Consider the following 54,451-nt stretch of genomic DNA (forward strand, 5'->3'; position numbering starts at 1 on the left):
GCGGGCGGGCGCGGGGAGTTCGGGGCGCCAGTCGCTCCAGGTGTCGCGGGGCAGTTCGGCGAGGAGCCGGGACATGTGGCGGGGGTTTCCGCGCGTGCGCTCGCACAGGTGCCGGGCCGCGGGAAGTTCCAGGGCCACACCGTGCCCCTCGCGTGCGAGGGCGCGGGCGTCATGGGCGTCGAGCGGGCCGAGAGACAGGGCGGCTCCCTCGCAACCGTCGAGGAACTCGCGGGTGCGCAGCAGGGCGGCGGGCGGCGCCTGCGTCGGCCCGCCGAGTTCGTCGGGCCGGTCGCGCGCGACGAGCACGACGAGGAGGCGCTCGTCGGACATCCCGCGCAGCGCCGAACCGACCGCCCGCAGACTCTCCACGTCGGCCCAGTGCGCATCGTCGACGACCACGACGACGGGGTCGCGCTCCTGCCGGGCCGCCCACTGCCGCCGCAGCAGGCCCGCCACTTCCAGAACGGCCGCCGAGCCCCGCGGGTCCGACTGCACGGCCGCCGAGCCCCACGAGCCCGGCAGAGCAGCCCCAAGCCCCACCGCGAGCTGGCGGGCGAGGCCGAACGGCAGCTCGCACTCCCATGGGACGCCAGAGACGGACACCGTCCGGACGCGGGCATCCCCGTCGGCGCGGAAGGCGTCCAGGCCGTGCTGGACCAGGGCGGTCTTGCCGATGCCCGCGGGTCCCTCGACGAGCAGCAGGCCGGGACGCCCGGAGCACGCCGCGGTGAGCGCCCGGGTCAGTGCCGCGGACTCGCGGGTGCGCCCGACGAGGCCGCCGTGCGGTTCCGGGCGCCCGTTCATGGTCCAAAACGCTAGCAGGGGGCTCTGATCAGCCAAGATCTCCGCCTGCGACCGGCAGGACACTGCCAGTGATATACGAGGCCTCGTCGGAGGCCAGGAAGCAGATGGCGGCGGCCTGTTCGTCGAGGGTCCCGTACCGCTTGAGGAGGCTGGAGGCGACGGTCTGGTCGATGTGCGCCCGGAACCAGGCCCTTTCCCGCTCGGTGTCGTGCGCCGGTGTGCCGCGCGGGACACGGCGGGGCGGTGCGTCGGTGCCGCCCGGCGCGGTGGCCACGACACGGATCCCCGCCTCCGCGTACTCGAGGGCCAGCGACGCGGTGAGGGCGTTGATGCCGCCCTTGGCCGCGGAGTACGGGATGCGGTGGATCCCGCGGGTGGCCGCCGACGACACGTTGACGATCACGCCGTGGCCCTGCGCCGTCATGCCGGGAAGGGCGGCGCGACAGGACCACAGGGCCGTCATCAGGGAGCGGGTGATCTCCGCCTGGATCTCGATGGCGGTGAACTCGGTGAACGGTTTGAAGTTGATCGCGCCGCCGACGTTGTTGACCAACACATCGACGCCGAAGAGGAGTTGGGCGGCCTCCGTCAGGGCGCTGTGGGCGCCGCCGTAGGTCTCGAGGTCGGCGAGGACGGCGCGCGCCCCGAGTTCGTGCGCGGCCTCGCGGACGGTGTCGGCGCGGTCGACGAGGACGACGTCCGCCCCCTCGGCGACGAGCCGACGCGCCACGGCGAGCCCGATCCCCTGGCCCGCACCGGTGACCACGGCCCGCTTCCCGGCGAACCGGTCGACGTGCACACTCACGCGGCGACCTCCTCGGTGGCACGGGCGGCCGGGGTGAACTTCTCGTAGTGGAAGCTCGCCGGTGTCACCCCGAGCGCGGCGATGTGTCCGCGGACGGCCTCGACCATGGCGGGCGGGCCGCACAGATAGACGTCGGCAGCTCCGTCGTGGAGGGTCGCCGCGTCCATCAGGCCGGTCACGAAGCCCTTGTTGTGGGCGGTGGAGCCGGCGTCGGCGACGCAGTGGTCGAAGGTGAGGCCGGGGATGACCCCGGCGTAATCCTCCAGGGAGTCCAGGTGGACCAGGTCCTCGTCGGTGGTGACACCGTAGAGCAGGTGCACGGGCTGTTCCGCCGGTTGCTGGGCGATGCGCTCCAGCATCGACAGGAGAGGCGCGAGGCCGGTGCCGCCGGCGAGCAGCAGGGCGGGGCGGACCGTCTCGCGCAGGTAGAAGCTGCCCATGGGGCCGGTGAATTCGAGGCGGTCGCCGACCCGGGCGCGCCCGCCGAGGTATCCGGACATGGCGCCGCCGTCGACGACGCGTACCAGGAAGGAGAGTTGGCGCTGGTTGGGTCCTGAGCTGAAGGAGTACGAGCGGGTCTGGTCGGTGCCGGGCACCGTTATGTTGACGTACTGGCCGGGCAGGAAATCGAGGGCGTCGCGGTCGTCGACGTCGAGGGTGAACTCGACGGTCGTGGCGGAGTGGCGCTTGAGGTCGGCGAGGGTGGCGGTGTGGGTGGCAGGTCCGGTCTTGGCGGCTGCCGACGTGGCCGGGACGCTCAGCACGAGGTCGCTCCGCGGGGTCATCTGGCAGGGCAGGCAGTAGCCGGCCGCGGCCTCGTCGTCGGTGAGGGCCTCGTCTATGTAGTCGCCGCTGTCATAACCACCCGACTCACAGCGGGACTTGCATGTTCCGCAGGCGCCGTCGCGGCAGTCGAGCGGGATGTTGATGCGGGCCTTGTAGGAGGCCTCGGCAACGGTCTCGTCGGGGCGGCACTCGATGAATCGGGTGATGCCGTCCTCGAAGTTCAGGGCGACCTGGAAGGACATACGGCGGCTCATTTCAACGGCGGGCGGGGGCGGTTCAGACGTGGTAGATGTCGACGACGTGGTGCACGAAGTCGTTCTTCAGGACGACCTTCTTGCGGGCGATGAGCGGCTCGGGCCCGGAGAAGTCGAGGGTGTAGTACGACGTGCCGAAGTAGGTGTCCGTCGTCTGATAGCGGTAGTAGAGCGTGAACCAGTTGAACCGCACGTGCACCAGGTCGCCCTCGCGGCCGGTGACCTCGACGTTGCTGATGTTGTGGCCGGTACGGGGTTCGGGCAGGCTCGTCGCGCTGGAGCGGTCGGTGCGGATGCGGAAGACGCGGTCCTCGAGGCCGGCCCGGCTCGGGTAGTAGACCAGCGAGATCTCGGTCTGCGGGTCGCGGGTGAGCGCGTCGTCGTCCGCCCAGGCGGGCATCCAGAACTCGGCGTCGGCGCGGTAGCACGCGAGCCACTTCTCGAACTCGCGGTCGTCGAGGTACCGGGCCTCGCGGTACAGGAACTGCCGGATGTCCTCCAGCGTCAACGATGCGGCTGCGATGGTCACTTGGCCGCCTCTTCCACGTCGAGCGCCTGGTTCAGGGTGTCGAGCCAATAGCGGTGCTGGATGGGGAACAGGCCCTCGTCCTCGGTGCGCACACCACTGGCGATCGGGTTAATGCCGATCTTCTTGGCGTCCTCGTCGGGGCCCTCGATCTGGTGCACGGCGCCGCGGCTGAGGTCGTTCCACGGCATGGATCCGGCGAGGTACGTCTTCTGGCAGGAGCGGAACTCCTCCAGGTCGTCGGGGGTCGCCATGCCGGTGGCGTTGAAGAAGTCCTCGTACTGGCGGATGCGCTGCGCCCGCTGCTCGGCCGGCTCCCCCTTGGGGGCGACGCAGTAGATGGTGACTTCCGTCTTGTCGACGGAGATCGGCCTGAAGTGCCGGATCTGGGAGCTGAACTGGTCCATCAGGTACACGTTCGGATACAGGCACAGATTGCGGGAGACACCGATCATCCAGTCGGCCCGCTCGGCGCCCACCTGCGCGGCGAGTTCCTCGCGCCGCTCGTACAGCGGCCGGTTCGCCGGGTCGAGCCACTGCGTCCACAGCAGCAGATGACCGTGCTCGAAGGAGTAGAAGCCGCCACGCTGCTTGGCCCAGCCGCCCGCGTCCATCGTCCTGGTGTCGTTCTCCGACTCGCCGGAGGTGCGGCGGGCCTGGGTGGCGGCGTAGTTCCAGTGGGTGGCGGAGACGTGGTACCCGTCGGCGCCGTTCTCCGCCTGCAGCTTCCAGTTTCCGTCGTAGGCGTACGTGGAGGAGCCGCGCAGCACCTCAAGGCCCTCGGGTGACTGGTCGACGACCATGTCGATGACGACGGCGGCGTCCCCGAGGTGTTCGGCCAGCGGCTTGACGTCCGCGTCGAGGCTGCCGAAGAGGAACCCGCGGTAGTTCTCGAAGCGGGCGACCTTCTTCAGGTCGTGCGAGCCGTCCTTGTTGAACTGCTCCGGATACCCGGCCTCGCGCGGGTCCTTCACCTTGAGCAGCTTGCCGGTGTTGTTGTACGTCCAGCCGTGGAACGGGCAGGTGAAGGTGGTCCGGTTGTCGGTCTTGCGCCGGCACAGCATCGCGCCACGGTGGCTGCACGCGTTGATCAGGCAGTGCAACTCGCCTTGTTTGTCACGGGAGATGACGACGGGTTGGCGGCCGATGTACGTGGTGAAATAGTCGCCTATCTCCGGAATCTGGCTCTCATGGGCCAGATAGACCCAGTTCCCCTCGAAGATGTGCTTCATCTCAAGGTCGAACAGTTCCTCGTCGGTGAAGACGCTGCGCCTGATCCGGTGGACCCCGCGGGCGGGGTCCACCCCCAGGGCGTCCGCGAGGATGCCCCGTGCGCGACTGGTGCCCTCCGCCATGTTCCCGTCCCTTCGCCTCGGCCGGGCCTGCCTGGTGGCGGCCGGTGGCGGCCGTGTTGCGGCTGCTTTTCAGCACGATGGCAGTCGGGTGAAGAGTCGGCCCCGGACATTCCCCCAGGGTTGACCCAGGGGGGTATTGATATCGCGAACATCTCAATAGCCTGCAACAAGATATTTGTGGGGTATGGGGTCAGCTCCCTACGCTGAAGCGCAACGAGGGCCCCACCGAACAGCAACAAAGGGGCAGTCGGATGGAATTGAGGCACCTGCGCTACTTCGCGGCTGTCGCCGAGACACGTCACTTCGGCAAGGCCGCGCAGGCGCTGCACATGGCTCAGCCGCCGCTCTCCCAGGCGATCCGTCGCCTGGAGACGGAGCTGGGTGTGGAGCTGTTCACCCGCACCACCCGGCAGGTGTCCCTGACGGGCGCGGGCGAGGTGTTCCGCACCGATGTGGAGCGCATCCTCACGTCCGTCGACGAGGCGGTGGCCCGCGTGGGGCGGTTCGCCACCGGCGTCGAGGGCGTACTCCGGGTCGGCCTGACCGGATCCGCCTCGTACCGCCAACTGCCCACGCTGGCCCGGCTGGTGAAACACGAGATGCCGCACGTACGGATGGAGGTGCACACGGAGATGCTGACACCCGCCCAGGAGCTCGGCCTCATCGAGCGGCGCCTCGACGTCGGCGTACTGCGCCCGCCGATCCGGCAGGAGGGCATCGCGCACCGGCTGATCGCCGACGAGCCGCTCATCGCGGCCGTCCCTGAGGGCCATTGGCTCGCCGACGCCCAGGCCATCCGCGTCGAGCAGCTGCGCCACGAGGACTTCGTCATGTACGGCGCGACGCTCGGCTCCGTCGTCAACGACGCCGTCGTCCGCTCCTGTCTGGCCTCTGGCTTCTATCCGCACCGCGCGTACGAGGTCACCGAGACCTCGGCCGCGCTCGCCCTGGTCGCCGCGGGACTCGGTGTGGCGGTACTGCCCGCCTCGATCCGCTCAGCGCCCCGCGAGGGCGTGGTGTGCCGGGACATCGAGGACGCGCTGACCGTGCCACTGGCGCTGGCCTGGCGCCACGACGACGACTCGCCGCTGATCCGGCAGCTGCTGGACGTACTGGAGCGGCACGACCTGTTTGTGAGAGAGATCGAGGGAATGCCATGAAGATCGTCAAGGTGGAGGCCATTCCCTTTGCCATTCCCTACGTCAAGCCGCTGCGGTTCGCGAGCGGCGAGGTGCACACCGCGGACCACGTCCTGGTCCGCGTGCACACCGATGAGGGCCTGGTGGGAACGGCCGAGGCGCCGCCCCGCCCCTATACGTACGGCGAGACGCAGGAGTCCGTCGTCGCGGTGATCGAGAAGATTTTCGCGCCGCAGATTCTCGGACTCACCGTCCTGGAGCGGGAGGTCGTGCACGCCCGCCTCGACCGGACCGTGGGCAACCCGGCCGCCAAGGCCGCCGTCGACATGGCCCTGTGGGACCTGCTCGGCCAGTGCGCGGGACTGCCGGTGTCCGGGCTGCTCGGCGGCTACGGCGACCGGATGCGCGTCAGCCACATGGTCGGCTTCGCCCCGGCCGACGCGATGGTCGCCGAGGCGGAGCGGGTCCGGGACACGTACGGCATCACCACTTTCAAGGTGAAGGTGGGCCGCAACCCGTACGGCGAGGACGTCGCCGCCTGCCGGGCGCTGCGGACGGCCCTCGGCCCGGACGTGGAGCTCTATGTGGACGGCAACCGCGGCTGGTCGGCGTCCGACGCGGCCCGCGCCCTGCGCGAGATGGCCGACCTGGATCTGACGTTCGCGGAGGAACTCTGCCCCGCCGACGATGTGTTGGGGCGCAGGTGGCTCGTCGCGCAGAGCCGGATCCCCTTCATCGCCGACGAGAGCGCGACCCGGGCCGCCGAGGTCACCCGCGAGCTGCTCGGCGGCTCGGCGACGGCCATCAGCATCAAGACCGCCCGCACCGGCTTCACCGCCTCGCAGCGGGTGCTGCACCAGTGCGAGGGCCTCGGCGTCGAGGTGGTGATGGGCAATCAGATCGACGGGCAGATCGGCACGTTGTGCTCGGTCGCGTTCGGCGCCGCCCACCGCACCTCCTCGCTGCACGCGGGCGAGCTCTCCAACTTCCTCGACATGTCCGACGACTTGCTCACCGAGCCGCTCACGATCGCGGACGGCACGCTGCGCGTCCGCGAGGGCGCGGGTCTCGGGATCGCCATCGACCCCGAGAAGCTGGCCCGCTACCGCCTGGACGTCTGACACACCCGACGCACTTCCACCTCATCAAGGACGGGACACACCATGACGGACACCGCCACCGAGCAGGCCACGGCCTCCGCATCAGGGAACGCGGCCACCGAGCAGTTCCGCAGCAAGCAGCGCGCCGGGGCGCCGGTCGCCGACACCGGTCGCGTGAACACGCTCGTCTCCGAACTCCTGGGCGCCACCCACGACATCATCCGCCGCCACAAGGTGACCTACGCCGAGTACGACGCGCTGAAGTCGTGGCTGATCCAGGTCGGCGAGGACGGCGAGTGGCCACTGTTCCTCGACGTGTGGGTCGAGCACGTCGTCGAGGAGGTCGCGAACGAGGAGCGGGAGGGCACCAAGGGCACCATCGAGGGCCCCTACTACGTTCCCGACGCGCCGGAGCTGCCCGCCGAGGCCACCCTGCCGATGCGCGAGGACGAGGGCGGAACGCCCCTGCTGTTCCAGGGCCAGGTCCGCACCGTGGACGGCACGCCGCTGGCGGGCGCCACCGTCGAGATGTGGCACGCCGACGACGACGGCTTCTACTCCCAGTTCGCTCCCGGCCTGCCGGAGTGGAACCTGCGCGGCACGGTCGTCGCGGACGACCAGGGCAACTTCAAGATCCACACGGTGCAGCCGGCCCCGTACCAGATCCCGACGGACGGCTCCTGCGGCAAGCTCATCTCCGCCGCGGGCTGGCACGCCTGGCGGCCGGCCCACCTCCACCTCAAGGTGTCGGCCCCCGGCCACCACCTCATCACCACCCAGCTGTACTTCGACGGCGGCGAGCACGTGTCCGACGACATCGCCTCCGCCGTCAAGCCCGAGCTGATCCTCGATCCGACGCCGGTCGCCGCGGGCGACGGGCGCGAGGTGACGTACGACTTCGTTCTCGACAAGGCGTGATGCACTGTGTTGTTCGCTGTACGTATGGATGTCGACATCCCGCGCGACCTCGCGCCGGAGGAGCGCGCCGACCTGGTGGCCCGGGAGAAGGCCTACTGCCAGGAGCTGCAGAAGTCCGGTGAGTGGGTGCACATCTGGCGGTGTGTCGGCCAGTACTCCAACCTCAGTGTCTTCGACGTCGCCGACAACGAGGCGCTGCACGGCATCCTGTGGGGCCTGCCGCTGTTCCCCTTCATGTCCATCGAGGTGACACCGCTCGCCCAGCATCCGTCGGACCTCGCCGCCGGGACCCCGGGGCGATGACGACAAGCACCGCCGCGTTGCCGCACCACGAGGTGAGCGGCCCGGCCGACGGGCCGCCGCTCATCCTCGGCCCGTCCCTGGGTACGTCCACGGCGGTCTGGTCCGACCAAGTCCCGGTCCTGGCACGGGACTTCCGCACGATCTCCTACGACCTGCCGGGGCACGGCGGCTCCCCCACCGGCATCCTTCCGGAGGCGAGGGACGGCGTGGGGGCGCACGGCACAACGGTCGCCGACCTGGCCGCTCTCGTCCTCTCCCTTGCGGACCACTTCGGCCTGGACCGGTTCCACTACGCGGGCATCTCGCTGGGCGGAGCCGTCGGGGCCCACCTCGCCGCGCACCACCCGGACCGCGTCGCGTCCCTGGCCCTGGTCTGCTCCTCGGCACACTTCGGGCCGCCGGGGCCCTGGCACGAGCGGGCCCGCCTCGTCCGCGACCAGGGCACGGCTCCGCTCCTTGCGAGCTCTCCGGGCCGCTGGTTCGGCGACGAGGCCTTCGCCGCCACCGACACCGGCCGCCACCTGCTCGACACCCTCGCGGCGACGGACCCGGAGGGTTACGCGGCCTGCTGCGACGCCCTGGCCACCTACGACCTGCGGCACCGCCTCGCGGACATCACCGCGCCGACCCTGGTCGTGGGCGGGTCCCAGGACGTGGCGACACCACTCCCCCACGCCCGCGAGCTCGCGGCCGGGATCCCCCGGGCCCGACTTGAGGTGCTGGAGTGCGGCCATCTGGCCGCGGAGGCGGGCGCGCCGCTGCTGGAGGCGGTGAGGGGGCACCTGGTGAGCGCACTCGACCGCTGAAATATGATCACGCCATGCCCCGCCGCGATCGAGACGGAGGTCGAGGCATGAAGATCTCGCAGCGAGCGCAGAACGTCGCCCCGTTCTACGCGATGGAGTTCAGCAAGCAGGCGGCGGCGCTGGAGGCCGAGGGCCACCACGTCGTCAAACTCAGCATCGGAGAACCGGACTTCGGGGCGCCTCCCGCGGTGCGGGAGGCGATGCGCGAGGCCATGGACGGACGGCCGCTGTCCTACACGGCGGCGCTTGGCCTGCCCGCGCTCAGGGAGGCCATCGCCCGCTTCTACCGCGAACGCCACCACGTCGAGGTCGACCCGTCCCGCGTCGTCGTGACCGCCGGTGCCTCCGCCGCGCTGGTGCTGGCCACCGCGGCCCTCGTCGACACCGGCGACGAGGTGCTCATCGGGGACCCCTCGTACCCGTGCAACCGGCAGATCGTCGAGAGCTTCGGCGCGCACGTCACCCTCGTACCCACCACCGCGGACACCCGCTTCCAGCTGGACGCGGCATCGGTGCGGGAGCACTGGACGGACCGGACGTCGGGCGTCATGGTCGCCACGCCGTCGAACCCGACCGGGACCTCAGTGCCGATCGACGAGTTGGACGCGATCTGCCGATTCGCACGCGAGCGCGACGCGTGGCGGCTCGTCGACGAGATCTACCTCGACCTCAGCGACCACGACGAGCACGGTCGGCCGCCGCGCAGCGCGCTGTCGGTCGACCCCGACGCCATCGTCATCAACAGCTTCTCGAAGTACTTCGGCATGACCGGCTGGCGGCTCGGCTGGTGCATCGCGCCGAAAACGCTGGTCCCCGCGATGGAGCGGCTCGCCCAGAACTACTTCCTGTGCGCCTCGGCCCCCGCCCAGCAGGCCGCTCTGGAGTGCTTCACCCAGGCGTCCCTCGCGGTCTGCGAGGAGCGCCGCGCCGAGTTCGCCGAGCGGCGCGCGCTCGTCCTCGACGGCCTGCACCGGATCGGCCTGCCCGTCCCCGTCCCGCCCGACGGCGCCTTCTACGTCTACTTCGACGTCGGCGGCACCGGTCTCACCTCCTGGCAGTTCTGCGAACGGGCCCTGCGGGAGGCGCACGTGGCCCTCACCCCGGGCCGCGACTTCGGAACGCACACGGCGGACACGCACGTACGGCTGTCGTACGCGGCGTCGGCGGATGAGCTCCGCGAGGGCATCGAGCGGTTGGGCAAGTTCGTCGACACGCTGCGGTGATCGGGCATTGCCGCAGCGTCCGCGCCCGCGCCCGGTAAACAAATGTTCCCCCGCAATACCCTTATAGGGTTCGATCATGAGCGAAAGCACATCTCCGGAGGCCGCCGGGTACGACCGTGCGGCAGTGCGCGGTGAGCGCCTGAAGGAGCGCATCTACGCTTCTTTGACCCTGCTCGCCGTACTGGTGGGCCTCGCGCAGGGCGGGCACAGCACCCACACGGGGGCGACGGTGGCGGTGGCGGCCACCGCGCTCGGCCTGTGGCTGGCGACCCTGGTCGCGGACATGCAGGCCCACCCGGTCGTGCACGGCAGCCGCCCCACCCTGCACGAGATCCGGCACGAGCTGTTCACCAGCAGCCCCCTGCTGACCAGTGCCATCGGGCCGCTGCTGCTGATCGGCACATCCGCCCTGGGAGCCGTGGGCCTCACGACCGCGCTGTGGATCGCCGCCGGCAGTGAGGTCGCCACGCTGGCCCTGTGGGGGTTCGTCGGTGGGCGCCGGGCCGGAGCCGGGGCCCTGCACGCCACGGTGACCTCGGCGCTCAACGCCGCGATCGGCCTGGGCGTGGTCTCCGTCAAACTGCTCGCCGGTCACTGACCTTCGCGCCCAGGCGGCCCGCTCAGAGCGGATACGTGACGACCTCCGAGAAGCTCATGCTGAGCGCGCCCGGTGCGACGAAGTTGGCGATGTCCTCGGCGCCCGCCTGGCCGGCCGGTGTGGCGAGCGCGGCGAGCGCCTCCTCCTTGGAGTCCCAGTCGAGCGCGGCCACCAGGAAGTGCGGCGGCCGCGAGCCGTCGGGCATCTCGGCCACGCTCCACTGGAAGGACCGCAGCCCCAGCATCTGCGAAGCCATCGGGGCGTGCACCTCCCGGTAGTGCTTCAGGAACTTCTCCGGGTCGGCGGGGTGATCGTAGATGACGGTCATCCGGTACATCGGTCGGCCTCCTCGTGGCACGGTCCGCTCAGGTCGAGGGCCGTGTCGCCCGGCCCTCCCGCACCACTGTCACCTTCCCCGGCCGCGCCAGACCAGTCCGGCTGATCCTTGCCTCCCACTTCTGCCGGCTTCTGCCTGGTTCTGCCTACTTCTGCGAACCGTCCTGACCCTTGTCCTGGTCCATTCCGAGATGCTTCCTGGCCTGCTCCTGGGCGGAGTCGACCTGGGAGCTGTACTTGCCCTGGGTCTTCTTGTCCACGGCATCACCCGCCATGTCGATCCCCTTGCCGGCCTGGGTCTCGTGCCCCTTGAGCATCTGCTTGATCTTGTCCAGAGCGGACATGGCAACCTCCTCGTGGGCCTCTACTGCCATGTCCAGGATCGCCCCTGAGGCCGCTGCGCGCATGCGCGCGCACCAGCGGGGCGGGCCGGCTCCTACGACTCGGGAGCGGCCCCGAAGAAGCGCGGGACACTCAAAACCAAGTGCCCGGGACCCGTCGGCGGCGGCACACTGCCGCCATGGATCATGTGAGGACCGCCGAGCGACTGGTACGCGACCGCTTTCCCGACGCCCGCGCCGCCTTCCTGGCGGGCAGCGTCCTGACCGCACGTCGCACGCCGCGCTCCGACTTGGACATCGTGGTCCTACTGTCCGGCCCGCCCGCGCCCTACCGCGAGAGTCTCTTGCGCGACGGGTGGCCGGTGGAACTGTTCGTGCAGACCGAGGCCGACTGGCACCGCTTCGTCGAGCGCGAGACCGCGGAGCGTCGCTCCCCGCTCCTGGCCATGTGCGCGGAGGGGCTGCTGTTGTCCGACGCGGACGGGATCGGCGCGGCGCTGCAGGCGGAGGCCCGGCGGCGGTGGGCGGCCGGTCCCCCGCCGGTCTCAGAGAGTGAACTGGAAGACAGGCGCTACGCCCTGACCGACACCCTCGACGACCTCGAAGGCTGCGCCGATCCCTTGGAACGCACCTACCTCGTCGCGCACCTGTTGGGTCGCGCCTCGGAGCTCGCGCTGCTCGCGGGCGGACACTGGCTCGGCAGCGGCAAGTGGCTGTCGCGACGGCTCGCGGACGCGGACGCGGGACTGCACAAGCGGCTGACGGCCGGCGCGGCGGCGGCCGTGTCCGGCGCCGACGACGGCGTGGAGCGCTTCGCCGATGGGGTGCGCGCGGTCCTGGAGGCGGCGGGAGGAACGTACTGGGCGGGGTACCGCCGCGGCTGAGTTTCCCCGGCCCTCACCACCATCGCCATATCGGTCATACTCGATGAAACGCTCACAACGTCGCAGATCGAGGAGTCCGTCATCACCATCACAGGACCCGTACGCGCCACGGCAGTTGACCGGGCTCACGACCTCTCCCGGCCGTGGCACGGCGTGCTGGCCGCCGTCACCGCCGCGGCACTGGTCACGCAGCTCGTGCTCGTGTTCAGCGGTCAGTCCGCCGCCGGGGCCGGGGACACCGCGGGGGATCACGCCGATGTCCTGACCCGGCTGGTGCGCATGTTCAGCTACTTCACGATCCAGAGCAATGTTCTGGTGCTGGTCTGCGCCGCGTCGTTGGTGCTTCGCCCAGCGCGGGACGGGGCGTTGTGGCGCGTGTTGCGACTGGACGCGCTACTGGGGATCACCATCACCGGCCTGGTGTACGCGATCGTCCTGGCGCCGCAGATCCACCTCGAAGGGGTCCCGATGTGGGCCACCGTGGGGCTGCACTACGTCGCGCCACCCCTGACCGTCCTGGGTTGGCTGTTGTTCGGGCCGCGCGCGCGGATCGACGCGGCGACGGCGCGGCGGGCGTTCGTGTGGCCGGTGCTGTGGATCGCGTACACGCTGGTCCACGGTGCGGTCACGGACTGGTATCCGTATCCGTTCCTCGACGTGCAAGTACGCGGGTACGGTACGGCCTTGCGCAACATCGCCGGAGTGCTGGTGCTCGCGGGCGTGCTGCTGTGCCTGTACGTGTGGATCGACCGGCGGATCACGCGGCGCCTCAAGCGGCCGCTGCCACTTGCCAGTTGATATCGGGACGTCAGCGTGCCGGAACCTCGGCCCACACGCAGTGTCCGCTCGCGAGCCTCCGGCTGCCCCACGCCCCACCGGCGAGCCGGTCCACCATCAGCAGGCCACGGCCCCGCTCGACGGAGTTCGGCGCGGAAGAGGTGCGCCGCAGGACGGCCGCGGGCAGGCCGGGGCCCCAGTCGAGGACCTCGACGCACAGCGTGCGGCTTACGGTGAGGCGCAACTGGTAGGGGCCGCGGGCGTGTTCGCAGGCGTTGGCGACGAATTCGCCGGCGACGAGGACGGCCGCGTCGACGGCGCGCGGGTCGACGGCGTACCCGTCGAGCGCCCGCCGCACCCGCTCGCGTGCCTGCGCGGCGGCGAGTTCGACCGACTGGTTCCAGGTCAGCAACGGGCGGGAGCGTTCCGCGTATGCGGGCAGCGTCTGCCGACCGTCCGCGGTGCTCTGCTCGCTCGACCCGTTCGCGCGGTAGACGTACATGACGGTTCCTCCGGATCGGTACGTGAGGGTGGCGCCCTCCCCGTGGCATTCGGCGCGACCGTGCAAGCGGCTTGGAATACGGCGCGCGACCGCTGCGCGTTCAGTGGGGGCTCCCGGGAGCAGGAACCCCCGGAACCCCCTGTCGTCACGACCCCGCCGCGTGAAAGGATGCGCGGGCACAACTCCGACACAGCACGCCCGCTGGAGGCCCGCATGCGTAGGAGGACGGGCGGGCTGATCACGACCGGTGACGGAACCGTGGTGATGCTCGCCGAAGAGCGCCCCGGCGCCGACGGTCAGTGGCGGATCACCGCCCGCACCCAGGCCGGCAGGCAGATCGCCGAGGTCCGGTTCCGGCTGTGCGAGGACTGCGCGGTCGGGCGGTTGCAGGCGATCTGGGTCGACGAGTCGTGGCGCCGCGAGGGGATCGGCCATGAGTTGCTGCGCGGCGCGATCGCCGTCGGTGACGGCTCCCGCTGGACCACCACGCTGCAGTCGTCCATGGGCCGCTGCTTCTTCGTCGCCACGGGCGCCACTGAGGGTGTGGAGCTGCTGCACGGACGGCCACTGTGCCCGCACATGATGGGGCGGTGGGGCCGGGCCTGGGCGAGACGGGCGGCGGCCTGAGCCGGTCGCCGTCGACTCCCGATCTCCCTGGCATGGACCGACACCCCCTGGGTACGCGGGGCGCCATCCGCCCGCACTCCAGAGGGGACTTCGACCATGCACGAGAACTCCATCCCGCAGAACGGCCACTCCCCCGCGCAGCAGGCGCTCAGCGCCCTCAGCCTCAATACGGAGGACCAGGGCGCGCTCGACGCACTCGCCGGCTGCGAGGTCCTCGTACCCGTGCCCGACGAGACGGGCGAGGAGCAGGATTCGGCCTCTCCCGCGCTGTCCCTGCCGGTCATCGAGCAGCCCGGCGGCGAGCAGCTCGTCCCGTTGTTCACGTCCGAGCTGCGCATGTCGGAACTGCTTCCGTTCATCTCGCGCTGCACACCGGTACCGCTGGGCGCACTCGCCTCGCGCTGGCCGACGGAGCTGTCGATGACGATCGACGCGGGTTCGCCCGACGCCCTGACGCTCAACGGAGAGGGCGTCCGGGAGCTGCTCGGCCACCGGGCCTGAGCCGGGCCGGAGCCCCGTCGTGCCACGAGCACCGCGTCACCACCCGGTGAGCACCAGGTGGTTCACGAGCAGGGCGAGTGCCACCTGTGCGGCGAGCCACGGCCTCGCCCGGGGGAGGAACGCGCAGGCGGGGACAAGCCACATCGCGAAGGGCAGCCAGATGCGTTCGGTCTCCGCCTTGCTCATGCCGGACAGGTCGGCGGCGAGCAGGGCGACGAGCGCGGCCGTCGCGAGGAGCGCGAGCCGGGCCCGGTCGCTCCCTCTGTCGTCCGGCCGGATCAACTGTCCGATGCCGTCCCGCCGGATCAACTGTCCGACCGCCCGCCGCAGCCCCGCCACCGTCGCCACACCGACGACCAGGACCGTGCACGCGAGGTTGGCCCACACCCAGTAGCCGTACGGCCGGATGCCGCCGGCGCCCTGGTAGTAGCGGGTCGTCAGCAGGTGGTACGCCTCCCACCAGTTGAACCCGGCGAGCGTGAACGCGGCCGGCACGACGACGAACCCGGCGCAGAACAGCCCCGCGAGCGACAGCGGCCGCTCCCGCACCCTCCCCCGCCCGAGGAACAGCACGGCCAGGGCGATGACCGCGAACAGCGTGAGCCCGTACGAGAGGTAGCAGGTCAGCCCGAACAGCAGCCCGGATCCCGCCGCCCACCAGAGCGAGCGCCCGCTGACCGCGAGCGCGAGGAGGGCCACCGCCCACGCCGCGACGGCGGCGAAGTACACGTCGGCCGAGACACCCATCCACACGGCGCCCGGCACGACGACCAGGAACGGGGCGGCGCGGCGCGCGAGTTCCTCCCCGGCGAGCGCGCGCACGGCGACGAGCACGGCCACGCACGCCGTCGCGCCGACGGTGATGCACCACAGGGCCGCCCATCCGCCGCCGCCGAGCCCGATGCGGTCGAGAAGGACGAAGGTGAGCGGGGCGGCGGGTGGGTGTCCGGCGGTGTGGGCGGGCCAGTGGTCGGGCGAGTCGATGAGGATGTGATGTGTGTAATCGCGCAGGGTGGCCGGGATGTCGTGGAAGCGGTCGATGACCTGTAGGTACTCGTACTTCGTGGTGAGTCGCTTCGCGATGCCGCGGTGCCAGCCGTCGATCAGGGCGAGGGAGAGGATCCAGGCGGTCGCGGTGGCCCAGGCGGAGGCGAGCAGGGCGCGCCAGCGGAGCCGGGCCGCGAGCACGGGGCCGTACACGACGATGGCGGCGGCCACCACGAGGGCGGCGGGTGTGCCGGGGCCGAGGTGCGGGAGCCACTTTCCGTACAGCGGGGGCGCGCCGACGTGCAGGGTGCCGTAGGTGTCCTCGATGTGGCGGCCGACGAGCGCGGCGGTCAGCACGAGGAGGAGCGCGGCCGCGGCGGCGTACAGGTCGCGTCGTGCGGAGGATCGGTCGGTGCGGGGGGTCACACCGGAACGTTAGGCCGCGAGGCGTCCCGCACTGCGCCGACCGGCCCTGATGTCAGCGTTTCGTCATGAGTCGTGCACACGGATTCACCCGGGTCGCGGCCTACGGTCGAGACATGCGCTCCACCCCCGCCTCGCCCTCCTTCTGGCGCAGCCCGCTGCGCGGCCCCTGGTTCACCTCCGTGCTGGGTCTGGTGCTGCTCGTCGGCATCACCGTGCTGTTCGTGACGGGCCTCGTCTCGTACGCGGCGTACAACCCGGGCCTGTCCCCGCTCAATGACAAGACGCCCGACAAGGGGATCCTCGGCTTCTACCTCTTCGCCTGGCCGACCGACCCGCACTGGCTGTACCGGCTCACGCAGGGCGTGCATGTCACGCTCGGCATCACACTGATCCCCGTACTGCTGGCGAAGTTGTGGTCGGTGGTGCCGAAGCTGTTCACGCTGCCGCCGGTCCGCTCGGTGACACACGCGCTCGAACGTGTCTCGCTGTTGCTGCTGGTCGGCGGCGGACTCTTCGAGTTCGTCACGGGGGTGCTGAATGTGCAGCTCGACTATCTCTTCCCCGGCTCGTTCTATCCGCTGCACTTCTACGGGGCGTGGGTGTTCTTCGCCGCGTTCGTGGCGCATGCGGTGCTGAAGGTTCCGGCGGCGATGCGCAATGTGCGTCGTGCACGCGAGGAGGGCGAGTTGGTGGCTCCGCGACCGGATCCGCCGACGGTTTCGCGGCGGGGTGCGTTGTGGTTCGTCGGCGGCGGGTCGCTGCTGTTGTTCGGTACGACGGCGGGGCAGAGCTTCGACGGTCCGGCGCGCCGCACCGCGCTGCTCGCCCCGCACGGCGGCGCCGACCCGGCCGAGGGCCCGAACGGCTTCCAGATCAACAAGACCGCCGCCTACGCGGGGATCGAGCGCGCGGAGACGGCCGAGGACGCGTGGCGTCTTGTCATCGTCGGACGGGCAGGCCGCACACTCCGCCTCAGCCGCGCCGAACTGTCCCAACTCCCTTTGCACAGCTCGGCGTTGCCCATCGCCTGCGTCGAGGGCTGGTCGACCTCCGACCAGTGGTGGCGCGGTGTGCGGCTGCGCGACCTCGCGGCACTGGTGGGCCACGAAGCCGATCCGCCGGATGTGCTCGTCGAGTCACTGCAACGGCGCGGCGCCTTCCGGCACGCCGCGCTGCGCGCCAACCAGGTCGCCGATCCGGGCTCACTGCTCGCCCTGTACGTCAACGGGGAGGCGCTCTCCCCCGATCACGGTTACCCGGCGCGCGTGATCGTGCCCGCCGCGCCGGGCGTGCTCAACACCAAGTGGGTCGCACGGCTCACCTTCGGAAAGGTGTGACCGTGATGTCACTCTTGCGTCGCAGCCGGTCGGGCATCCCACTGGGCAGTCCGCTTCAACTGCTGTTGCTGCTCTGCTCGTTCGCGCTCGCCGGGTACGCGGGCGTGCGTCTATTGGCCGACGACTGGTTCGGGGTGGCGCTGTGGTTGGTGGGCGCCGCCCTGGTGCACGATCTCGTGCTGGTGCCGCTGTACGCGGGTGTGGACCGGCTGCTCGTGCGCGGGTTCGCGGCGGCCGGGCGGCGGGAGCGGGTGGGGTACGTGCGGGTTCCCGCCGCCCTGTCGGGGCTGCTGCTGCTCGTCTGGTTCCCGCTGATCAGCGGGGTGGTGGACGAGCGGTACCGGTCGGCGACCGGTCGCTCCGCCGATGTGTACCTCGGTCACTGGCTGCTGGTCACGGCTGCGTTGTTCGCGGGGTCCGCGCTGCTGTTCGCGGTGCGGGTACGCAGCGCGGCGAAGCAGCGGCCGCCCACGGACCACTGATCGATGGGGCGCAGGCCGGCCCCGGCCGCGTACCGGAGCAGGGCCGGGGTGCCGAGCCGGGCCCACGGGAAGTGGTGGCCCCCGGTCTGTCCCGGCTGCTGGGCCTGTCCCGGTGAGTCGGTGACCTGCACGCTGGCGCGTTCGTCCACGTCGACGGGTGCCGACTCGGCCACCAACAGGCCGCCGGGGGCGAGGAGTTGAGCGAGGCGGGTGAGCAGGGTGTGCGGTTCGCCGCCGATGCCGATGTTGCCGTCCATCAGCAGCACGGTGTTCCAGCGGCCCTCGCCGGGCAGCGGGTCGAACACCGAGCGGCACAGCGCCTGGCCGCCGAGGCCCCGGCTGTGGGCGACGGCGGCGTCGCTGACGTCGACGCCGAGCGCGGTGCGCCCACGTGCGGCGAGTTCCGCGACGAGCCGTCCGGGCCCGCAACCGACGTCGAGCACGGCGCCCTCGCAGCGATCGAGCACCTGCCGGTCGACGGCGTCGGCCCGCGCACACCAGCGTTCGACCTCGAGTGGCAGCAGCCAGCCGTCGGCACGGCGCAGGAAGAGGGGGCCGCGCCCGGAGCGCAGGGCGGCGGAGTACGGGTCGGCGCCCGCCCAAGGGGCGGCGGGCGCGCTCACGGAGGGGCTCATGCGCGCTCTCACTGGTGCACCCCCGTCGTACATCGCGCCAGGCGTGCGGCGAACCGGCCGTGCGGCGCCTCGGCGGCCACGGCGGCGGCGTCCTCGGCGGTGTCCACGTCGCGCAGCGGCGGCAGGTCACGCACTCGCAGGCCCGCCTCGACGAGCCGGGCGCGCTGTGCGGCGCCGGTGTACGCCGTGGACATGGGCACGCCGCGCAGCAGCCCCGGGTCGGGGTCGGCCAGGCCGAGGGCCCAGAAGCCGCCATCCAGCGCCGGGCCGAACCAGGCGTCGCAGTCGGCGAAGTCGACGGTGAGCAGACCGGGGTCGACCTGCGGGGTGTCCATGCCGACGAGGAGCGCGGGCCCGGAGCACCCGGCGAAGGCGGCCGCGAGGCGTTCGTCGAGGCCGCCCGCGCACTGCGGCACGACTTCGAAGCCGGGTGGCAGCCAGGGCCCGGGCTCCCCGTCGAGGACGAGGACGCGGCGGGCGGCCGGGGCCAGGGCGACCGCGTCCAGGGTGTCGGCGAGCGCGGCCTCGGCGAGGTCCGCCGCCTCCTGGGGTGTGAACGGCGGGGTGAGGCGGGTCTTGACCCGGCCGGGGCGCGGCTCCTTGGCGATGACCAGAAGGTCGTAGGGGGCACTCACCGGACGCTCCCTTCCCGTTCTTCCCGTTCGGGCGTCTCGCCCAGTACCCGGCTCATGTCGCGCACCGCCTGCCAGGTGCCGCGCCAGGTGCCGGTCACCTTGGAGGCGCCGGTGCGCGGCAGGTACGGCACGTCGTGCTCGGCGATCCGCCAGCCGGCGTCGGCGGCGCGCACCACCATCTGCAGGGGGTAGCCGCTGCGCCGGTCGGTGAGGTCGAGTCCGAGCAGCGCCTCGCGGCGTGCGGCGCGCAGCGGCCCGAGGTCGTGCAGGCGCAGGCCGGTCCTGCGGCGCAGCATGCGGGCGAGCGCGAGGTTGCCCGCGCGGGCGTGCGCGGGCCAGGCGCCGCGCGCCGTCGGGCGGCGCCGTCCGAGGACCAGGTCGGCCTCGCTGTCGGCCACTTCGCGTACGAAGGGGACGAGCAGGCCGGGGTCGAGGGAGGCGTCGCAGTCGCAGAAGCAGACGATGTCGGCGTCGGACGCGGTCAGGCCCGCGTGGCAGGCGGCGCCGAATCCGCGCCGTTCCTCGCGCACGACCTGGGCGCCCAGGGAGCGGGCGATCCCGGCGGAGCCGTCGGTGGAGCCGTTGTCGACGACGAGGGCTCGCCAGTGCGGCGGGATCCGATCGAGGACCCAGGGCAGGGCCTCGGCCTCGTTGAGACAGGGAAGGACCACGTCGACGGTGGTGGGTGGGCTTGTCACAGGTCCCACCCTACGATCCCGATTCCGACATTTCGGGTGCTAGATCCTTACGAAACACGGACGTCGACCGCTCGGGCCCGGCCGGGACGCCTCGGATGCCCGGCGCGGTGCGAGGCTGGTGACATGCAGCAGCCATACGAGCCCACGGGTCCGGCCCCCGACGACGGCGCGAGCCGCGTCCTCGTCGTCGACGACGACCCCACCGTCGCCGAGGTGGTGGCGGGATACCTGGACCGCGCCGGCTACCGGGTGGACCGCGCAGGCGACGGCCCCGCGGCTCTGGCACGGGCCGCCGCGCACCGGCCCGACCTGGTGGTGCTCGACCTGATGCTGCCCGGCATGGACGGCCTGGAGGTGTGCCGCCGAATGCGTGAACGCGACCCCGTCCCGGTCATCATGCTGACCGCGCGCGGCGACGAGGACGACCGGATCCTCGGCCTGGAGGTCGGCGCGGACGACTACGTGACGAAGCCGTTCAGCCCGCGCGAGCTGGTACTGCGCGTGGAGTCGGTACTGCGCCGCGCCCGCCCCGCCACCGCCCGGCAGAGTCCGCTGCGCGCGGCGGGCCTCACGGTCGACCCGGCGGCGCGCCGGGTCACGCGGGACGGCGTCGAACTCGCCCTGACACTGCGCGAGTTCGACCTCCTGGCCTTCTTCCTGCGCCATCCGGGGCGGGCGTACGGCCGGGAGGACCTGATGCGCGAGGTGTGGGGGTGGGAGTTCGGCGACCTGTCGACGGTCACGGTCCACATCCGCCGGCTGCGCGGCAAGGTCGAGGACGATCCGGCGCGCCCGCGCCTGATCCAGACGGTGTGGGGCGTGGGCTACCGCTTCGAGCCGGTGGACCAGGTGGTCTGAGTGACCGTGCACGACATCCTCCTCATGGCCCTGTACGCCTTCGCGGGCGCGGCCGCCACGGGCCTTGCCGGGGCGGGTGCGCTGCGGCTGCTGCGGCGGCACTCGCTGACCGCTTCGCTCGCCGTGGTCGCCACGGTCGGCGTGGTGGCGACACTGGCGGGAACGCTCGCCGTGGCCTGGGCGATGTTCCTCTCCCCGCACGACCTGACCGTGGTGACGCTGGTGGTGGCGATGGCGGCGGCCGTCTCGCTCGTGACCGCGCTCGTCCTCGGCCGCTGGGTGGTGGCCCGAAGCCGTGAACTGGCCGTCGCCGCGCGCTCGTTCGGCGACGGCGGCGACTTCGCCGCGCCCGCCGCTCCGGCCACCGCCGAGTTGGAGGAGCTCAGCCGGGAGCTGGCGGCGACCAGTGCCAAGCTCGCCGCCTCCCGGGAGCGCGAGCGGGCCCTGGAGACCTCGCGGCGCGAGCTGGTCGCCTGGATCTCGCACGATCTGCGCACCCCGCTCGCGGGTCTGCGCGCCATGGCGGAAGCCCTTGAGGATGGCGTGGCCGCCGACCCGGACCGCTATCTGCGCCAGATGCGCACGGACGTCGAGCGGCTCAACGACATGGTGGGCGACCTCTTCGAGCTGTCCCGCATCCACGCGGGCGCCCTGCCGCTCGCGCCGGCCAGGATGTCCCTGTACGACCTGGTCAGCGACGCGCTGGCGGGCGCGGACCCACTCGCCCGCGAGCACGGAGTGCTGCTCGTTGGCGAGGAGGTGGAGCCGGTGCCGGTGGAGGTCGACGGCAAGGAGATGAGCCGGGTCCTGGGCAATCTCCTCGTCAACGCGATCCGGCGCACCCCTGCGGACGGCACGGTCGCCGTCGCCGCGCACCGCTCGCCGGAGGGTGTGGTGGTGTCGGTGTCGGACGCCTGCGGCGGCATCCCCGAGGAGGATCTTCCGCGCGTCTTCGACACCGGCTGGCGCGGCACCCACGCCCGTACACCCCCGGCGGGCGCGGGCCTGGGCCTCGCGATCGTGCGCGGCATCGTGGAGGCGCACGAAGGCCGGGCCACGGTCCGCAACATCCCGGGTGGCTGCCGCTTCGAGGTCACACTGCCGAGCACCTCCGCGCCGTTATGACCGCCGGGGGCGTGGCCTGGAACCCACCTCTGACTGGAACCCACCCCCGTCTGGAACCTCACTTGACTTAGACAAAGTCCAAGATAGGATTCGAAGCATTCCGGGTCGCGCTCCCGGCCACAGGAGCAGGCCCCGGCACTACGTAAGGAGCCAGCCTTGCCCGAGAACAACCAGAAGCCGCTGACCACGGTCGCGGGAGCACCGGTTGCGGACAACCAGAACTCCATGACCTCCGGGCCGCGCGGCCCGATGCTGCTGCAGGACGTGTGGTTCCTGGAGAAGCTCGCCCACTTCGACCGCGAGGTCATCCCCGAGCGCCGTATGCACGCCAAGGGCTCCGGCGCGTTCGGCACCTTCACGGTCACGCACGACATCACGCGGTACACGACCGCGAAGATCTTCTCCGAGGTCGGCAAGAAGACCGACATGTTCGCCCGGTTCTCCACCGTCGCCGGTGAGCGCGGCGCGGCCGACGCCGAGCGCGACATCCGCGGTTTCGCCCTGAAGTTCTACACGGACGAGGGCAACTGGGACCTGGTCGGCAACAACACCCCGGTGTTCTTCTTCCGCGACCCTCTGAAGTTCCCCGACCTGAACCACGCGGTGAAGCGCGACCCGCGCACGAACATGCGCGACCCCGAGAACAACTGGGACTTCTGGACCAACCTCCCCGAGGCCCTGCACCAGGTCACCATCGTGATGTCGGAGCGCGGCATCCCCGCCTCGTACCGGCACATGCACGGCTTCGGCTCGCACACGTACAGCCTGATCAACGCCGAGGGCGAGCGGTTCTGGGTGAAGTTCCACCACCGCACCCAGCAGGGCATCAAGAACCTGACCGACGCCGAGGCGGAGGCCCTGGTCGGCAAGGACCGCGAGTCCCACCAGCGCGACCTCTTCGACGCGATCGAGAACGGCGACTTCCCGAAGTGGAAGCTGTTCATCCAGGTCATGCCGGAGGCCGACGCGGAGAACTACCGCTTCCACCCCTTCGACCTCACGAAGGTCTGGTCGAAGAAGGACTACCCGCTGATCGAGGTGGGCGAGTGGGAGCTCAACCACAACCCCGACAACTACTTCGCGGACGTGGAGCAGGCCGCCTTCACCCCGGCCAACGTGGTGCCGGGCATCAGCTACTCGCCCGACAAGATGCTCCAGGGCCGACTGTTCTCCTACGGCGACGCGCAGCGCTACCGGCTCGGTGTCAACCACCACCAGATCCCGGTCAACGCGCCGAAGAACCCGGTGAACTCCTACCATCGCGACGGCGCCATGCGCGTCGACGGCAACCAGGGGGCCACGCCCGGCATCGAGCCCAACTCGTACGGCCGCTGGCGCGAGCAGCCCGCCTACCGCGAGCCGAGCCAGGCCGTGGGCGCCGTCGCCGACCGGTTCAACTTCCGCGAGGACGACGACAACTATTTCGAGCAGCCCCGCAACCTGTTCCGGCTGATGAGCGCCGAGCAGCAGCAGGTCCTGTTCGCGAACACGGCGCGCGCGATCGACGGCGCGTCGCAGGCGACCGTCGAGCGGCACATCGCCAACTGCACGCAGGCCGACCCGGCCTACGGCGAGGGCGTCCGCAAGGCGATCGAGGCCCTGGCCGCGGGCGAGCTCTGATCGCCTGCGCAGGAAGCCCGGCGTGCGGAACACTCCGCACGCCGGGCCCGGCACACTCATCCCGTACGTCCCTCAGGAGTGGTACGTGTGAACAGCGGCGCACTGACGCCCGAGCAGACGGAGCGGGTGGTCGCCCTCGCCCAGGACCTGGCGCGCGAGGGCAGCACGGCCGAACTCGTGGAGTTCGTGGAGCACGGTCTGCCCGTGGACGTGACCGACGCGCAGCACAACAGCCTGCTGATGCTGGCCGCCTACCACGCTCACGCCGACACGGTGCGCGCCCTGCTCCGGCTCGGCGCCGACCCGGACCTGCGCAACGCCCGCGACCAGTCACCCGTCGCCGGGGCCCTGTTCAAGGGCGCGGACGACGTGGTCGCGGTGCTGCTCGAAGCCGGCGCGGACCTCGACGTCGGCACCCCGACGGCGCGCACCGCGGCGACGATGTTCGGGCGCGAGCACCTGCTGAGCCGCTGAGCACATTACTGGCCCGCCGGTCGGCGCTCACCGTTCCATCGCGGCGCGCGCGAACTCCCGTACTCCGTCGGCGAATTGCACCTCGGGCTTCCATCCGAGCTCGGCACGGAGCCGCGCCGAGTCCGCGGTGATGTGCCGGACGTCGCCGAGCCGGTACTCCCCCGTCACGACGGGCTCGGGCCCGCCGTACGCCGCCGCGAGCGCCGACGCCATCTCGCCGACGGTGTGCGGTGTGCCGCTGCCCGTGTTGTAGGCGCGCAGCGCGCCCGGCTCGGCGTCGGCCTCAAGCGCCACCGCGTTGGCCTCGGCCACGTCCCGTACGTGCACGAAGTCACGCCGCTGGCTGCCGTCCTCGAAGACGCGGGGGGCCTCGCCGCGGGCGAGCGCGGAGCGGAAGAAGGAGGCGACACCGGCGTACGGGGTGTCGCGGGGCATCCGGGGCCCGTACACGTTGTGGTAGCGCAGCGAGAGCGCCGTCCCACCGCTCGCCCGCGCCCAGGCGGCGGCCAGGTGTTCCTGCGCGAGCTTGGTCGCGGCGTACACGTTGCGCGGGTCGACGGGGGCTTCCTCGCCCACGAGGCCGGGCGCCAACTCGGCTCCGCAGTCGGGGCACTTGGGCTCGAACCGCCCCGCGTCCAGGTCGGCGGCGTCGCGCGGTCCGGGCCGTACGACCCCGTGCCGCGCGCAGGCGTAGCGCCCTTCCCCGTAGACGACCATCGACCCGGCGAGCACGAGCCGCGACACACCGGCCTCGGCCATGGCGGCGAGCAGCACGGCCGTGCCGAGGTCGTTGCGGGAGACATACTCGGCGGCGTCGGCGACCCCGTTGCCCAGACCCACCCTGGCCGCTTGGTGACACACCGCGTCGACACCCGCCAGGGCGCGGGCGACCGCGTCGGGGTCGCGCACATCGGCGTCGGGGTCCTCCCGTACGTCGAACACGACGGGGTCGTGCCCGCGCGCGGTCAGCGCCTCGACGACATGGGACCCGATGAACCCGGCACCGCCGGTGACCAGAACTCGCATGCCGCCACGTTAGATCCCTCGGCCCCGCACACCTCGGCAACGGGCCGATGTGTCACGACTCCGTAAGACTCCCGGCGCCGTATGCGCCGATGCCCATCAGGATGAGGTCGATACCTGCGAGGAACTGTTCTCGGTCGTCGTGCTCGGGCAGTTCCGCCGCCACCTGTCGCAGGAACGGGTGGCGCGCGGCGTCGAGTTCCGTCCACCGTGCGGCGATCCCGCCGAGGAACGTCGAACGGTCGGTCCCCACAGGGAGCGGGAGGCGGGCGTTCGCGGCGTTCTGGGCGGCGGCCCCGAGGACGTAATTCAGCAGCGCGGACGCGGAGTTGAGCTGCTCGGACCGCGGAACGCCCAGTTCCTGGAGCCGGCCTCCCAGGCCCTCGAAGATCTGCAGCAGCGCGGACCCCCACGGCTCGCGGGAGAGCTGGGTCCCCACCCACGGATGCACGTCGATCGCGTCGAAGACGCCGAGCGCCAGGGCCCGGATTCCCTCCCGCGGTTCCTCGCCGCGGCCCACGTCCGTCACGACGCGCGTGACGACTCCGTCGGTGGCCGCCGCGAGCAGCTCGTCCTTGTTCGCGACGTGCCAGTAGATCGCTCCGGCGCCGGTCGCGAGCCGCGCCGCGAGGGTGCGGAAGGTGAGCCCCTTCTCGCCCTCGGTGTCGAGAATCCCGATCGCCGCCTCGACGATCCGCTCCTTGGAGAGCGCGTCGGTGCGCCGCTCTGCCCGCTGTGCCCTGGTCGCCATGCGTCCCATTTTGACACGACTGGAACATTGTTCCAAACTGGCATTGGAACGACGTTCCAGTCGCTCCTTGAATCCCGATGAACCCTCTTCCCGGACGGAGCAAGATCATGAAAACCACCACACCCACCACACCCACCACCATCGTCGGCGCGGGCCTCGGCGGACTCGTCCTCGCCCGTGATCTGCACGTTCACGGCATCCCGGCGACCGTCTACGAAGCCGATCCCTCGCCGGACTCCCGCACGCAGGGCGGCCAGCTCGACATACACGAGGCCGACGGGCAGGCGGCCCTCGCGGCGGCCGGGCTCACCGAGGAGTTCCGCGCGATCATCCACGAGGGCGCCGAGGCGCTGCGCGTGCTCGACCAGCACGGCAAGGTGCTGCTCGACGAGCCCGACGACGGCAGCGCGAAGCGCCCCGAGGTGCTCCGCGGCGACCTGCGCCGGATCCTGCTCGACTCGCTGCCCGAGGGCACGGTCCAGTGGGGACGGAAGATCACCGGCGTCCACCCGCTCGGCGACGGCCGCCACGAGCTGGCCTTCGCCGACGGTTCGACCGTCACCACCGGCCTCCTCGTCGGCGCCGACGGCGCCTGGTCCAAGGTCCGCCCCCTGGTCTCGGACGCCACCCCCGCCTACACCGGCACGACGTTCGTCGAGACCTACCTGTACGACGTCGACGAGCGGCACGAGGCCGCCGCCGGGGCGGTCGGCTCCGGCGCCCTGCTCGCCCCCTCCCCCGGCAAGGGCATCAACGCGCACCGCGAGGCCGGCGGCATCATCCACACGTACGTCCAACTGGCCCGCTCCGCCGACTGGTTCGCCGACATCGACTTCACGGACGCCGCCGCGGCCAAGGCCCGCATCGCGGCCGAATTCGAAGGCTGGGCACCGGAGTTGACGGCGCTGATCACGGACGGCGCGGCCGCCCCGGCCGCGCGCATGATCCACACGCTGCCCGACGGACACCGCTGGGACCGCGTGCCGGGCGTGACGCTCCTGGGCGACGCCGCGCACCTGATGCCGCCGTCCGGCGACGGCGCCAACCTGGCGATGTTCGACGGCGCCGAACTCGGCGCCGCGATCGCCGCACACCCCGGCGACGTCGAGGCGGCGCTCGCGGCTTACGAAGAGGCGATGTTCGCCCGCACCTCCGGCTTCTACGAGGACGCGCGTGAGATTTTGGACCTCTGCCTCGGCGACCGAGCCCCGTACGCGCTCGTCGACTTCTTCACCAGCGCCGGTGGGCCCGGAACCGGTGAGAAGGAGACGGCATACGACGCCGCGCGAGCCTGACCCCGGCGAAGCCCACCGAAGGGCGCCGGCGATGCTCCTCCCCACAGGTCCGGCGACGCCCCTGACCCCCGCGCCATGCGTGCGCCGCCCATGGTGCGGCGGCGGCCTTGGCGGGACAATGTGCCGGAACCGACCCTCTCCGGGACGGACCCGGCAGACTCGTCGAAGGCGGCGCCCGTGAACGACGACGGCTATTACGACCTGGGATCCTTCCACCGCGATATCACCACGGGGTCACCCGAGGCGCAACGGTGGTTCGACCGGGGCCTGTTGTGGGTGTACGGCTTCCACCACGAGGCGGCCGCCGACTGCTTCGAGCGGGCCATCGAGGCCGACGAGCAGTGCGCCATGGCCCACTGGGGCCTCGCCTACGCGCTCGGGCCGAACTACAACAAGCCGTGGGAGGCGTTCGACGAGCGTGATCTGACGTCGACCGTCGAGCGCACGCATCACGCCGTCCAGCGCGCCACGCTCGCCGCCGCACGCGCCACACCCGTCGAACAGGCGCTGATCGACGCCCTCGCGTCCCGCTACCCGTCGGCCGGTCCCGCGCCCGACCAGTCCGTGTGGAACGAGGAGTACGCGCAGGCCATGGGCAAGGTCTACGCGAACCATCGGGAGGACCCGGATGTCGCGACGCTGTACGCCGACGCCCTGATGAACCTCACGCCCTGGCAGCTGTGGGATCTGCCCACCGGCCGCCCCGCCGAGGGCGCCCGCACCGTCGAGGCCCGGGAAGCTCTCGAACGCGCGCTGGCACGGCCCGACGGCCGCGACCATCCCGGCCTGCTGCACCTCTACATCCACCTCATGGAGATGTCACCGACGCCCGAGCAGGCGCTCCCCGTCGCCGACCGGCTCCGGGGCCTGGTGCCCGACTCGGGCCATCTGCACCACATGCCCACGCACATCGACGTGCTGTGCGGCGACTACCGGCGCACCATCGCGGCCAACACCCGCGCCATCGAGGCGGACGAGCTGGCGCTGGCCCGCGACGGTGCGATGAACTTCTACACGCTCTACCGCTGCCACAACCTCCACTTCCGGCTCTACGCCGCGATGTTCGCGGGCCAGGCGGAGGTGGCTCTCGACTCCGTGGACCGGCTCGAGGCGGCGGTCCCCGAGGAGCTGATGCGCGTCGACTCCCCGCCCATGGCCGACTGGCTCGAGGGCTTCCTGGGCATGCGGGTGCACGCCCTGGTGCGCTTCGGCCGCTGGCAGGACCTCATCGACCTGCCGCTGCCCCACGACCCGGATCTGTACTGCGTGACGACGGCGATGACCCACTACGGCCGGGGCCTCGCCCTCGCCGCGACGGGCCGTACACGGGAGGCGGCGGCCGAACGCGCGCGCTTCACGGCGGCCGTCGAGCGGGTGCCCGAATCCCGCACCGTCTACAACAACACGTGCCTCGACCTCCTCGCCATCGCCGCGGCGATGCTCGACGGCGAACTCGCCTACCGGCGCGGCGACTTCGACCAGGCATTTACGGACCTCCGCCGCGCCATCCACCTCGACGACACCCTCCCCTACGACGAGCCGTGGGGCTGGATGCAGCCGACCCGCCACGCGTACGGGGCGCTGCTCCTGGAGCGGGGCAGGGTCACGGAGGCCGCCGCCGTCTACGCCGCCGACCTGGGCCTCGACGACACCCTCCCCCGCTCGCTGCGCCACCCCAACAACGTCTGGGCCCTGCACGGGTACCACGAGTGCCTGCTCCGGCTCGGCCGCACCGCGGAGGCCCGGATCATCGCCCCGCAGCTGACGACGGCGCTCGCGGTGGCGGACGTCCCGATCCGCTCGTCGTGCTACTGCCGCCTGGACCCGGCGAGCCCCGGGGAGAACGACGACTGCTGCTCAGGCTCCGCATAGCGACACCTCCCCCACTGATCCGCTCACTCCTGCTCCTCCAACAGGCAGAACCCGCCGCCACGGCAGTCACCGCACACCTCCCCCTCGCGCCTCCCGCTCCCGTGGCAGGCCCCGCACAGCCCGTCGTGCCACGTCGTCCCGTCCAATGCGTGGTGCGGGCGCGGATAGTGCGTGTCGGGGAGCACGCACTCCACCTGTGTGTCCGGATGCCGCCGGACACACAGGTCCCCACCAGGCTGCCGACGCCGACCTTCCTCTGTCATGACTGCTGCTTCCCCTTCCGTTACGACTCCAGGGAAGCACCCACCACTGACAATCGGGCTCCGCCGGGCCCGCATCGACGGCCCCGGGGTCAGACTTCGGCACGCTCCGCCGTGACCACCACCGCCGTGTACGGCAGGGTGAACCCGCCGCCCATCGCATCGATCGCGGCGCCCGTGCGCGCGAGCAGCCCCTCCAACTGCTCCGGCCGGTACGTGCCCGCCTCGCCACTGGTGCGCATCTGTTCCAGCCACGCGTCGCGGGTGTAGGTGGCCTCCCAGTCGAAGCGCCACTCCTCGGGTTCGCCGAACCGGGCGGTGTCGCGCAGACCGTCGGCGACCTTCGTGAAGATCGCGCCGTACGCGTCGAGGGTGGGGCGGTCCCACGGGTTGCGCGGCGAGTCGGGCAGGGCTGCGCGGTGGGCCGCGGCGAAGGCGGCCGCGAGGCCGGGGCCGGGGCGGAAGACGTTCCAGAAGAGGGCGAGGCGTCCGCCGGGCCGCAGTACGTCGGCGGCCTTCGTGGCTCCGGCGACCGGGTCGACCCAGTGCCAGGTCTGTCCCGCGACGACCGCGTCGAAGGTGCGGCCCGCCGCGTCCCAGGTCTCGAACCTGCCGACCTCCACGTCGAGTCCGCGGCCGCGGGCGTACTCCGCCATGCGCGCGTCGACGTCGACACCGAGGACGGTGCTGCCCGCCGCCCGGAACTGGCGGGACACGATGCCGGTGCCGGCCCCGACGTCGAGGACGTCGGGGCCGGGCGCGGCGGCGGCGATCCGGGCGACGAGGGCGTCGGGGTAGCGGGGCCGGGTGCGGTCGTAGCGCTCGGGGTCGGCGCCGAAGGACTCGGCCATGGCGCGCGCCTTGTGCGGTTGGTTCGCAGCGGCCTCAGTGGGCTTCACGTCACGAGTGGGCATGCGCCCACCATAGTGGGCACTCGCCCACTCTTCTACTGTTGCCGCAGTCAGACACCCGAGTCGTACGAAGGAGAAGCGCAGGTGCCGACCGGTGTGGCCATACGCGATGTGCGCGAGCAGCTCTTCGACGCGGCCGAGCGCGTCCTCATGCGGGACGGGGCCGCCGCGCTCACCAGCCGGGCGGTCACCACGGAGGCGGGCTGCGCGAAGGGCGTGCTGCACCGCCACTTCGCCGACTTCGACGCCTTCCTGGCCGACCTCGTCATCGACCGCGCGGGCCGCATGGAGGAACGGGCCGCCGCGCTCGTCGCGTCCGCCGGCACCCGTACCGTCGTCGACGTCCTCACCGAGGCGCTGGCGGACCTGTTCACCCCGGTCGTCGTCGCCATGGTCGGCCTGCTCACCTTCCGCGACGGCCTGCGCGCGCGGCTGCGGGCGGCCGGACGCCCCGGTGTGACGGTCCTCGCGGACGCCACCGCCATGCTCCGCTCGTACCTCGAAGCGGAGCGCCGGGCGGGCCGATTGGCGCCCGGCACGGACATCGACTCGCTGGGTCTCACCCTGATCGGCTCGGGCCACCTGCTGTACGCGAACCGGGAGGACGGCCCGCCCGCGGAGGCGGATGTCCGCCGCGTCGTCACGTCCGCCGTCGCCGGGGCGCTTCCCCGCTAGCGGCGGGCGGCCCGTCAGGCGCCGGCATGCACGCCGATGCCGCCGGATACCGCGAGGTTCTCGCCGGTGATGTAGCCGGCGGCGTCCGAGGCCAGGAAGGCCACGGCCTCGGCGACCTCGGAGGGAGCGCCGACGCGGCCGAGCGGGACGCCCTCACCCCATGAGTCGATCATTTCCCGGGTGACACCCAGCTTGCTGTAGGCAGGGGTGTCGATCAGCCCTGGGCTGACGGCGTTGACACGGATGCGGCGCGGGGCCAGTTCGAGCGCGAGGGACCGCACGAGGGGCAGCAGGGCGCCCTTGGCGGCCGCCATGGCGGCTCCGATCCCTTCCCCTGCTCCCACGGTGAACACGACCGACGCCCCCTCCCCGAGGAGCGGGAGCGCCTTTTGCAGGGTGAAGAAGTTGCCCTTGACATTGATGTCGAACAGGGCGTCGAAGGCGTCCTCGTCGGTCGACTCCATCGGGCCCGGCCGGGAAATCCCGGCGTTGAGGAACAACAGGTCGAGCGAGCCGAACTCCCGGCGCGCCAGATCCATCACGTGGTCGAGGTCGGCCAGGGACCGCGCATCGGCCCGAACGACCTTGATGTCTTCGGGGAGGCCGGCCCCGGCGACATTGCTGACGCCGGTGACCATGACGCGGAAGCCGCGCGAGCGGAGCAGTTCGGCGGTCGCCTTGCCGATGCCGCTGGTTCCACCGGTGATCAAAGCTGCAGGTGCAGACATGGTGCGCCCCTCTATGTGCTGCCCGAGGTAGGTAGGAACTGACAGCCTACGCCTACCTGACAGTCACTGCCAAACATCACGCGACTGCCACCCTGGCAGCGCTGGGATAGCCTGAGCCCATGAAGCAGGAAGCCAAGACGGCGGCAGGCGCACCGGCGACACTCTGGGACCGGACGCGGCAACTGGCCTCGCAGGAGATCCTCGAGACGGCCCTGCGACTCTTCACCGAGCAGGGCTACGACGAGACGACCACCGCCCAGATCGCCCGGGAGGCCGGCGTCTCCCAGCGCACCCTCTTCCGCTACTTCGGCACCAAGGAGGACCTCCTCGGCGGAGGCCAGGAACAGTTCGGGCGCGTCCTGACGGACACGATCGACGCACAGCCCGCCGAAGCCGACGTCTGGGACACCCTGCGCGCGGCCATCGTCGCCGTACTGGCGCTGCACGACAGCCGCGAGCAGGCCCTGGAGCGGTTCCGGCTCCTGCACAACACCGCCTCGCTGCGCGCCGGTTGGCTCGAGAAGCGGATGCGACTCCAGGAGGACGCACTGCCGCTCATCGAGGCACGCATGGGCATCGCCCCCGGCAGCGCGAACCCGAGGGCCCGCGCGGTGATCGCGACGGCGTTCGCCTGCCTGGACGCCGCCTCGATGACGTGGGTCGCGGGCGGCGGCAAGGGCGACATCATCGACCTGTACGACACGTCCCTGGCCGCGGTGCGCGACTGACCCCAGGTACGCGGCCAACACCTGTACCTAAACGCACGCGATGCGGCCCGGTCCCATTCAGGGACCGGGCCACATCGCCGTGTCATCGGGTCAACCGGCCAGCGCCGGCGCCCCGTTCCGGTCCCCGCTCCCCCGCTTCGCCCCGACCCTGATGGTGAGCGCGGCCAGCGCCATCATCACCGCGCCGAACACGGCGGCCACGGCGAACATCGAGAAGCCCAGGTCGGCGTGGCCCGCCGCGAGCAGCTGGCCGCCCATCCACGGGCCGAAGACGGCGCCGAAGCGGCCCATGCCGGAGACCCAGCTGAGCGCGGTGGGCCGATCCTCCTCCAGGTGGTGGGAGCCGACCGTCGCGTACACCATCGTCTGGCCGCTGAACAGGAGCAGCCCGGCGAGGAAGACGACGCCGTACAGCACGGCCACCGACATGTGCACGCCCATGAGGTAGACGAAGACCGCGGTCAGCGCGAACCAGAGGATGACGATGCGGCGCGGGCCGATCAGGTCGGCGAGGCGGCCCGCGACCAGCATGCCGACGATGCCGCCGACGTTGAGGAACGTCGAGAAGAGCAGCGAGTCACCGGTGTCGTATCCGAGGTCGCCCATGATCTTCGGCAGCCACTGGCCGACCCCGTAGACGAGCAGCAGGCCCGCGAAGGACGTCAGCCAGAAGCAGAGCGTCGTCAGCCACTGGCGGCCGCGGAACAGGGACTTGATGCTCTCCAGCTTGTCGGCGGCGTGCCCCTTGGGCTCGGGCAGTTCGAGGCCGTATCTGCCCGCGAGTGCCTGCGCGTCAGTGGTGCGGCCGCGGGTCAGCAGGTTGGTCGGCGACTCGGGCAGCAGCTTCAGGGCGAGCGGCAGGAAGATCAGCGCGGGTATCGCGCCGACGAGGAACGCGGAGCGCCAGCCGAAGTCGTCGATCAGCCACAGCGCGAGCAACGGGGCCACGGCGCCGCCTGTTTGATGGGCCGTCATGATGACACCGGTCGCGAGCGCCTTGCGGGCGCCGGTCGTGAACTCCATGCCGTACGAGATGGCGATCGGCAGCAGCGCGCCGAGGCCGAAGCCGCACACCAGACGGAAGAAGCCGAACACCCCGGCGCTCTGCGCGAATCCGCAGCCGACGGTGGCGATGGTGAAGACGACGACCGAGGTGAAGACGGTCTTGCGGCGGCCCACCCAGTTGCTGACGGTGCCGGACAGGATGGTGCCGATCAGCATGCCGAAGGTGGTGTAGCTGCCGATGTCACCGGCGGTGGCGTCGGTCAGGCCGAGCGCCTTCGACCCGAGCATGTGCGGCAGCGCGGACCCGTAGATGAACGTGTCGATGCCGTCGATGAACACCAGCGCCCAGCACAGGGCGATGACGATGGCGCGGCTGCGGCGGGAGGGGTCCTCGGCGGGTGCGGAGGCCACGTTTTTGGGCAGGGCGGAGCGGTAACGCGAGGACATCGTTGTTCCTCTCGTCCGGGCTGTCCGGTGGCGGCCCGGTCATCAATGGGTGGGTTGGGGTGTGCGGGGACGTTTGGCGGTCAGGGCTTGATCGGCGGCGTTCCGTGGGTGTGGAAGGATTCGATGGTCTTCAGACCCCAGGCCTGGCCCTTCTTGCGCTCTTCCTCGGTCCAGGTGATCAGCGGCCAGTCGGGCGCGAGGACGAGGCGGGTGAGCGGGTTGCACAACTCGATGCGGTTGCCGCCGGGTTCGTAGACGTAAAGGAAGAACGTCTGCTGGATGGCGTGCTTGTGCGGGCCCGTCTCGATGAACACGCCGCTGTCGATGGCGAGATCGGCGGCGCGCAGGATGTCCTCGCGGTTGTCGGTCGCGAAGGCGATGTGGTGCAGGCGGCCGTTGGCGCCGGTCCAGTCCTCGGTGTAGACGACGTCGTACGACTTGTTGGTGAAGGTCAGCCACTTGCCCGCGATGCGGCCGGTGTCGAGCTGGATCTGCTCGGTGGGGCGCGCGCCGAGGACGTCGGAGTGGAAGTCGGCGTTGAGGGCGACGTCCGAGGCCAGGAAGTTGACGTGGTCGAGGCGGCGGACACCGACGCCGCGGTTGGGCTTGGCCTGCGGCTGGTTCTTCAGGGCGGGCTTGAGCTCGTCGGGCGCCTGGTAGTGCTCGCTGTCCCAGTAGAGGGCGAGTTCGTGGCCGTCCGGGTCGGTGGTGACGAACAGCTTGCCGAGGCCGGGCTCGTCCTCGGTCCAGTGGCCGGTGCCGCCGGACTCCTCGACCGCCTTGACGCGGCGTTGCAGTGCTTCCTCGCTGGAGGTGCGCAGTGCGATCCGGCCGAGGCCGGGCTGGTCGCGGGCGGTGAGGACGAGGCTGTGGTGCTCGTAGTCGTCGAAGGTGCGCAGGTAGACGGTGTCGTCGCGGCGGTCGCAGACGGTCAGGCCCAGGAAGTCCGTGAAGAAGCCGACGCTGGCGTCCAGGTCCGGGGTGAACAGCTGGGCGTGGCCGATGTGCGCGATGTCGCCGAGGGGCGGGGTCATCGGGGTTCTCCTGACGTGCGTGCGGGGCGCGGGAAGACCGTGCCGTCGAAGAGTTTGCGGGCCGTGCGGACGACGGCGGTTCTGCGGGCCGCGGGAAGGCCGTCGGGGCCCGTGGTGATGCTGCTTTCGATGTCGGTGGAGCCGGTGGGGTGCTCGATGCGCAACCGGTCGCAGTCCGAGGGCGGTTGGGCGATGCCGTTCGCCACGCTGCCCTCGATACGGAGACCTGCCGCGACGCTCGCGGCGCCGAGCACCCCGATGGCGGTGTGGCAGCGCACCGGGATGAAGGTGCGGGTGGTGACAGCGCCGCCGTGGCGGGGCGAGGCGAGCAGGGTCACTTTGGGGACGGTGGTGTCGGAGACGTCACCGAGGCCCATCAACTCCCCTGCCGCGAGCCGGATGTCACGCACCCGCGAAGCCAGCTCGGCGTCCGCCTCCAGCTCCTGCGGGTCCTCGTATCCGGTGACCTTGAGGGCATCGGCGGGGACGAGCACGGTCGGCATGCCGTTGTCGACGCAGGTCACCTCGACGCCGGCGGCGGTGTCCCGGAGGTGCCCGGTGGGCAGCAATTGCCCTTCTCCCGGCGGGAATTCGATGACCACGTCGACGCCGGCCGCGGGGCTTCCCGAGAACGTGGCGGTCGCCCGGTCACCGGAGTTCACCATGCGGATTCGGACCGAGGTCCCCGTCTCCCCCGCGGGCACCAGGCCCCGCTCGACCGCGAACGGGCCGATGCCGGAGAGGATGTTTCCGCAGTTCTGACGGTCCAACACCACGGGTTCGTCGACGCCCACTTGGAGGAACAGGTAGTCGACGTCGGCGTCCGGATCCTCCGAAGGTGACACCACCGCCACCTTGCTGGTGAGGGGGTGGGCGCCGCCGATGCCGTCGATCTGGCGCGGGTCGGGGCTGCCCATCACCCGCAGCAGCAGGTCGTCACGGGCGGCCGGTTCGGCGGGCAGGTCGTCGGCGAGGAAGTAGGCGCCTTTGGAGGTACCACCGCGCATCACCATGCAGCGCAGCTCCTCGGGCCCGGTCACGAGGTGTGCTCCTCGTACGTGCGGTACTCGACGCCGAGCCGCTTGAGGGTGTCGCGCAACCCGTAGCGGTCCAGGCCGAGTTGGCCCTCCAGGAAGGCGGCGCGGGTGGCGGCCTCCTTCTCCTCGCGGGCCTGCGACTTCTCGGCGGCCTCGCGGGCGCGCTCGCGGGGCACCACCACCACACCGTCGTCGTCCGCGACGATGACATCACCGGGACGGATGGTCTCACTCCCGATGACGACCGGTACGTTGACACTGCCGCCGGTCGCCTTCACGGTGCCCTGCGCGGAAACGGCCGCCGACCAGGCATGGAAGCCCATCTCGCGCAGCTCGACGGTGTCCCGGATCCCGGCGTTGGTGACGATGCCACGCACGCCCCGCTTCTGGAGCGCGGTCGCGAACAGCTCGCCGAACATGCCGTCGGTGGACGGCGAGGTGGTGGTGACGACGAGGATGTCGCCCTCGCCGCACTGCTCCACGGCCGCGTGGATCATGAGGTTGTCGCCGGGCCAGGACAGCACGGTGACGGCGGTGCCGGCGATGCGGGTGTCCTGCTGGTTCGGGCGCAGGTGGTGGCCGAGGAGGCCGGTGCGGCCCATCGCCTCGTGGACGGTGGCGACTCCGTATCCGGCGAGCGCCTCGACGTCCTTGGCCTCGGCCTTGGGCGGGTTGGTGACGATGACGCCGGGCATCAGGAGAGCTCCTTCGCGATCTGCGGGTACGGGCGCATGTACGCCTCGGCCATGGTCTTGTGGGCGAGCCCCAGGTTGGGCCCGGCGTTGCGCTTGAGCTGCACACCTCGGCGTACGGCCAGGTCGGTGTAGTACTCCCACAGGTGCTGCTGGGCGCCCAGGCACTCCATGGCCTTGCGCTTGGTGTCCCAGACCTCGGTGATGTCGAGGAGGACCTCCGGCTTGAAGCCGCTCATCTCGGGCTGGTGCGGCTCGAAGTAGAAGACGGGCGGGGCGCCGATGATCTCGCCCTCGCCGGGGTAGCCGATGGCCTGCGCGAGGATGCGGGCCTGGAGGGCCATGCGGTTGGCGGCCGGGTGGTCGCCGTTGTACGGGTCCTCGACGGTGTGCGTGAGCACGACGTCCGGCTGGGTGTCGCGGTAGACGGCGACCAGCTGGTCGGTCAACTCGGCGCTCTCCAGCAGCGGGTAGTCACCGGCGTCGAAGAAGTGGACGTCGGCGCCGAGGGTGGCGGCGGCCCGCTCCGCCTCGTCGCGGCGCAGCGCCTTGATCTCGTCGAGCTTCTTGCCCTCCCGCCAGGCCCTGGCTGACTCGCCGCGCTCCCCGAACGTCAGGCACGCGATGCTCACCTTCTCGCCGCGGGCGGCGGCGAGCGCGATGGCACCGCCGGCCCGCCACACGAAGTCCCCGGCGTGCGCGGTGACGACCAGGGTCGATCGTGGCGGGGTGGCGGGCGCGTGGCCGTTGGTCATTGCTGCATCTCCTTGGTGACAGGTGTGCGCCCGTCCCCCGATGCGGCGTCAGTCGGCGCGCAACACGCCGATCACACTGCGGAGGTGGGCGCGGACGGCCGTCTCGGCCGCCTGCGGATCCCTGGCGCGGATCGCCTCGATCATCGCCAGATGCTCGCCCAGGGACTGCTGCGAACGCCCCGGACGCAGCGCCAACTGGAAGCGGTGTCGCACCAGTTGGGCGTTGAGCCGCTCCAGGAGGGTCACGGCCGTCTGCTGGCCTGAGATGTCCCGGATGCGGGCGTGCAGCTCGTGGTTGAGGTCGGAGTAGGTGAGCGGGTCACCATCGGCGACCGCCTTGGACATGGCGTAGCCGAGTCCGGTGAGCTCGTCGAGCTGCGCGTCGGTGGCCTCCTCTGCCGCCTTGGCCGCGCACAGCCCTTCGAGTGCCATCCGGCACTCGGTGATCTCCACGGCCTCCTCGACCGTGACGACCCGCACCCGCGAGCCGCGGTTGCGGATCCGCTCGACCAGGCCTTCCCCGGCCAGTTCGAGCAGCGCCGCACGGATGCTCGCCCGCGTCACGTCGTACTGTTCGGCGAGTTCGTTCTCCACCAGCCGCTGGGCCGGTGACATCTCGCCGCGCAGAATCGCCGCCCGCAGCTGATCGAGCGCGTACTGCTTGGCCTGCTCTCCGGAGCCCGGACGGGCTTCCTCCGGCATTTGCCCTCCCTGAGTGAGTGCGTGTCGACGCTAAATCTAGGCGAACGAAATTGTCAACGATTTTGTTTGCAACTCATTCCCACTTCACAGGAATGGAACCGCACCGCGCGTTCACCTCGCGTACGCACCCGCTTGGGGCGACACCCCCTCCTCCCTCACGCCAAGATCACAGAATGTCTCCGCCATGTACGCGACATGAAGGAGCTTTCACGTGACCACTCCACGGATGTCCCTGCTGGTCCTCGCCACCGCCGCCGCGCTCGCCGTGACCACGACGGGCCCCGCGCAGGCCGCCTCCCGGGCGCTGCCCGCCGTCGCGCCGCGCGCCGAGACCGCCGCCCTGCACGACGACGCGGCGGGCGGCGACGCGGACGCCGACGACCCGGCGATCTGGCGCAACCCCGCCGACCCCGACCGCAGCCTCGTCGTCGCCACCGCCAAACAGGGCGGCCTGCGCGTCTACGACCTCGACGCGCACGAGGTGCAGTCGCTCCCGGCGCCCGCGGGGCCCGGCGCCGACGACGCGCCCGGCCGGTTCAACAACGTCGACCTCGTCCACAGCGCCGGTCTCGGCGACCTGGCCGTGACCTCGGACCGGGGCAAACGACCGGCTGCGCCTGTACCGCATCGACCGCGACCGGACCGGCGGCCCGCTCACCGACGTCACCGACCCGAAGGCGGCCCCGGTCTTCTCCGGCTCCCAGGACGAGATCAACGAGCAGCGCACGGCGTACGGACTGGCCACCTGGACGGACCCGGCGAGCGGCCGCTCGTACGCCCTGGTGAGTCAGCGCGAGCGCACGCGCCTCGCCCTGCTGGAACTCAAGGGCAACGCCGACGGCACGGTCGGCTACACCAAGGTCCGCACCCTCGACCTGCCCTCCTCCTTCCGCCTCCCGAACGGCGCCGACTGGTCGCCGTGCGGCGAGCCCGGCGAACTGCCGCAGGTCGAGGGCATGGTGGTGGACCCGGCGACCGGCACGCTCTACGCCGGTCAGGAGGACGTCGGCATCTGGCGGCTGCGCGCCGACCTCGGCGGCACCCCGAAGCTGATCGACAAGGTGAAGGAGTTCGGGGTCCCCGGCATCTACGACGAGGCGAGCGAGGAGTGCGTGGCGGGCGCCGACCCGGGCTTCGGCGGCAAGCGCCTCACCGCGGACGTCGAGGGCCTGACCCTGGTCAACGAGAAGGACGGCGACGGTCTGTTGCTCGCCTCCAGCCAGGGCGACAGCACCTTCGCCGGCTACGACCGCGAGGTGTCCGACGCCAACGAGTACGAGGGCGGCTTCCGCGTCACACCTGCCTCGGGCCGACTGGACGGTTCCGAGGAGTGCGACGGCGCCGCCGCGCTGAACGAGCCGCTGGGCCGGCGCTTCCCGAACGGCCTCCTGGTGGTGCAGGACGGCCACGACGCGCCGGGCGATCCGGACCGCCCGTCCACCAACTTCAAGTTCGTGGACCTCGGCGCGGTCACGGACGCGGTCGCCGACTGACGGCCGCCGCGGGTCACTCCTCGTACGGCCCGCCCCACGGCGCCTCCAGCGCCGCACGCAGCGCGCCGAGCGCGTCCTCGCCGATGCGCTCGGCCAGCCTCGCCTCAAGACCGTCGAGAGCGCGGCGCGCCCGCTCGTGCGCGCGCCGCCCGCGGGCCGTGCGCCGCACCAGTCGCTGACGGGCCGAGGCGGGGTCCGGCACCTGCTCCAGGAACCCGTCCTCGATCAGCGCCCACACCGCCTGATGGACGGTCTGCCGGGTCACGCTCATGCGGCGGGCCAGCTCGGCGACGGTGGTGCCGTCCGCGTCGAGCATCGCGAAGAGCTGCATCTGGGTGGGCGTTATCGGCGCCTCCCCCTGCGCCCGGAGGGTCGCGAGCAGCCCGTCCTCGAACCAGCGCCTGGCCTCGCCCAGCAGCTGCGGCAGATCACGTCCGGGCTCGCTCGTCACTGCTTCCGTCCTTCCGGGTGGACCTCGTCACGGCCTCTTGCCTGCGGACCGCCTCGCGTGTCAGGCTACCTGACATGAACCGTCAGGCACCCTGACACGAAGTGAGGACGACATCATGACCATGGAATTCGCGACGCGCTATCGCAGCGCCTCCCGCATACCGGCCGACCCCTCGAAGCCGTACGTGATCGAGAAGGGCGAGGGAGACCGGGCCCACCTCTTCGGCGATCTCGTCACCGTCTACGCGGGCGGCGAGCAGACCGACAACACCTTCAACTTCTTCACCGTCGAGGGCCCGAAGGGCGACATCATCCCGGCCCATGTGCACGCGGACACCCACGAGGTGTTCTACGTGACGCAGGGCGCGGTCCGGCTCTTCGCCGAGGACCCCGAGGGCGAGCAGCTGGAGCGCCTGCTCACGCCGGGTGACTTCGGTTTCGTGCCGAAGAACTGCTCGCACGCCTACCGCATGGAGCGCCACCACTCCCAGGTCGTCGGCGTCGCCGCGGGCCCCGGCGGCACCTTCGAGCGCTTCTTCGAGACGCTGGGCACGCCGACGGAGGGCATGGGCCTGCCCGCCCAGCCGTTCATCCCCGAGCCGCACAAGTTCGGCACCGTGCCGCAGGAGTACGACGTGCGCTTCCTGCCCGACCACCAGTGGCGGACCTCGTGACGCCGGGCGAGCTGCGGCAGTTGATCGCCGCGCCGCACCCCGACGTCGCGCCGCTGCCGCGGGCGACCGAGTACGCGGACGGCGTGCGCGCGCTGCACGGTGTCCCGTACGCGGACCTGGACGGCGCCCGCCCACTGGAACTCGACCTGTGGCTGCCGGCCCCCGCGGGCCCGGCCCCGCTGGTGCTGTTCGTGCACGGCGGGGCGTGGCGGCGCGGCCGGCGTGGCGACATGGGTGTGCGTACGCGGGAGTGGACCCCCGGCCCGTTCGAGCAACTCGCCGCGGCGGGCCTCGCGGTGGCCTGCGTGGACTACCGGCTCAGCGGCGAGGCGACGTTCCCGGCGCCGCTGGACGACCTACGGTCGGCGCTGCGCTGGCTGGGGCTGCGTACGGCCGAGTTGGGCGTCGATTCCGAACGCACCGTCGTCTGGGGCGAGTCGGCGGGCGGCCACCTGGCGTCGATGCTCGCGCTCACGCACGACGAGCCGCGGCTCGCGGGGGCCGTGATCTGGTACGGCCCTGCGGATCTGACGACGCGGCGCGAACCGTTCGACCCGGAGAACCCGGCCACTCCCGAGGCCCTGCTGCTTGGCGGCGCGCCCGCTTTGGTTCCGGAACTGGCGGACGCGGCAAGCCCGTTGAAGCGGGTGCACGCGGACGCACCGCCGTTCCTCGTCGTGCACGGCGAGGCCGACTCGATGGTGGCGTGCTCGCACGGCCGTGAGCTGGCGGAGGCGCTGCGGGCAGCCGGGGCGCCGGTCGAGCTGCGGACGGTGCCGGGGGCCGACCACGGCTGGCACGGCGTGGACGAGGCCGAGGTCCGGCGGATCTTCACCGACTCCCTGGACTTCGTACGGCAGCGGACCTGACCACCCCTTTGCCCTGCGCCCTTGACCTGGCAGATTGGTGTGTCCCTGCCCCCTGGCGAAGAGGTGCGTGATGAGCCCGCAGTTCGGCGACTACCAATTCGAGATCTACCTCGACGGACTGCGGGGCGTCACACCCACGCAACCGATGGACTACGCCGCCCTCGAACAGCGGGCGCAGGCTGCCCTCTCCCCCTCCGTCTGGTCCTACGTGGCCGGGGGCGCGGGCGACGAGCACACGCAGCGCGCCAATGTGCGGGCCTTCGAGCGGTACGGGCTGGTGCCCCGGATGATGGTGGGCGCCACACAGCGCGACATGTCCGTGGACCTGTTCGGGATGCGGCTGGCCTCACCGCTGTTCATGGCTCCGGTGGGCGTGATCGGGCTGTGCGCGCAGGACGGGCACGGGGACCTGGCGACGGCGCGGGCCGCGGCGCGCACCGGCGTTCCCATGGTGGCCTCGACGTTGACGGTCGACCCGATGGAGGACGTGGCGGCGGAGTTCGGCGGGACACCGGGCTTCTTCCAGCTCTACACACCCACCGACCGGGCGCTCGCCGAGAGCCTGGTCAAGCGGGCGGAGGCGGCGGGCTACAAGGGCATCGTCGTCACGCTCGACACGTGGGTCACCGGCTGGCGCCCGCGCGACCTGTCGACGTCCAACTTCCCGCAGCTGCGCGGCCACTGCCTCGCCAACTACATGTCGGACCCGCGCTTCCAGGAGATCGCCGCGAGCACCGACCCCACGGACCTCGTCCGTTCCTGGGTCGGCCTCTTCGGCAACCCGCTCACCTGGGACGATCTGCCGTGGCTGCGCTCACTGACCGATCTGCCGCTGATCCTCAAGGGCATCTGCCACCCCGAGGACGTGCGCCGCGCCAAGGACGGCGGCGTGGACGGCATCTACTGCTCCAACCACGGCGGCCGCCAGGCCAACGGCGGCCTCCCCGCGCTCGCCGCGCTGCCCGGCGTCGTCGAGGCGGCGGACGGCATGCCGGTGCTCTTCGACTCCGGAGTCCGCTCGGGCGCCGACGTCATCAAGGCCCTGGCGCTCGGCGCGACGGCGGTGGGTGTCGGCCGCCCGTACGCGTACGGGCTCGCGGTCGGTGGCGACGACGGGCTCGTCCATGTGCTGCGCTCGCTGCTCGCCGAGGCCGACCTGATCATGGCGGTGGACGGCTATCCGACGCTGGCGGATCTCACGCCGGAGTCACTGGCCGGGCTGGACTGAGCCACCGGTCACGCTGGACTGAGCCCGGCGTCGCGGGTCACCGCGTCGACCAGGTTCGCGAGCGCGTCGGCGGCCTTCGCCAGTCCGTCGTGCGGGGTGACCGGTTCGTCGAGGTAGCGATCGCGGCGCAGTTCCAGCATGAGGGCGCTCACGCGGGGCTCGTTGCCGTAGTGCGCCAGGGGGACGTACGCGCCTGCGAAGGGGGTGTTCTCCGCCGTGTCCCCGTACGCCGCGAAGGCCTCGCGGGCCGCGGCGAGGAGGGTGTCCGGGGTGTGGAACGGGTCGGTGCCCAGGCAGACCGGTGGGCGCGGGTCCGTGCCGTGCAGTTCGTAGGGCAGGGCGTGGCTCGGGTAGGAGTGGACGTCGATGACGACCGCCCGGCCGGTCGCCGACAGGCGGTCGGCCACGGCCCGTGTCATGGCCTGCGCGTACGGGTGGAAGTACGTGTCCAGCAAGGCGTCCTCGTCGGCCGGGGGTTCGGGGCGCAGTGGCTCGCGGTGTGTCGTGCGTGTGTAGACCGCGCCCATGCCGACCGACCGCATCTCCTCGCGTTCGTCGGGGAACCGCTCCGGGTCGACGACCAGGCGCGAGCGCTCGTTGACGAATCGCCATGGTGTGACGGCGGCGGTACGCGCGGCGCGGTCCGCGATGACATCGGTGTGGGCGTCGGTGATGAGGTCCAGCTCACGGGCGAGTGCCTCCCCTTGGAGCAGCAGGCCTTCGCGTACGCGCGCCGGGATCTCGCGGGAGGCGTGCGGCACGTGCAGGAGCACCGGGGATGACGGGTGGCCGGGGTGCAGCCGGTACGTTTCCATGGCTTCCACTCTCCCACCCCGTCCACTTTCTGGGACAGGTGGTTTCGAGGTGTGGGAGCGGGGTAGGGAGCCCGATCGCTACTACTGAATGACCAGTGAGTAGCTGAAGTTCGACAGGAGTACCTCACCTTGCCCGTAGCACCTTCAGAACTCGTGCGTCACCTGTGGATTCCGCTCGCCGACGGCACGCGGCTCGCCGCCCGTGTCTGGCTCCCGGAAGGCACCGCACGACCGGCGCCCGCGATCCTCGAGTACATCCCGTACCGCAAGAACGACGGGACGGCCGACCGCGACAACAGCCTGCACGCCCGCTTCGCCGCGTCCGGCTACGCCGCCGTCCGCGTCGACCTGCGCGGCAGCGGCGACTCCGACGGGCTGATGCTCGACGAGTACGCGCAGCAGGAGCTGGACGACGGCGTCGAGGTCATCGCGTGGCTCGCGGAGCAGGAGTGGTGCGACGGCACCGTCGGCGTGATCGGCAAGTCGTGGGGCGGCTTCAACGGACTGCAGCTCGCGGCCCTGCGCCCGCCGGCGCTGAAGGCGATCGTGACGGTCTGCTCGACGGACGACCGGTACGCCGACGACGTGCACTTCACGGGCGGTTCGCTGATCGCCTCCGAGATGCTGCCGTGGGCGTCGACGATGCTCGCCTACAACGCGCGGCCCGCCGACCCGGCCGTGGTCGGCGACGACTGGCGCGAGCGGTGGCTGGAGCGGATGGCGGACACCCCGGTGTACGTCGAGGAGTGGCTGCGGCACCAGACCCGCGACGCCTTCTGGAAGCACGGCTCGGTGTGCGAGGACTTCGGCGCGATCGAGGCCGCGGTGCTCGCGGTGGGCGGCTGGTACGACCCGTACTGCGGGGCCGTGCTACGCCTCCTCGAGGGTGTCGGCAACGCTCCCGTGCGCGCGCTGGTCGGGCCGTGGGCGCACACGTACCCGCACCAGGCGGCGCCCGGGCCCGCGATCGACTTCCACGGTGAAGTGGTGCGCTGGTTCGACCAGTTCCTGCGCGGCGAGGACACCGGGGCCCTGAACGATCCGGCGCTGCGCGCGTGGCTGCCCGAGTGGGCGGCGCCCGGTGGTGACCGGGAGCAGCGTCCCGGCCGGTGGGTGGCCGAGCAGCAGTGGCCGTCCGAGCGCATCGAGCGGCAGGCGTTCGCGCTGGCCGGCGAGGCGGCGGGCGAGGCCGTCGGACACGACCCGCTGCGCTTCCGTGACGCACACCTCGACAGCACCCGCGTGCTCGGTACGGCGGGCGGCAGCTGGCTCCAGTTCGGCGACGCGGCCGGACAGTTCGGCCCGCAGGGCGGCGACGACGGGCTCGCGCACTGCTTCACCACGACGCCGCTCGACGAGCGCCACGAGATCCTCGGTGTCCCGTCCGTGACGCTGCGGGTGAGCGCCGACCGGCCCGCGGCACAGCTCGCGGTGCGCCTCAACGACGTCGCACCGGACGGCAGTTCACGTCTCGTGACCCGCGGCCTGCTCAACCTCACGCACCGCGAGGGGCACGAGGAGACGCTGCCGCTGGAGCCCGGGCAGGCGTACGACGTGACCGTGCCGCTGATGGCGACCGCGCACGCCTTCGCACCGGGACACCGCATCCGGGTCGCGGTCTCGTCCTCGTACTTTCCGCTGGCCTGGCCGTCGCCCGAGCCGGTCACCGTCACCCTGCACGCCTCCCCCGCCGCCGCGCTCCACCTGCCCGTACGGCCGCCGACGGACGCGGACGACGAGCTGCGCCCCTACGGGGAGCCGCAGCCGGATCTGCCGGTCGAGCTGTCCACGTCCGGTGACGGCTCCTCGCGGCGGATCGAGCACGACCCGGTCTCTGGCCGCACGGACATCGAACTCGTCGTCAAGGACGGCGAGTTCAAGGACCTCACCGACGGCCTGTGGAAGCGCGGCCACGCCGTCGACCGCTTCTCGCTCACCGAGGGCGACCCGTCCTCGGCCGTCGTGGAATGCGAGCGCACCGAGGAGGGCGGGCGCGGCGACGACTGGCACTGGAAGGTCGTCACGCACAGCCGGATGACCTCCGACAGCACGTTGTTCACCGTCGTCAACACCCTCACCGCCTACGAAGGGGACACCCGCGTCTTCGATCGCACCACGGACGCCGTGATTCCCCGGCAGGGAGTCTGAGCATGCGCAGACGCACGTTCCTCACCGGTTCGCTCGGTGTCGTCGCGGCCGCCGGGGTGGCCACGGCCACCGGGTCCGCGGCCGGCACCGGGCCCGTGATCACGGTCGGCTCCAAGCAGTTCACCGAGTCGTGGGTGATGGGAGAGCTGTACGCCCAGATCCTCCGCGCGCGCGGTTTCGACGTCGTCCTCAAGTCCAACGTCGGCAGCGCCGACCTCATCGACCGCGCGCTGCGCAACGGGCAGATCGACCTCTACCCGGAGTACACGGGCGTCGTCCTGCAGACGTTCGCGATGCCGAAGCACATGCCGACGACGGCGCACGACACGTACGTGGCGGCGAAGAAGTTCGAGGCGGGGCGCGGGATTTCACTGCTGCCGCCGACACCGTTCCAGAACCGCAACGCCGTCGCCGTGCGCACCGCCGACGCCCGTGAGCACGGGCTGAAGACGGTCGGCGACCTCAAGCGCCTGGGGAAGATGTCGTACGCCGAGTACCCCGACAACATCACGGGTCCGCTCGGCTTCGACGCCATCGTCAAGGCGTACGGGCTGCACGACATGAAGGTGCGGCCGCTCAACATCGGCCTGCAGTACCCGGCGTTGAAGAACGGGGACGTGGACGCGGCCGACGTGTTCACCACCGACCCACAGCTGCGCCGCTACGACTTCACCATCCTCGACGACGACCAGGCCATCTTCGGGTTCCAGAACGTCTCCCCCGTCGTGCGCACGTCCCTCGTCGAGAAGTACGGCGAGCGGCTCACCGAACCGCTCGACGCCGTCGACGAGTTGCTCACGGAGGAAGCCATGCAGGCCCTCAACGAGGCCGCCGCGATCATGCGGCTGAGCCCGGCGAAGGTCGCCGACCGGTTCCTGAGAGCGAACAAGCTGATATGACCGTGACCGAGGAGCATTCCACGATGCAGACCGCTGGCGCCGCCGACGACATAGTTTTCGATGCGGCGACCAAGACGTACGACGGCACGGGCGAACCCGCCGTCGACGCGCTGTCCCTGACGGTTCCGGCAGGCGAGATCTGCGTCCTGCTCGGCGCCTCCGGGTGCGGCAAGACGACCGCGCTCACCCTCGTCAACCGGCTCACGGAGCTGACGAGCGGGGACATCCGGATCGGCGGCAGCAGCATCCGTGAGCAGGACGTCATCGAACTGCGGCGCGGCATCGGCTACGTCATCCAACAGGCCGGTCTCTTCCCGCACTTGACGATCGAGGAGAACGTCGCGACGGTGCCGCAGGTGCTCGGCTGGAGGAAGCCGAAAATCGCGGAGCGCTCGCGCGAACTGCTCGAACTCGTCGGCCTTCCGCACAAGGAGTACGCCCACCGGTATCCGTCCCAACTGTCGGGCGGTCAGCGCCAACGCGTCGGCATCGCACGGGCGTTGGCGGCCGATCCGCCCATCATGCTGATGGACGAGCCGTTCGGCGCGCTCGACCCGGTGACGCGCGAGCACGTGCAGGACGAGTTCCTGAAGCTCCAGGAGCAGGTGCAGAAGACCACGCTGTTCGTCAGCCACGACATCGACGAAGCCGTTCGCATGGGCGACCGCATCGCGATCCTCGCCAAGGGCGGCAAGCTGCTCCAGTACGACACCCCGGAGCGGATCCTGCGCGAGCCGGCCGACGACTACGTGGCCCGGTTCGTCGGCACGGACCGGGGGCTGAAGGCGCTGACGCTGCGCACACTCGGCGACCTGAAGCTGGAGCCCGCGGGCAATGCGTCGGACGACGGCGCGCTGCGCACCAGTGACACCCTGCGGACCGCCCTGTCGGCGCTGATGGCGGGCGGCGCCGAGCGGCTGCCCGTCACGGACGAGGCCGGCAAGCCGGTCGGCTCCGTGACCGTCGAGCTGATACGGGAGGCAGCGTGATCTCGCTCGCCAATGGGCCCGTCATCCCCGACTTCGGCACGGTCGGTTCGTGTGTGCGCGACAACGGTGTGTTCTGCGTCGACTGGTTCACCGCGAACTTCTCCAGCGTGTTCGGACCCGCTCTCGTCCAGCATGTGCGCCTCACGGTGATCGCGGTCGGGATCGGTTTCCTGATCGCGTTCCCGCTGGCGCTGCTCGCGCACTTCCGCAAGTGGCTGGTCAGGCCGCTCGGCGGACTCACCTCGTTCCTCTACACGATTCCGCCGATGGCGCTGTTCACGCTGCTCGTCCCGGTGTCGGGCCTGTCCGTGCTCACCGCCGAGATCGCCCTGGTCTCGTACACGCTGATGGTGCTGTTCAAGTCGACGATCACGGGACTCGGTGAGGTGCCCGAGGACGTGCGCAGGGCCGGTGTCGGCATGGGGCTGACCCGGCGCGAGATCCTGTGGCGCATCGAGCTGCCGCTCGCGCTGCCCGCCGTGATCAGCGGGCTGCGGGTGGCGACCGTGACCACGATCAGTGTGGTCGAGATCGCCGCGTTCATCATCGACCAGGGCCTCGGTTCGCCGATCATCCAGGGCCTCCAGTCGCCGTTCAACACACAGTTCATCGGGGCAGGCCTGCTCGCCGTGGCGCTCGCGCTCGCCACCGACGGACTGCTCGTACTGCTCGGCAGGGCGCTCACCCCGTGGGCCAGGACGCGGAGGGCCGTCTGATGCACACCTTCCTCGCGAGTTTCTCGTTCATGGCCGACCACTTCGGCCTACTGTTCAGCCGGACCGTCGACCATCTGCTGCTCTCGGCGGCTGCCGTCGCCGTGGCCCTGGTGATCGGGGTGCCGCTCGGTGTGTGGCTCGGGCACCGCGGCAAGGGCTCGTTCCTGACCGTGAGCATCTCCAACATCGGCCGGGCGCTGCCCTCGCTCGCCCTCATCGCGATCTTCCTGGGCCTGCTCGGCATCGGGTTCGTGAACGTCATGACGGCGCTGGTCATCATGGCGATCCCGCCGGTGCTCACGCACGCGTACCTCGGTGTGGAGCAGGTCGACGCGGACCTGGTACGGGCCGCGCGCGGCATGGGGCTCACGCAGTGGCAGATCCTGTGGCGGGTCGAACTGCCGCTCGCGCTGCCGGTGTTGTTCACCGGCATCCGGATCGCCGTCGTGTACGTGATCTCCAGCGCGACCCTGGCCGCCGTCGCCGGTGGCGGTGGGCTCGGTGACATCATCCTCAACCAGGTGTCGTACGGCCTGTCCGGTGTCATCGCGGCGGCGCTGTGGGTGGCGGTGCTCGCGCTGGTCGCCGACGGCCTGTTCGGGGCCGTCGGCAACCGGCTCGCGCCGCGCGGGACCAGGCTCAAGGCCTAGCGTCCGTCGTCTGGGTCAGCGCCTAGACTCCGGCGTCGCAGCACCCTTCCCGGCGCATGAGGCGGCCCACTTCCAGCCAGTCGTCACCGGTGGCCCTCAGAGTTCTGGGGGTCACCGGTTCGAACGAGCCGACGAGGTCGGCCTGGTGGAACGGGACGCCGCCGCGCAGCACCGCCGTCGTACGGATCAGGTCGTCGAAGTCGGTGAACGGGTCGCCGTCGACGATCGTGAGGTCGGCGAGCTTGCCCTCCTCCAAGGTGCCCAGGTCGGCGTCCGCCCCGAAGACCCGGGCGGGCATCAGCGTCGCCGTGTGCAGGGCCTGGGCCGGGGAGAGGCCGCCGCGGTGCAGGGCGCGCAGCGCGAGGTGGAGGTGCAGACCGACCGGGACGAGCGGCTGGTCGGTGCCGAGCGCGATGTTCCCGCCCGCCGCGAGAACACGCCGGTAGACCGCGACCTCCCGGTCCAGCGTGGCGAGTTGGGCGGCGGTGGGCGCGGCCCCGGCGAGCTTCTCCACGGCGGCGGTGTCCCACGGTGGCATCAGCCGCGTGACCCGCGGATCGTCCGCGAGGGCCGGATCGGCGCCGATCAGCGGCTGCGCCGTGAACGGGGTGGCGATGAGATGGAAATCGCCGGTCTCCGTGTAGATCTCCTGGACGTCCTGTCCGGCGTGCCCGCTCGCCGTCGTCGCGTGCCCGAACTCCAGGCGCTGGGTTGCCTGGAGATGGGTCGTCAGGTCCTGGCCGAGCTGGATTCCCGGCGTGCACAGATGGCTGCCGCTGCGCACCCCGAGCCGCTCGTGCGCGAACTCGGCGGCCTCCTTCATCACCCAACCCGGCGCCCGCACGTAGGTCTTGACGAAATCCCAGTCCAGCGCGGCGGCCCGGTCGAGCGAGCGGCGCAGGCCCGCACGGGTGCGGTGGGCGCGGCCCATGCTGTAGGCGATGCGCGGCCCGTCGAGCAGTTCCCCGGTGGCGAGGAGCCGCGGCCCCGCGAGCGCCCCCGCGTACACGGCCTCGCGGATGCGCGCCTGCTCGTAGGCGAAGCCGCCGAGGGAGACCGCGGTCGTGATGCCGTACGCGAGTTGCAGCGCGGTCTGGCGGCCGCCGTAGGTCGACTGCCAGGGGTGGGTGTGGGCGTCGAAGAGGCCGGGGATCACGGTCCTGTCGGAGGCGTCGACGCGCTTGGCGGTCGCCTTGTTGCCCGCGCGGTGCGGGGTGACGGCGGCGATGCGGCCGCCCTCGATGGTGAGGTCGACGTCGTCGCGGACCTCGGATCCGGTGCCGTCCCAGAAGCGGCCGGCGTGCACGACGGTGTCGGCGGGGCGGGGGCGGCGGTGGTCGAGCGGGATCCGTACGGTGCGGGCGGTGCCCTTCGCCACGTCGAGGAGGCGGAGCCGGCCCGCGCTCAGGTAGAGGAGCCGTCGGCTGTCGGCGGACCAGCTCGGGTGGTCGGCGGCCTCGTCGGTGACCTGGCGGGGGTCGCCGTCCGGGGTGCCGTCGGGGCGGACGGGCAGCAGCCACAGCGCGGACTCGACGACCACGGCCATGGTGCGGCCGTCGGGCGACCAGGCGGGCCCGGAGTCGTAGCGGTCGGCGATCGAGACATGCGGGGCGACCTGGTGAACGACGGCCTTCCCGCTCTTGGTGTCGACGACGCGGATGAGGTTGTAGCCCTCGCGGAAGCGCTGGTTGAGGCGGCTGCGGTCGCACAGCGCCACGTATCTGCCGTCGGGTGACCAACAGGGTCTGCCGGGCAGTCCGCCGCTGCCCATCGGCGCGGCGAGGACACGTTCGGTGCCCGCGGCTAGTTCGCGCAGAACAAGATTGCCGGACATGTCGATGCACGCCAGGCGCTCCCCGTCGGGCGAGAGCGCGGGAAACACGCGGCCGCCCTCGGCGAGCACGGTCTCCTTGCCGCTGTCCAGGTCGTGGCGGCGTACGGAGAACAGGCCCGCCCGGTCGTCGGCGTAGACGAGCGCCTTGCCGTCGGGGGTCCAGGTCGGGGCGAGTACGTAGCGGGTCTGCGGTGCCTGGACGACCTTGCGCGGGGCGCGGCCGCCCGAAGTGGCGCCGACCCACAGGGAGTTGAGGGCGGCGAAGGCCACCTGCTTGCCGTCGGGCGACAGGGCCGGCAGGTGCGGGGAGCGGACCTGCCGGACTCCCCCGGCCTCGAAGTCGTACCGCTTGACGCGGTAGCGCGGGCGGTCGACCGGGAGCTTCGCGGTGAACGTGATCTGTTCGCCCTCGCTCGGGGCGGCGGGACGGACGAGGCGGAAGCGGCCGTCGACGGTGAGGAGCAGAGTGTCGGGACCCGTCCAGCGGGGCGGTACGGGGGCGACGTCGCCCGGGACCGCGACCGGCTTTCCGTCGACGACGAGGGTGCAGGTGGCGGTGGGTGCGGCGGTGGTCCGCAGGTAGGCGAGCGGCCCCTTGGGCCCCGGGGCCACGGCGGGCGTCATGACCTGGGCGCCGGAGTCGTCGGTGTGCTCGGTGGTGACGGCTCCGGTGCCGTCGGCGGCGACCGAGGCGAGGGTGGAGGCCTGGAGGGTCCCGGCGTCGGTGACCACTCCCCGCACGAAGAGCACGCGGGTGCCGTCGGCGGACCAGGTCGGGTCGAAGTCCTCCCAGGCACCGCCCTGCCCCGGGCCTTCCTGGCCGGGAGCGCCGGTGAGGCGGGTGAGGGTTCCGTCGCGTACGTCGATGGTCCAGATGCGGTACGGGGCGGCGTGCTCGGGGTCACCACCGCGCTCGGAGGCGAAGGCGATCCGGTGGCCGTCCGGCGACCAGGCGGGACCGCGGTCGTCCCACGGACCGTCGGTGAGCTGCTTCGGTGTGCCGCCGTCGGCGTCCACGAGCCACAGATGGAAGCCGCCGCCCTGGTAGCCGCAGACGACGAGCCGCTCCCCGTCGGGGGCGAACTGGGGGCGGGTGGGCTCGAGTTCGGGGGTGGTGAGCGGTCTCGCGGTGCCGCCCTTGCGCGGGATCGACCACAGGATGTTCTGGATCTCGGCGACGAAGCGGTCGCCAGGCGGGGCGAGGGTGGCGGCGCCGTTGGTGGCGGCGGTGAAGGAGAGCGATCCGGGGGCGGCGGTCGCGGTGGCCGATGCCGCCGCCGTCGCCGGTTCGAGAAGCGGGCCTGCGCCCGCGGCGACGGCGCCGGCCGTGGCGGTGGTGGTCTGCAGGAAGCGGCGGCGAGTGAAGGAGGGCCCGGTGGAGACGGGGGTGGTGTCGCGGGTGGTGTCCATGAGACTCCCATTGCACGGAGGGCGTGGGGCCCCACGGGGCCGAGGGGACCCGTGGGCCTTGCGGGACCGAACTGTGCGCGAGTCGAAGAAGGGACGCACAGCAACATACGTGTCACCCGCAGTGAGTCAACATGGCCGACGCCACGAACCGGGCGACGGACACCCGGGAATACCCCACCCGGTACCTCCGTTGGAGGTGTCGAGCAAGGAGGAGACAGTGGAGCAGAAGTACTACACGCACGGGACGGCCGCGGAGCGCTGGGACCGTGCCCAGATGTTCTTCGACGCGAAGGAGTACGCGAACGCCGCCCGGATCCTCGACGGTCTCGTCGAGGAGGTTCCCGAGCAGACCGGTCCCCGCCTCCTCCTGGCCCGTTCGTACTACCACTCGGCCCAACTGCGCCGCGCCGAGACCGAGTTGCGCACCATCGTGGAGCGCGACCCGGTGGAGCACTACGCCCGCCTGATGCTCGGCCGCACGCTGGAGCGCCAGGGCCGGACCGACGAGGCGGGACCGCACCTGCGAATGGCGTCGGCCCTCGCGGGCGACTTCAACTAGAAGTCACTCCGTTACGGGCACGCACTCGGCGAGCAGGTCGACGATGTCGCGCCAGGCGCGCCGCGCGTGCCGGGGGTGGTGACCTACGCCGGGGACCATGGGGTGGTCGACCGGCGGGTGGTGGAAGGCATGCAAGGCACCGCCGTAGACCGCGAGGCGCCAGTCGACGCCCGCTGCCTGCATCTCGGCGGCGAACGCTTCCCGTTGGGCGGGCGTCATGATCGGGTCTTCCGACCCGACCCCCGCCCACACGGGGCAGCGAATGTGTGCCGCCTCGCCCGGTCGGCCCGTGGTCACTGCGTTGACCGTTCCGATCGCCCGCAAGTCGACGCCGTCGCGTCCGAGTTCCAGCGCGATCGCACCCCCGGTGCCGTAGCCGACAGCAGCGATCCGGTCGGGGTCGGTCCGCGGCTCCGCGCGCAGCACCCCGAGTGCCGCGTGGCCGATGCCCCGCATCCTGTCGGGGTCGGCGAGCAGCGGCATGCACCGGGCCAGCATCTCCTCGGGGTCGCCCAGATAGCGCCCGCCGTGGAGGTCGAAGGCCAGCGCCACGTATCCCAGCTCGGCCAGGGCATCGGCTCGGTGTCGCTCGACGTCGCTGAGCCCCGTCCCCTCGGGCCCGATCAGGACGGCGGGGCGGCGGTCATCACCGGCGGGGAGTGCGAGGTGTCCGGTCATCGTGAGGGAATCGGCCGCGTACTCGACCGTACGTGTGGTTACCGTCGTCATGAGTCTGGACCGTAGTGCGCTTCCCGCCAGGTCGGGCCGGTGTTCACCGCCGGCGGACGGCGATCCGACCGCGCCGTGACTCGGCTAGCCTTGCTGAACGATGAACCGCACAGATCAGCCCGCTCAGCCCGCGCCGGCCCCCCGGCTGACCACGCCCTGGGGAGACGTCGACCTCACCCGCTTCCCGGAGAACCCCCGCGACCTGCTGCGCGCGTGGGACGCCGCGGACACGTACCTCCTGCGGCACCTCGCCGAGACGGAGACGGACCTGACCGGGGCGGTGACGGTGGTGGGCGACCGCTGGGGCGCTCTGGCCACGGCACTCACGGGGATCCCGGGCTGCACGCCGACCCCGATCTCGGACTCGTACCTCGGCCATCAGGCGACGTACGCGAACCTGACGCGGAACGAGCACGCGGGAGCGGCCCGTCTCCTCACCACGCAGGACACCCCGCCCCAGCGCATCGACGTCCTTCTGATTCGCGTCCCGAAGAGCCTCGCCCTGCTCGAGGACCAGCTGCACCGCCTGCGCCCCGCCGTGCACGCGAACACGGTGGTGATCGGCACCGGCATGGTGAAGGAGATCCACACGTCGACGCTGAACCTGTTCGAGCGGATCATCGGCCCGACGCGCACGTCACTGGCGGAGAAGAAGGCGCGCCTCATCTTCACCGAGCCGGACCCGTCCCTCACCCCGGCGCCGAATCCGTGGCCGCACACCTATCAACTCCCGTCCGGCATCGGCCCGTTGTCGTCCCGCCCGGTCGTCAACCACGCGGGCGTGTTCTGCGCGGAGCACCTCGACATCGGCACGCGCTTCCTCCTCCAGCACCTCCCCCAGGGCACCGACGCACGCACGATCGTGGACCTGGGCTGCGGCAACGGTGTCGTGGGTACGAGCGCCGCGCTCACCCACCCGAACGCGGACGTCGTCTTCACCGACGAGTCGCACCAGGCGGTGGCTTCGGCGCGGGCCACGTACGCGGAGAACGTCGGCGACCGCCCCGGCAAGGCCGACTTCCGCGTCGCCGACGGCCTCGCCGACACACCTCCCGGCTCCGTGGACCTGATCCTCAACAACCCCCCGTTCCACACCCACCAGGCCACCACGGACGCGACAGCCCACCGCATGTTCACCCAGGCCCGCGCGGCCCTCCGCCCCGGCGGCGAACTGTGGGTGGTCGGCAACCGCCACCTCGGCTACCACGTAA

General features: G+C 71.4%; 57 protein-coding genes and 1 pseudogene (2 of these 58 running past the window's edge). 32 read left to right on the plus strand and 26 right to left on the minus strand.

Annotated elements, in window-relative coordinates:
• The 5 genes in view from ABT004_RS01630 to benA are tightly spaced (at most 34 nt apart) and all read right to left on the minus strand, a layout consistent with a single transcriptional unit that may run on beyond the window.
• On the minus strand, nt 1-804 hold the 5' end (the start) of the coding sequence (locus ABT004_RS01630; RefSeq protein WP_351330735.1) for a helix-turn-helix transcriptional regulator. It extends 2,022 nt beyond the left edge of the window; 804 of the gene's 2,826 nt are visible here — the first part of the coding sequence; the start codon lies at nt 802-804; its stop codon lies off the left edge, out of view.
• 28 nt (nt 805-832) lie between these two features.
• Nucleotides 833-1,609, minus strand: coding sequence for a benzoate diol dehydrogenase BenD (gene benD, locus ABT004_RS01635; RefSeq protein WP_351330737.1), 777 nt, complete (start codon nt 1,607-1,609; stop codon nt 833-835).
• Nucleotides 1,606-2,637, minus strand: coding sequence for a benzoate 1,2-dioxygenase electron transfer component BenC (benC, locus tag ABT004_RS01640; RefSeq protein WP_351330738.1), 1,032 nt, complete (start codon nt 2,635-2,637; stop codon nt 1,606-1,608). The genes benD and benC overlap by 4 nt, the downstream gene beginning before the upstream one ends.
• A 34-nt stretch (nt 2,638-2,671) precedes the next feature.
• Nucleotides 2,672-3,178 (minus strand): benzoate 1,2-dioxygenase small subunit, encoded by a 507-nt coding sequence (benB, locus tag ABT004_RS01645; protein WP_351330739.1) that lies wholly within the window; start codon nt 3,176-3,178, stop codon nt 2,672-2,674.
• Nucleotides 3,175-4,530: a benzoate 1,2-dioxygenase large subunit gene (gene benA, locus ABT004_RS01650; protein WP_351330740.1), complete on the minus strand. Its 1,356-nt coding sequence runs from the start codon at nt 4,528-4,530 to the stop codon at nt 3,175-3,177. Before benA ends, benB begins: the two co-directional genes overlap by 4 nt.
• A 251-nt stretch (nt 4,531-4,781) precedes the next feature.
• On the opposite strand from benA, the gene ABT004_RS01655 reads away from it, so the two are divergent.
• The 7 genes from ABT004_RS01655 (at nt 4,782) to ABT004_RS01685 (ending at nt 10,617) form a co-directional block, all read left to right on the plus strand.
• Entirely contained in the window at nt 4,782-5,690 is a 909-nt protein-coding gene (locus ABT004_RS01655) for a LysR substrate-binding domain-containing protein (RefSeq protein ID WP_351330741.1), read from the plus strand.
• A complete protein-coding gene (locus tag ABT004_RS01660; RefSeq protein ID WP_351330743.1) occupies nt 5,687-6,790 on the plus strand; it encodes a mandelate racemase/muconate lactonizing enzyme family protein in 1,104 nt (367 codons plus the stop codon). Before ABT004_RS01655 ends, ABT004_RS01660 begins: the two co-directional genes overlap by 4 nt.
• Nucleotides 6,791-6,832: 42 nt before the next feature.
• Nucleotides 6,833-7,687 (plus strand): catechol 1,2-dioxygenase, encoded by an 855-nt coding sequence (gene catA, locus ABT004_RS01665; protein WP_351330744.1) that lies wholly within the window; start codon nt 6,833-6,835, stop codon nt 7,685-7,687.
• A 24-nt stretch (nt 7,688-7,711) separates the two neighbouring features.
• Entirely contained in the window at nt 7,712-7,990 is a 279-nt protein-coding gene (locus ABT004_RS01670) for a muconolactone Delta-isomerase family protein (protein WP_451187186.1), read from the plus strand.
• Nucleotides 7,987-8,796, plus strand: a complete 810-nt coding sequence (locus ABT004_RS01675) for an alpha/beta fold hydrolase (RefSeq protein WP_351330748.1) — start codon at nt 7,987-7,989, stop codon at nt 8,794-8,796. Before ABT004_RS01670 ends, ABT004_RS01675 begins: the two co-directional genes overlap by 4 nt.
• Before the next feature lie 47 nt (nt 8,797-8,843).
• The gene (locus ABT004_RS01680) at nt 8,844-10,019 is read left to right on the plus strand and encodes a pyridoxal phosphate-dependent aminotransferase (RefSeq protein WP_351330750.1); all 1,176 of its coding nucleotides are present in this window, start codon (nt 8,844-8,846) and stop codon (nt 10,017-10,019) included.
• Between the two features lie 76 nt (nt 10,020-10,095).
• Nucleotides 10,096-10,617, plus strand: a complete 522-nt coding sequence (locus ABT004_RS01685) for a hypothetical protein (RefSeq protein WP_351330751.1) — start codon at nt 10,096-10,098, stop codon at nt 10,615-10,617.
• Nucleotides 10,618-10,639: 22 nt separating this feature from the next.
• Here the strand turns inward: ABT004_RS01685 and ABT004_RS01690 are convergent, their stop codons facing one another.
• Entirely contained in the window at nt 10,640-10,954 is a 315-nt protein-coding gene (locus tag ABT004_RS01690; RefSeq protein ID WP_351330753.1) for an EthD family reductase, read from the minus strand.
• A 145-nt stretch (nt 10,955-11,099) separates the two neighbouring features.
• Nucleotides 11,100-11,297: an antitoxin gene (locus ABT004_RS01695; protein ID WP_351330754.1), complete on the minus strand. Its 198-nt coding sequence runs from the start codon at nt 11,295-11,297 to the stop codon at nt 11,100-11,102.
• Between the two features lie 176 nt (nt 11,298-11,473).
• Here ABT004_RS01695 and ABT004_RS01700 point away from each other — a divergent pair, with 176 nt between their 5' ends.
• Nucleotides 11,474-12,178, plus strand: a complete 705-nt coding sequence (locus ABT004_RS01700; protein ID WP_351330756.1) for a nucleotidyltransferase domain-containing protein — start codon at nt 11,474-11,476, stop codon at nt 12,176-12,178.
• Nucleotides 12,179-12,331: 153 nt separating this feature from the next.
• Nucleotides 12,332-12,976 (plus strand): Pr6Pr family membrane protein, encoded by a 645-nt coding sequence (locus ABT004_RS01705; protein WP_351330758.1) that lies wholly within the window; start codon nt 12,332-12,334, stop codon nt 12,974-12,976.
• Between the two features lie 10 nt (nt 12,977-12,986).
• On the opposite strand, the gene ABT004_RS01710 is transcribed toward ABT004_RS01705, so the two are convergent.
• Nucleotides 12,987-13,457, minus strand: a complete 471-nt coding sequence (locus tag ABT004_RS01710) for an ATP-binding protein (RefSeq protein WP_351330759.1) — start codon at nt 13,455-13,457, stop codon at nt 12,987-12,989.
• 213 nt (nt 13,458-13,670) lie between these two features.
• On the opposite strand from ABT004_RS01710, the gene ABT004_RS01715 reads away from it, so the two are divergent.
• Nucleotides 13,671-14,084 carry a hypothetical protein gene (locus tag ABT004_RS01715; protein WP_351330761.1) on the plus strand — a complete coding sequence of 138 codons (414 nt, stop codon included), beginning with the start codon at nt 13,671-13,673 and terminating at the stop codon, nt 14,082-14,084.
• 96 nt (nt 14,085-14,180) lie between these two features.
• Nucleotides 14,181-14,585: an SseB family protein gene (locus ABT004_RS01720; RefSeq protein ID WP_351330763.1), complete on the plus strand. Its 405-nt coding sequence runs from the start codon at nt 14,181-14,183 to the stop codon at nt 14,583-14,585.
• Nucleotides 14,586-14,621: 36 nt separating this feature from the next.
• On the opposite strand, the gene ABT004_RS01725 is transcribed toward ABT004_RS01720, so the two are convergent.
• Entirely contained in the window at nt 14,622-15,998 is a 1,377-nt protein-coding gene (locus ABT004_RS01725; RefSeq protein ID WP_351330764.1) for a hypothetical protein, read from the minus strand.
• A 113-nt stretch (nt 15,999-16,111) separates the two neighbouring features.
• On the opposite strand from ABT004_RS01725, the gene ABT004_RS01730 reads away from it, so the two are divergent.
• On the plus strand, nt 16,112-17,335 hold the full coding sequence (locus ABT004_RS01730; protein ID WP_351330766.1) for a molybdopterin-dependent oxidoreductase: 1,224 nt from the start codon (nt 16,112-16,114) through the stop codon (nt 17,333-17,335).
• A gap of 5 nt (nt 17,336-17,340) precedes the next feature.
• Nucleotides 17,341-17,817, plus strand: coding sequence for a hypothetical protein (locus tag ABT004_RS01735; RefSeq protein WP_351330768.1), 477 nt, complete (start codon nt 17,341-17,343; stop codon nt 17,815-17,817).
• Here the strand turns inward: ABT004_RS01735 and ABT004_RS01740 are convergent.
• The 3 genes from ABT004_RS01740 to ABT004_RS01750 are packed head-to-tail and all read right to left on the minus strand — an operon-like array spanning nt 17,715 to nt 19,785.
• A complete protein-coding gene (locus ABT004_RS01740; protein WP_351330770.1) occupies nt 17,715-18,452 on the minus strand; it encodes a class I SAM-dependent methyltransferase in 738 nt (245 codons plus the stop codon). The genes ABT004_RS01735 and ABT004_RS01740 overlap by 103 nt on opposite strands.
• Before the next feature lie 8 nt (nt 18,453-18,460).
• Nucleotides 18,461-19,087 carry a TIGR04282 family arsenosugar biosynthesis glycosyltransferase gene (locus ABT004_RS01745; RefSeq protein WP_351330771.1) on the minus strand — a complete coding sequence of 209 codons (627 nt, stop codon included), beginning with the start codon at nt 19,085-19,087 and terminating at the stop codon, nt 18,461-18,463.
• Nucleotides 19,084-19,785, minus strand: coding sequence for a glycosyltransferase family 2 protein (locus ABT004_RS01750; protein ID WP_351330773.1), 702 nt, complete (start codon nt 19,783-19,785; stop codon nt 19,084-19,086). The genes ABT004_RS01745 and ABT004_RS01750 overlap by 4 nt, the downstream gene beginning before the upstream one ends.
• 123 nt (nt 19,786-19,908) lie before the next feature.
• On the opposite strand from ABT004_RS01750, the gene ABT004_RS01755 reads away from it, so the two are divergent.
• The 4 genes from ABT004_RS01755 to ABT004_RS01770 all read left to right on the plus strand — a co-directional run bounded on the left by ABT004_RS01755 (nt 19,909) and on the right by ABT004_RS01770 (nt 23,862).
• Nucleotides 19,909-20,643: a response regulator transcription factor gene (locus ABT004_RS01755; RefSeq protein ID WP_351330775.1), complete on the plus strand. Its 735-nt coding sequence runs from the start codon at nt 19,909-19,911 to the stop codon at nt 20,641-20,643.
• Nucleotides 20,644-20,649: 6 nt separating this feature from the next.
• A complete protein-coding gene (locus tag ABT004_RS01760) occupies nt 20,650-21,768 on the plus strand; it encodes a sensor histidine kinase (RefSeq protein WP_351330958.1) in 1,119 nt (372 codons plus the stop codon).
• Nucleotides 21,769-21,924: 156 nt separating this feature from the next.
• Nucleotides 21,925-23,388, plus strand: a complete 1,464-nt coding sequence (locus ABT004_RS01765; RefSeq protein WP_351330777.1) for a catalase — start codon at nt 21,925-21,927, stop codon at nt 23,386-23,388.
• 87 nt (nt 23,389-23,475) lie between these two features.
• Nucleotides 23,476-23,862 carry an ankyrin repeat domain-containing protein gene (locus ABT004_RS01770; protein WP_451187181.1) on the plus strand — a complete coding sequence of 129 codons (387 nt, stop codon included), beginning with the start codon at nt 23,476-23,478 and terminating at the stop codon, nt 23,860-23,862.
• A 27-nt stretch (nt 23,863-23,889) separates the two neighbouring features.
• Here the strand turns inward: ABT004_RS01770 and ABT004_RS01775 are convergent, their stop codons facing one another.
• Nucleotides 23,890-24,888, minus strand: coding sequence for an NAD-dependent epimerase/dehydratase family protein (locus tag ABT004_RS01775; RefSeq protein ID WP_351330781.1), 999 nt, complete (start codon nt 24,886-24,888; stop codon nt 23,890-23,892).
• A 52-nt stretch (nt 24,889-24,940) separates the two neighbouring features.
• Nucleotides 24,941-25,636 (minus strand): TetR/AcrR family transcriptional regulator, encoded by a 696-nt coding sequence (locus ABT004_RS01780; protein WP_351330783.1) that lies wholly within the window; start codon nt 25,634-25,636, stop codon nt 24,941-24,943.
• Nucleotides 25,637-25,743: 107 nt separating this feature from the next.
• Between ABT004_RS01780 and ABT004_RS01785 the strand changes: the two genes are divergently transcribed.
• Both ABT004_RS01785 and ABT004_RS01790 read left to right on the plus strand, forming a co-directional pair.
• The gene (locus ABT004_RS01785) at nt 25,744-26,931 is read left to right on the plus strand and encodes an FAD-dependent oxidoreductase (RefSeq protein WP_351330785.1); all 1,188 of its coding nucleotides are present in this window, start codon (nt 25,744-25,746) and stop codon (nt 26,929-26,931) included.
• Between the two features lie 177 nt (nt 26,932-27,108).
• Nucleotides 27,109-28,803, plus strand: coding sequence for a tetratricopeptide repeat protein (locus ABT004_RS01790; RefSeq protein WP_351330959.1), 1,695 nt, complete (start codon nt 27,109-27,111; stop codon nt 28,801-28,803).
• Nucleotides 28,804-29,155: 352 nt separating this feature from the next.
• Here the strand turns inward: ABT004_RS01790 and ABT004_RS01795 are convergent, their stop codons facing one another.
• The gene (locus ABT004_RS01795) at nt 29,156-29,977 is read right to left on the minus strand and encodes a class I SAM-dependent methyltransferase (protein WP_451187178.1); all 822 of its coding nucleotides are present in this window, start codon (nt 29,975-29,977) and stop codon (nt 29,156-29,158) included.
• 81 nt (nt 29,978-30,058) lie between these two features.
• Between ABT004_RS01795 and ABT004_RS01800 the strand changes: the two genes are divergently transcribed.
• Nucleotides 30,059-30,649: a TetR family transcriptional regulator gene (locus ABT004_RS01800; RefSeq protein WP_351330786.1), complete on the plus strand. Its 591-nt coding sequence runs from the start codon at nt 30,059-30,061 to the stop codon at nt 30,647-30,649.
• 14 nt (nt 30,650-30,663) lie between these two features.
• On the opposite strand, the gene ABT004_RS01805 is transcribed toward ABT004_RS01800, so the two are convergent.
• The gene (locus ABT004_RS01805; protein ID WP_351330788.1) at nt 30,664-31,377 is read right to left on the minus strand and encodes an SDR family NAD(P)-dependent oxidoreductase; all 714 of its coding nucleotides are present in this window, start codon (nt 31,375-31,377) and stop codon (nt 30,664-30,666) included.
• A gap of 119 nt (nt 31,378-31,496) precedes the next feature.
• Here ABT004_RS01805 and ABT004_RS01810 point away from each other — a divergent pair, with 119 nt between their 5' ends.
• The gene (locus ABT004_RS01810) at nt 31,497-32,105 is read left to right on the plus strand and encodes a TetR/AcrR family transcriptional regulator (protein ID WP_351330790.1); all 609 of its coding nucleotides are present in this window, start codon (nt 31,497-31,499) and stop codon (nt 32,103-32,105) included.
• 90 nt (nt 32,106-32,195) lie between these two features.
• On the opposite strand, the gene ABT004_RS01815 is transcribed toward ABT004_RS01810, so the two are convergent.
• The 6 genes from ABT004_RS01815 to ABT004_RS01840 all read right to left on the minus strand — a co-directional run bounded on the left by ABT004_RS01815 (nt 32,196) and on the right by ABT004_RS01840 (nt 37,777).
• A complete protein-coding gene (locus ABT004_RS01815) occupies nt 32,196-33,557 on the minus strand; it encodes an MFS transporter (RefSeq protein ID WP_351330792.1) in 1,362 nt (453 codons plus the stop codon).
• Between the two features lie 80 nt (nt 33,558-33,637).
• Nucleotides 33,638-34,591 (minus strand): catechol 2,3-dioxygenase, encoded by a 954-nt coding sequence (locus ABT004_RS01820; RefSeq protein ID WP_351330794.1) that lies wholly within the window; start codon nt 34,589-34,591, stop codon nt 33,638-33,640.
• Nucleotides 34,588-35,631, minus strand: a complete 1,044-nt coding sequence (locus tag ABT004_RS01825; protein WP_351330796.1) for a PrpF domain-containing protein — start codon at nt 35,629-35,631, stop codon at nt 34,588-34,590. The genes ABT004_RS01820 and ABT004_RS01825 overlap by 4 nt, the downstream gene beginning before the upstream one ends.
• On the minus strand, nt 35,628-36,323 hold the full coding sequence (locus ABT004_RS01830) for a 4-carboxy-4-hydroxy-2-oxoadipate aldolase/oxaloacetate decarboxylase (protein ID WP_351330798.1): 696 nt from the start codon (nt 36,321-36,323) through the stop codon (nt 35,628-35,630). The genes ABT004_RS01825 and ABT004_RS01830 overlap by 4 nt, the downstream gene beginning before the upstream one ends.
• A complete protein-coding gene (locus ABT004_RS01835; RefSeq protein WP_351330800.1) occupies nt 36,323-37,075 on the minus strand; it encodes a PIG-L deacetylase family protein in 753 nt (250 codons plus the stop codon). The genes ABT004_RS01830 and ABT004_RS01835 overlap by 1 nt, the downstream gene beginning before the upstream one ends.
• Before the next feature lie 48 nt (nt 37,076-37,123).
• Entirely contained in the window at nt 37,124-37,777 is a 654-nt protein-coding gene (locus ABT004_RS01840) for a GntR family transcriptional regulator (RefSeq protein WP_351330801.1), read from the minus strand.
• Between the two features lie 226 nt (nt 37,778-38,003).
• On the opposite strand from ABT004_RS01840, the pseudogene ABT004_RS01845 reads away from it, so the two are divergent.
• Nucleotides 38,004-39,270 (plus strand): annotated as a pseudogene (locus ABT004_RS01845) (phytase).
• Nucleotides 39,271-39,283: 13 nt separating this feature from the next.
• Here the strand turns inward: ABT004_RS01845 and ABT004_RS01850 are convergent.
• Complete coding sequence (locus tag ABT004_RS01850; RefSeq protein WP_351330803.1) at nt 39,284-39,721, minus strand: MarR family winged helix-turn-helix transcriptional regulator; 438 nt, start codon at nt 39,719-39,721, stop codon at nt 39,284-39,286.
• Nucleotides 39,722-39,836: 115 nt separating this feature from the next.
• Here ABT004_RS01850 and ABT004_RS01855 point away from each other — a divergent pair, with 115 nt between their 5' ends.
• From ABT004_RS01855 to ABT004_RS01865, 3 genes are all read left to right on the plus strand, one after another.
• A complete protein-coding gene (locus ABT004_RS01855) occupies nt 39,837-40,394 on the plus strand; it encodes a quercetin 2,3-dioxygenase (RefSeq protein ID WP_351330805.1) in 558 nt (185 codons plus the stop codon).
• Nucleotides 40,379-41,263, plus strand: coding sequence for an alpha/beta hydrolase fold domain-containing protein (locus ABT004_RS01860; RefSeq protein WP_351330806.1), 885 nt, complete (start codon nt 40,379-40,381; stop codon nt 41,261-41,263). Before ABT004_RS01855 ends, ABT004_RS01860 begins: the two co-directional genes overlap by 16 nt.
• Nucleotides 41,264-41,333: 70 nt before the next feature.
• The gene (locus tag ABT004_RS01865) at nt 41,334-42,491 is read left to right on the plus strand and encodes an alpha-hydroxy-acid oxidizing protein (RefSeq protein ID WP_351330807.1); all 1,158 of its coding nucleotides are present in this window, start codon (nt 41,334-41,336) and stop codon (nt 42,489-42,491) included.
• A gap of 8 nt (nt 42,492-42,499) precedes the next feature.
• On the opposite strand, the gene ABT004_RS01870 is transcribed toward ABT004_RS01865, so the two are convergent.
• Nucleotides 42,500-43,306: an N-formylglutamate amidohydrolase gene (locus tag ABT004_RS01870; protein ID WP_351330809.1), complete on the minus strand. Its 807-nt coding sequence runs from the start codon at nt 43,304-43,306 to the stop codon at nt 42,500-42,502.
• A gap of 129 nt (nt 43,307-43,435) precedes the next feature.
• On the opposite strand from ABT004_RS01870, the gene ABT004_RS01875 reads away from it, so the two are divergent.
• Genes ABT004_RS01875 through ABT004_RS01895 form a run of 5 tightly spaced genes read left to right on the plus strand, consistent with a single transcriptional unit; the run spans nt 43,436 to nt 48,708 of the window.
• Nucleotides 43,436-45,454: a CocE/NonD family hydrolase gene (locus tag ABT004_RS01875; protein WP_351330810.1), complete on the plus strand. Its 2,019-nt coding sequence runs from the start codon at nt 43,436-43,438 to the stop codon at nt 45,452-45,454.
• A gap of 2 nt (nt 45,455-45,456) precedes the next feature.
• Nucleotides 45,457-46,353 carry an ABC transporter substrate-binding protein gene (locus ABT004_RS01880; RefSeq protein ID WP_351330812.1) on the plus strand — a complete coding sequence of 299 codons (897 nt, stop codon included), beginning with the start codon at nt 45,457-45,459 and terminating at the stop codon, nt 46,351-46,353.
• 23 nt (nt 46,354-46,376) lie between these two features.
• Entirely contained in the window at nt 46,377-47,342 is a 966-nt protein-coding gene (locus tag ABT004_RS01885) for an ABC transporter ATP-binding protein (protein WP_351330814.1), read from the plus strand.
• Entirely contained in the window at nt 47,339-48,058 is a 720-nt protein-coding gene (locus ABT004_RS01890; RefSeq protein WP_351330816.1) for an ABC transporter permease, read from the plus strand. The genes ABT004_RS01885 and ABT004_RS01890 overlap by 4 nt, the downstream gene beginning before the upstream one ends.
• Nucleotides 48,058-48,708, plus strand: coding sequence for an ABC transporter permease (locus ABT004_RS01895; protein WP_351330818.1), 651 nt, complete (start codon nt 48,058-48,060; stop codon nt 48,706-48,708). Before ABT004_RS01890 ends, ABT004_RS01895 begins: the two co-directional genes overlap by 1 nt.
• 22 nt (nt 48,709-48,730) lie before the next feature.
• Here ABT004_RS01895 and ABT004_RS01900 read toward each other — a convergent pair whose 3' ends face one another.
• Nucleotides 48,731-51,952, minus strand: coding sequence for an amidohydrolase family protein (locus ABT004_RS01900; protein ID WP_351330820.1), 3,222 nt, complete (start codon nt 51,950-51,952; stop codon nt 48,731-48,733).
• 274 nt (nt 51,953-52,226) lie between these two features.
• Here ABT004_RS01900 and ABT004_RS01905 point away from each other — a divergent pair, with 274 nt between their 5' ends.
• Complete coding sequence (locus ABT004_RS01905; protein WP_451187729.1) at nt 52,227-52,511, plus strand: tetratricopeptide repeat protein; 285 nt, start codon at nt 52,227-52,229, stop codon at nt 52,509-52,511.
• A gap of 3 nt (nt 52,512-52,514) precedes the next feature.
• On the opposite strand, the gene ABT004_RS01910 is transcribed toward ABT004_RS01905, so the two are convergent.
• Entirely contained in the window at nt 52,515-53,240 is a 726-nt protein-coding gene (locus tag ABT004_RS01910; protein ID WP_351330824.1) for a dienelactone hydrolase family protein, read from the minus strand.
• 100 nt (nt 53,241-53,340) lie between these two features.
• On the opposite strand from ABT004_RS01910, the gene ABT004_RS01915 reads away from it, so the two are divergent.
• Nucleotides 53,341-54,451, plus strand: partial view of a methyltransferase gene (locus tag ABT004_RS01915; protein WP_351330826.1) — the 5' portion only. The gene runs 101 nt beyond the window's last position; the window shows 1,111 of its 1,212 coding nt (coding positions 1-1,111); the start codon lies at nt 53,341-53,343; the stop codon falls past the right edge of the window.

Source organism: Streptomyces sp. NPDC002790 (assembly GCF_040295505.1).
Classification (GTDB): domain Bacteria; phylum Actinomycetota; class Actinomycetes; order Streptomycetales; family Streptomycetaceae; genus Streptomyces.

Excerpts from the sequence above, each read along its gene's own strand:
- ABT004_RS01835 (WP_351330800.1), bottom strand. The coding sequence starts at position 37,075 with ATGACCAACGGCCACGCGCCCGCCACCCCGCCACGATCGACCCTGGTC.
- ABT004_RS01690 (WP_351330753.1), bottom strand. The coding sequence starts at position 10,954 with ATGTACCGGATGACCGTCATCTACGATCACCCCGCCGACCCGGAGAAG.
- ABT004_RS01695 (WP_351330754.1), bottom strand. The coding sequence starts at position 11,297 with ATGTCCGCTCTGGACAAGATCAAGCAGATGCTCAAGGGGCACGAGACC.
- ABT004_RS01675 (WP_351330748.1), top strand. The coding sequence starts at position 7,987 with ATGACGACAAGCACCGCCGCGTTGCCGCACCACGAGGTGAGCGGCCCG.
- ABT004_RS01755 (WP_351330775.1), top strand. The coding sequence starts at position 19,909 with ATGCAGCAGCCATACGAGCCCACGGGTCCGGCCCCCGACGACGGCGCG.
- ABT004_RS01780 (WP_351330783.1), bottom strand. The coding sequence starts at position 25,636 with ATGGCGACCAGGGCACAGCGGGCAGAGCGGCGCACCGACGCGCTCTCC.
- benC (WP_351330738.1), bottom strand. The coding sequence starts at position 2,637 with ATGTCCTTCCAGGTCGCCCTGAACTTCGAGGACGGCATCACCCGATTC.
- ABT004_RS01900 (WP_351330820.1), bottom strand. The coding sequence starts at position 51,952 with ATGGACACCACCCGCGACACCACCCCCGTCTCCACCGGGCCCTCCTTC.
- benA (WP_351330740.1), bottom strand. The coding sequence starts at position 4,530 with ATGGCGGAGGGCACCAGTCGCGCACGGGGCATCCTCGCGGACGCCCTG.
- ABT004_RS01660 (WP_351330743.1), top strand. The coding sequence starts at position 5,687 with ATGAAGATCGTCAAGGTGGAGGCCATTCCCTTTGCCATTCCCTACGTC.
- ABT004_RS01870 (WP_351330809.1), bottom strand. The coding sequence starts at position 43,306 with ATGGAAACGTACCGGCTGCACCCCGGCCACCCGTCATCCCCGGTGCTC.
- ABT004_RS01700 (WP_351330756.1), top strand. The coding sequence starts at position 11,474 with ATGGATCATGTGAGGACCGCCGAGCGACTGGTACGCGACCGCTTTCCC.
- ABT004_RS01680 (WP_351330750.1), top strand. The coding sequence starts at position 8,844 with ATGAAGATCTCGCAGCGAGCGCAGAACGTCGCCCCGTTCTACGCGATG.
- ABT004_RS01785 (WP_351330785.1), top strand. The coding sequence starts at position 25,744 with ATGAAAACCACCACACCCACCACACCCACCACCATCGTCGGCGCGGGC.
- ABT004_RS01910 (WP_351330824.1), bottom strand. The coding sequence starts at position 53,240 with ATGACGACGGTAACCACACGTACGGTCGAGTACGCGGCCGATTCCCTC.
- ABT004_RS01670 (WP_451187186.1), top strand. The coding sequence starts at position 7,712 with ATGGATGTCGACATCCCGCGCGACCTCGCGCCGGAGGAGCGCGCCGAC.
- ABT004_RS01685 (WP_351330751.1), top strand. The coding sequence starts at position 10,096 with ATGAGCGAAAGCACATCTCCGGAGGCCGCCGGGTACGACCGTGCGGCA.
- ABT004_RS01720 (WP_351330763.1), top strand. The coding sequence starts at position 14,181 with ATGCACGAGAACTCCATCCCGCAGAACGGCCACTCCCCCGCGCAGCAG.
- ABT004_RS01820 (WP_351330794.1), bottom strand. The coding sequence starts at position 34,591 with ATGACCCCGCCCCTCGGCGACATCGCGCACATCGGCCACGCCCAGCTG.
- ABT004_RS01710 (WP_351330759.1), bottom strand. The coding sequence starts at position 13,457 with ATGTACGTCTACCGCGCGAACGGGTCGAGCGAGCAGAGCACCGCGGAC.
- ABT004_RS01895 (WP_351330818.1), top strand. The coding sequence starts at position 48,058 with ATGCACACCTTCCTCGCGAGTTTCTCGTTCATGGCCGACCACTTCGGC.
- ABT004_RS01865 (WP_351330807.1), top strand. The coding sequence starts at position 41,334 with ATGAGCCCGCAGTTCGGCGACTACCAATTCGAGATCTACCTCGACGGA.
- ABT004_RS01655 (WP_351330741.1), top strand. The coding sequence starts at position 4,782 with ATGGAATTGAGGCACCTGCGCTACTTCGCGGCTGTCGCCGAGACACGT.
- ABT004_RS01730 (WP_351330766.1), top strand. The coding sequence starts at position 16,112 with ATGCGCTCCACCCCCGCCTCGCCCTCCTTCTGGCGCAGCCCGCTGCGC.
- ABT004_RS01880 (WP_351330812.1), top strand. The coding sequence starts at position 45,457 with ATGCGCAGACGCACGTTCCTCACCGGTTCGCTCGGTGTCGTCGCGGCC.
- ABT004_RS01740 (WP_351330770.1), bottom strand. The coding sequence starts at position 18,452 with ATGAGCCCCTCCGTGAGCGCGCCCGCCGCCCCTTGGGCGGGCGCCGAC.
- ABT004_RS01795 (WP_451187178.1), bottom strand. The coding sequence starts at position 29,977 with ATGCCCACTCGTGACGTGAAGCCCACTGAGGCCGCTGCGAACCAACCG.
- catA (WP_351330744.1), top strand. The coding sequence starts at position 6,833 with ATGACGGACACCGCCACCGAGCAGGCCACGGCCTCCGCATCAGGGAAC.
- ABT004_RS01905 (WP_451187729.1), top strand. The coding sequence starts at position 52,227 with ATGTTCTTCGACGCGAAGGAGTACGCGAACGCCGCCCGGATCCTCGAC.
- ABT004_RS01810 (WP_351330790.1), top strand. The coding sequence starts at position 31,497 with ATGAAGCAGGAAGCCAAGACGGCGGCAGGCGCACCGGCGACACTCTGG.
- ABT004_RS01735 (WP_351330768.1), top strand. The coding sequence starts at position 17,341 with ATGTCACTCTTGCGTCGCAGCCGGTCGGGCATCCCACTGGGCAGTCCG.
- ABT004_RS01830 (WP_351330798.1), bottom strand. The coding sequence starts at position 36,323 with ATGCCCGGCGTCATCGTCACCAACCCGCCCAAGGCCGAGGCCAAGGAC.
- ABT004_RS01715 (WP_351330761.1), top strand. The coding sequence starts at position 13,671 with ATGCGTAGGAGGACGGGCGGGCTGATCACGACCGGTGACGGAACCGTG.
- ABT004_RS01815 (WP_351330792.1), bottom strand. The coding sequence starts at position 33,557 with ATGTCCTCGCGTTACCGCTCCGCCCTGCCCAAAAACGTGGCCTCCGCA.
- ABT004_RS01855 (WP_351330805.1), top strand. The coding sequence starts at position 39,837 with ATGACCATGGAATTCGCGACGCGCTATCGCAGCGCCTCCCGCATACCG.
- ABT004_RS01775 (WP_351330781.1), bottom strand. The coding sequence starts at position 24,888 with ATGCGAGTTCTGGTCACCGGCGGTGCCGGGTTCATCGGGTCCCATGTC.
- ABT004_RS01840 (WP_351330801.1), bottom strand. The coding sequence starts at position 37,777 with ATGCCGGAGGAAGCCCGTCCGGGCTCCGGAGAGCAGGCCAAGCAGTAC.
- ABT004_RS01885 (WP_351330814.1), top strand. The coding sequence starts at position 46,377 with ATGCAGACCGCTGGCGCCGCCGACGACATAGTTTTCGATGCGGCGACC.
- ABT004_RS01805 (WP_351330788.1), bottom strand. The coding sequence starts at position 31,377 with ATGTCTGCACCTGCAGCTTTGATCACCGGTGGAACCAGCGGCATCGGC.